This window comes from Polaromonas sp. AET17H-212, assembly GCF_002379085.1.
Taxonomy (GTDB): domain Bacteria; phylum Pseudomonadota; class Gammaproteobacteria; order Burkholderiales; family Burkholderiaceae_C; genus Polaromonas.
This window is the reverse complement of record NZ_NBZW01000027.1, coordinates 1-57267: the sequence shown is the minus strand read 5'-3', so window position 1 is coordinate 57267 and position 57267 is coordinate 1. Positions and strand designations below refer to the sequence as shown.

The 57267-nt window shown below is 62.5% G+C and carries 53 protein-coding genes and 1 pseudogene (1 of these 54 only partly in view); 24 read left to right on the top strand and 30 right to left on the bottom strand.

Annotated elements, in window-relative coordinates:
- From B7G53_RS18100 to B7G53_RS18075, 6 genes are all read right to left on the bottom strand, one after another.
- On the bottom strand, positions 1–437 hold the 5' portion of the coding sequence (locus B7G53_RS18100) for a hypothetical protein (protein WP_096670281.1). Its footprint begins 37 nt before the window's first position; only the first 437 of its 474 coding nucleotides appear in the window; its start codon is at positions 435–437; the stop codon falls past the left edge of the window.
- Between the two features lie 146 nt (positions 438–583).
- Complete coding sequence (locus B7G53_RS18095) at positions 584–2632, bottom strand: PQQ-dependent dehydrogenase, methanol/ethanol family (protein ID WP_255250073.1); 2049 nt, start codon at positions 2630–2632, stop codon at positions 584–586.
- A 140-nt stretch (positions 2633–2772) separates the two neighbouring features.
- Positions 2773–3378 (bottom strand): hypothetical protein, encoded by a 606-nt coding sequence (locus B7G53_RS18090; protein ID WP_141396382.1) that lies wholly within the window; start codon positions 3376–3378, stop codon positions 2773–2775.
- Between the two features lie 5 nt (positions 3379–3383).
- Positions 3384–4625: a bacterial ammonia monooxygenase, subunit AmoB gene (amoB, locus tag B7G53_RS18085; protein ID WP_096670277.1), complete on the bottom strand. Its 1242-nt coding sequence runs from the start codon at positions 4623–4625 to the stop codon at positions 3384–3386.
- A gap of 10 nt (positions 4626–4635) precedes the next feature.
- Entirely contained in the window at positions 4636–5388 is a 753-nt protein-coding gene (locus B7G53_RS18080; RefSeq protein WP_096670275.1) for a methane monooxygenase/ammonia monooxygenase subunit A, read from the bottom strand.
- An 86-nt stretch (positions 5389–5474) separates the two neighbouring features.
- Positions 5475–6284, bottom strand: coding sequence for a methane monooxygenase/ammonia monooxygenase subunit C (locus B7G53_RS18075; protein ID WP_176491404.1), 810 nt, complete (start codon positions 6282–6284; stop codon positions 5475–5477).
- A 234-nt stretch (positions 6285–6518) separates the two neighbouring features.
- On the opposite strand from B7G53_RS18075, the gene B7G53_RS18070 reads away from it, so the two are divergent.
- The 3 genes from B7G53_RS18070 (at position 6519) to B7G53_RS18060 (ending at position 11385) form a co-directional block, all read left to right on the top strand.
- Entirely contained in the window at positions 6519–7970 is a 1452-nt protein-coding gene (locus B7G53_RS18070; RefSeq protein WP_255250071.1) for an aldehyde dehydrogenase family protein, read from the top strand.
- 66 nt (positions 7971–8036) lie between these two features.
- Positions 8037–9635: a GMC family oxidoreductase gene (locus tag B7G53_RS18065; protein ID WP_176491403.1), complete on the top strand. Its 1599-nt coding sequence runs from the start codon at positions 8037–8039 to the stop codon at positions 9633–9635.
- Positions 9636–9744: 109 nt separating this feature from the next.
- Positions 9745–11385: a 3-(methylthio)propionyl-CoA ligase gene (locus tag B7G53_RS18060; protein ID WP_096670269.1), complete on the top strand. Its 1641-nt coding sequence runs from the start codon at positions 9745–9747 to the stop codon at positions 11383–11385.
- 48 nt (positions 11386–11433) lie between these two features.
- On the opposite strand, the gene B7G53_RS23280 is transcribed toward B7G53_RS18060, so the two are convergent.
- The 5 genes from B7G53_RS23280 to B7G53_RS18035 all read right to left on the bottom strand — a co-directional run bounded on the left by B7G53_RS23280 (position 11434) and on the right by B7G53_RS18035 (position 18301).
- Positions 11434–13980 (bottom strand): LuxR C-terminal-related transcriptional regulator, encoded by a 2547-nt coding sequence (locus tag B7G53_RS23280; protein ID WP_255250070.1) that lies wholly within the window; start codon positions 13978–13980, stop codon positions 11434–11436.
- Positions 13981–14146: 166 nt separating this feature from the next.
- A complete protein-coding gene (locus B7G53_RS18050; RefSeq protein ID WP_096670267.1) occupies positions 14147–14578 on the bottom strand; it encodes a Zn-ribbon domain-containing OB-fold protein in 432 nt (143 codons plus the stop codon).
- A complete protein-coding gene (locus B7G53_RS18045) occupies positions 14575–15777 on the bottom strand; it encodes a thiolase C-terminal domain-containing protein (RefSeq protein ID WP_096670265.1) in 1203 nt (400 codons plus the stop codon). The genes B7G53_RS18050 and B7G53_RS18045 overlap by 4 nt, the downstream gene beginning before the upstream one ends.
- Positions 15778–15803: 26 nt before the next feature.
- Positions 15804–17441, bottom strand: coding sequence for a class I adenylate-forming enzyme family protein (locus B7G53_RS18040; protein ID WP_096670263.1), 1638 nt, complete (start codon positions 17439–17441; stop codon positions 15804–15806).
- Positions 17442–17518: 77 nt separating this feature from the next.
- The gene (locus B7G53_RS18035; RefSeq protein WP_366945578.1) at positions 17519–18301 is read right to left on the bottom strand and encodes a nitroreductase; all 783 of its coding nucleotides are present in this window, start codon (positions 18299–18301) and stop codon (positions 17519–17521) included.
- On the opposite strand from B7G53_RS18035, the gene B7G53_RS18030 reads away from it, so the two are divergent.
- The gene (locus tag B7G53_RS18030) at positions 18300–20270 is read left to right on the top strand and encodes an AMP-binding protein (RefSeq protein ID WP_096670259.1); all 1971 of its coding nucleotides are present in this window, start codon (positions 18300–18302) and stop codon (positions 20268–20270) included. The two genes, B7G53_RS18035 and B7G53_RS18030, sit on opposite strands and share 2 nt — an antisense overlap.
- A gap of 54 nt (positions 20271–20324) precedes the next feature.
- On the opposite strand, the gene B7G53_RS18025 is transcribed toward B7G53_RS18030, so the two are convergent.
- The 3 genes from B7G53_RS18025 to B7G53_RS18015 all read right to left on the bottom strand — a co-directional run bounded on the left by B7G53_RS18025 (position 20325) and on the right by B7G53_RS18015 (position 22144).
- Entirely contained in the window at positions 20325–20792 is a 468-nt protein-coding gene (locus tag B7G53_RS18025) for a luciferase domain-containing protein (RefSeq protein ID WP_096670257.1), read from the bottom strand.
- Positions 20793–20902: 110 nt separating this feature from the next.
- Positions 20903–21724, bottom strand: a complete 822-nt coding sequence (locus tag B7G53_RS18020; protein WP_096670255.1) for a DODA-type extradiol aromatic ring-opening family dioxygenase — start codon at positions 21722–21724, stop codon at positions 20903–20905.
- Positions 21725–21904: 180 nt separating this feature from the next.
- A complete protein-coding gene (locus tag B7G53_RS18015; protein ID WP_096670253.1) occupies positions 21905–22144 on the bottom strand; it encodes a CDGSH iron-sulfur domain-containing protein in 240 nt (79 codons plus the stop codon).
- Positions 22145–22333: 189 nt separating this feature from the next.
- Here B7G53_RS18015 and B7G53_RS18010 point away from each other — a divergent pair, with 189 nt between their 5' ends.
- On the top strand, positions 22334–23233 hold the full coding sequence (locus B7G53_RS18010) for a LysR family transcriptional regulator (protein ID WP_096670251.1): 900 nt from the start codon (positions 22334–22336) through the stop codon (positions 23231–23233).
- 78 nt (positions 23234–23311) lie between these two features.
- Here B7G53_RS18010 and B7G53_RS18005 read toward each other — a convergent pair whose 3' ends face one another.
- The 14 genes from B7G53_RS18005 to B7G53_RS17950 all read right to left on the bottom strand — a co-directional run bounded on the left by B7G53_RS18005 (position 23312) and on the right by B7G53_RS17950 (position 36656).
- Entirely contained in the window at positions 23312–24292 is a 981-nt protein-coding gene (locus B7G53_RS18005) for an acyl-CoA dehydrogenase family protein (RefSeq protein ID WP_096670249.1), read from the bottom strand.
- Positions 24293–24318: 26 nt separating this feature from the next.
- A complete protein-coding gene (locus B7G53_RS18000) occupies positions 24319–25488 on the bottom strand; it encodes an acyl-CoA dehydrogenase family protein (RefSeq protein WP_096670247.1) in 1170 nt (389 codons plus the stop codon).
- Positions 25489–25519: 31 nt separating this feature from the next.
- Positions 25520–25648 (bottom strand): hypothetical protein, encoded by a 129-nt coding sequence (locus B7G53_RS23275; RefSeq protein WP_255250069.1) that lies wholly within the window; start codon positions 25646–25648, stop codon positions 25520–25522.
- A gap of 33 nt (positions 25649–25681) precedes the next feature.
- On the bottom strand, positions 25682–26332 hold the full coding sequence (gene can / locus B7G53_RS17995; protein WP_096670245.1) for a carbonate dehydratase: 651 nt from the start codon (positions 26330–26332) through the stop codon (positions 25682–25684).
- Between the two features lie 20 nt (positions 26333–26352).
- Positions 26353–27141 (bottom strand): enoyl-CoA hydratase/isomerase family protein, encoded by a 789-nt coding sequence (locus tag B7G53_RS17990; RefSeq protein ID WP_096670243.1) that lies wholly within the window; start codon positions 27139–27141, stop codon positions 26353–26355.
- A gap of 92 nt (positions 27142–27233) precedes the next feature.
- The gene (locus tag B7G53_RS17985; protein WP_096670241.1) at positions 27234–28166 is read right to left on the bottom strand and encodes an MBL fold metallo-hydrolase; all 933 of its coding nucleotides are present in this window, start codon (positions 28164–28166) and stop codon (positions 27234–27236) included.
- Positions 28147–28335 carry a hypothetical protein gene (locus B7G53_RS22915; protein ID WP_176491402.1) on the bottom strand — a complete coding sequence of 63 codons (189 nt, stop codon included), beginning with the start codon at positions 28333–28335 and terminating at the stop codon, positions 28147–28149. Before B7G53_RS22915 ends, B7G53_RS17985 begins: the two co-directional genes overlap by 20 nt.
- A 35-nt stretch (positions 28336–28370) precedes the next feature.
- Positions 28371–30374: an acetyl/propionyl/methylcrotonyl-CoA carboxylase subunit alpha gene (locus tag B7G53_RS17980; protein WP_096670239.1), complete on the bottom strand. Its 2004-nt coding sequence runs from the start codon at positions 30372–30374 to the stop codon at positions 28371–28373.
- Between the two features lie 44 nt (positions 30375–30418).
- The gene (locus B7G53_RS17975) at positions 30419–32026 is read right to left on the bottom strand and encodes an acyl-CoA carboxylase subunit beta (RefSeq protein WP_096670237.1); all 1608 of its coding nucleotides are present in this window, start codon (positions 32024–32026) and stop codon (positions 30419–30421) included.
- Positions 32027–32039: 13 nt separating this feature from the next.
- Complete coding sequence (locus tag B7G53_RS17970; RefSeq protein ID WP_170954822.1) at positions 32040–32867, bottom strand: SDR family NAD(P)-dependent oxidoreductase; 828 nt, start codon at positions 32865–32867, stop codon at positions 32040–32042.
- A gap of 64 nt (positions 32868–32931) precedes the next feature.
- The gene (locus B7G53_RS17965; RefSeq protein ID WP_096670233.1) at positions 32932–33348 is read right to left on the bottom strand and encodes a MaoC family dehydratase; all 417 of its coding nucleotides are present in this window, start codon (positions 33346–33348) and stop codon (positions 32932–32934) included.
- Positions 33349–33358: 10 nt separating this feature from the next.
- The gene (locus tag B7G53_RS17960; RefSeq protein ID WP_096670231.1) at positions 33359–33802 is read right to left on the bottom strand and encodes a MaoC family dehydratase N-terminal domain-containing protein; all 444 of its coding nucleotides are present in this window, start codon (positions 33800–33802) and stop codon (positions 33359–33361) included.
- A 33-nt stretch (positions 33803–33835) separates the two neighbouring features.
- The gene (locus B7G53_RS17955; RefSeq protein ID WP_096670229.1) at positions 33836–35020 is read right to left on the bottom strand and encodes a lipid-transfer protein; all 1185 of its coding nucleotides are present in this window, start codon (positions 35018–35020) and stop codon (positions 33836–33838) included.
- Between the two features lie 112 nt (positions 35021–35132).
- Positions 35133–36656, bottom strand: a complete 1524-nt coding sequence (locus B7G53_RS17950; protein ID WP_096670227.1) for a class I adenylate-forming enzyme family protein — start codon at positions 36654–36656, stop codon at positions 35133–35135.
- 185 nt (positions 36657–36841) lie between these two features.
- On the opposite strand from B7G53_RS17950, the gene B7G53_RS17945 reads away from it, so the two are divergent.
- From B7G53_RS17945 to B7G53_RS17890, 12 genes are all read left to right on the top strand, one after another.
- Entirely contained in the window at positions 36842–38020 is a 1179-nt protein-coding gene (locus tag B7G53_RS17945; RefSeq protein ID WP_096670225.1) for an acyl-CoA dehydrogenase family protein, read from the top strand.
- A gap of 12 nt (positions 38021–38032) precedes the next feature.
- The gene (locus B7G53_RS17940; protein WP_096670223.1) at positions 38033–38839 is read left to right on the top strand and encodes an enoyl-CoA hydratase/isomerase family protein; all 807 of its coding nucleotides are present in this window, start codon (positions 38033–38035) and stop codon (positions 38837–38839) included.
- A gap of 34 nt (positions 38840–38873) precedes the next feature.
- Positions 38874–40121 carry a thiolase family protein gene (locus tag B7G53_RS17935; RefSeq protein WP_096670221.1) on the top strand — a complete coding sequence of 416 codons (1248 nt, stop codon included), beginning with the start codon at positions 38874–38876 and terminating at the stop codon, positions 40119–40121.
- A 10-nt stretch (positions 40122–40131) separates the two neighbouring features.
- Positions 40132–40899 (top strand): SDR family NAD(P)-dependent oxidoreductase, encoded by a 768-nt coding sequence (locus B7G53_RS17930; RefSeq protein ID WP_096670219.1) that lies wholly within the window; start codon positions 40132–40134, stop codon positions 40897–40899.
- 31 nt (positions 40900–40930) lie between these two features.
- The gene (locus B7G53_RS17925; protein WP_096670217.1) at positions 40931–42091 is read left to right on the top strand and encodes an acyl-CoA dehydrogenase family protein; all 1161 of its coding nucleotides are present in this window, start codon (positions 40931–40933) and stop codon (positions 42089–42091) included.
- A 4-nt stretch (positions 42092–42095) separates the two neighbouring features.
- Entirely contained in the window at positions 42096–42896 is an 801-nt protein-coding gene (locus tag B7G53_RS17920; RefSeq protein ID WP_096670215.1) for an ABC transporter ATP-binding protein, read from the top strand.
- Entirely contained in the window at positions 42893–44845 is a 1953-nt protein-coding gene (locus B7G53_RS17915) for an AMP-dependent synthetase/ligase (RefSeq protein WP_096670213.1), read from the top strand. Before B7G53_RS17920 ends, B7G53_RS17915 begins: the two co-directional genes overlap by 4 nt.
- Complete coding sequence (locus tag B7G53_RS17910; protein WP_176491401.1) at positions 44842–45729, top strand: branched-chain amino acid ABC transporter permease; 888 nt, start codon at positions 44842–44844, stop codon at positions 45727–45729. The genes B7G53_RS17915 and B7G53_RS17910 overlap by 4 nt, the downstream gene beginning before the upstream one ends.
- A gap of 3 nt (positions 45730–45732) precedes the next feature.
- Entirely contained in the window at positions 45733–46785 is a 1053-nt protein-coding gene (locus tag B7G53_RS17905; RefSeq protein WP_096670211.1) for a branched-chain amino acid ABC transporter permease, read from the top strand.
- Between the two features lie 73 nt (positions 46786–46858).
- Positions 46859–48088, top strand: a complete 1230-nt coding sequence (locus B7G53_RS17900) for an ABC transporter substrate-binding protein (RefSeq protein WP_096670209.1) — start codon at positions 46859–46861, stop codon at positions 48086–48088.
- The gene (locus B7G53_RS17895; protein ID WP_096670207.1) at positions 48082–48942 is read left to right on the top strand and encodes an ABC transporter ATP-binding protein; all 861 of its coding nucleotides are present in this window, start codon (positions 48082–48084) and stop codon (positions 48940–48942) included. Before B7G53_RS17900 ends, B7G53_RS17895 begins: the two co-directional genes overlap by 7 nt.
- 47 nt (positions 48943–48989) lie before the next feature.
- A complete protein-coding gene (locus tag B7G53_RS17890) occupies positions 48990–50090 on the top strand; it encodes a CaiB/BaiF CoA transferase family protein (RefSeq protein ID WP_096670205.1) in 1101 nt (366 codons plus the stop codon).
- Positions 50091–50169: 79 nt separating this feature from the next.
- Here the strand turns inward: B7G53_RS17890 and B7G53_RS22580 are convergent.
- Positions 50170–50310 (bottom strand): annotated as a pseudogene (locus tag B7G53_RS22580) (hypothetical protein); the annotation flags it as partial.
- A 53-nt stretch (positions 50311–50363) separates the two neighbouring features.
- Positions 50364–51029, bottom strand: a complete 666-nt coding sequence (locus tag B7G53_RS17885; RefSeq protein WP_096670203.1) for an ArsR/SmtB family transcription factor — start codon at positions 51027–51029, stop codon at positions 50364–50366.
- A gap of 109 nt (positions 51030–51138) precedes the next feature.
- Between B7G53_RS17885 and B7G53_RS17880 the strand changes: the two genes are divergently transcribed.
- The 7 genes from B7G53_RS17880 to B7G53_RS23045 form a co-directional block, all read left to right on the top strand.
- Positions 51139–51492, top strand: coding sequence for a DsrE/DsrF/TusD sulfur relay family protein (locus B7G53_RS17880; protein WP_096670201.1), 354 nt, complete (start codon positions 51139–51141; stop codon positions 51490–51492).
- A gap of 10 nt (positions 51493–51502) precedes the next feature.
- Entirely contained in the window at positions 51503–52714 is a 1212-nt protein-coding gene (locus tag B7G53_RS17875; protein ID WP_096670199.1) for an MFS transporter, read from the top strand.
- Positions 52715–52783: 69 nt separating this feature from the next.
- Positions 52784–53452 (top strand): recombinase family protein, encoded by a 669-nt coding sequence (locus B7G53_RS17870; RefSeq protein ID WP_441338998.1) that lies wholly within the window; start codon positions 52784–52786, stop codon positions 53450–53452.
- A 37-nt stretch (positions 53453–53489) separates the two neighbouring features.
- The gene (locus tag B7G53_RS17865; RefSeq protein ID WP_096670289.1) at positions 53490–53870 is read left to right on the top strand and encodes a toxin-antitoxin system TumE family protein; all 381 of its coding nucleotides are present in this window, start codon (positions 53490–53492) and stop codon (positions 53868–53870) included.
- Positions 53867–54229 (top strand): HVO_A0114 family putative DNA-binding protein, encoded by a 363-nt coding sequence (locus B7G53_RS17860; protein ID WP_176491400.1) that lies wholly within the window; start codon positions 53867–53869, stop codon positions 54227–54229. Before B7G53_RS17865 ends, B7G53_RS17860 begins: the two co-directional genes overlap by 4 nt.
- Before the next feature lie 201 nt (positions 54230–54430).
- The gene (locus B7G53_RS17855; protein ID WP_096670197.1) at positions 54431–56818 is read left to right on the top strand and encodes a TOTE conflict system archaeo-eukaryotic primase domain-containing protein; all 2388 of its coding nucleotides are present in this window, start codon (positions 54431–54433) and stop codon (positions 56816–56818) included.
- Positions 56819–56890: 72 nt separating this feature from the next.
- Positions 56891–57267 (top strand): hypothetical protein (locus B7G53_RS23045; RefSeq protein WP_217992632.1); only part of this gene is annotated, 377 nt, incomplete at its 3' end.

Sequence of the window (57267 nt, the reverse complement as noted above, 5' to 3'; positions counted from 1 at the left end):
ACACTCACCTTCTGTACCGAAAATTCGATGGTCTTGTGGGATGCATCGGACCAGTACACGCTAATGACGCGCGGCCCAGGGGCTGCGGGCAGGTCAAAGGCGTAGCGGTAACGATTCTTGCCCACGCGGACCAAGTCCGCCATCATCGGCATCAGAGACGTACCGTCGATACCGACATGCAGATGAACGCCAATGGACTTGGCGCTCATCGTCATGTTCGCCAGCTCCGCATCGGTCTCGAACTCGACCTCAATGTTGGGCCCGACCTGCGCCCCGGCAAGCGGCGACACGATGCGCAGCGGCGGCAGTACCTTCATGTCCTTCGCCGCGCCGCTCTTGGATGCGGCGTGCGCGTGCTCGGTCGCCAAGGCGACGGGTCCCGCCAGCGCACCCATCAGGACCGCGATACAGACAGCGGAAACTTTTTTCGATTGCATGGTTTTTTCCTCATATCCGTAAGCCATAGAATCTGGCCGACCGGGCGCGAAGCCCTGCAAGAACCGTCGGCCCGTCGCCGGCTGCACGGCAGGCAGCCGCGCACAACTCCCCGGCGCACTCCTTCGCGCCATCGGTCATATATCGGTCATTTCTTGGGACGTATCGCGTCTGCCGTTCCCTGGATGAAGGCCTTGATCTTCTCCACATCGTCCACGCTCAGCTTGCCCGTGAAGTCAGGCATGCCCCGGCTCATGGCGGGACCTTTGAAGATGAACTTGTCGAGGTTTTCGATGAAGGCCGCGTTCATGTAACCGAGGTTGGGGATGTTGCCGCCACGGTCCACGCCGGGAACACCATGGCAGAGAACGCAATTGCTGACATACAGCAAGGTGCCGGCCTCGTAGTGAGCCGGGTCGTATTTCACCCCTGCCACCAGTTCGCCCATCCGGTAAGCGACGAAGTCCGGCATGGGCGCTTTGCCGCCAACGGCAAAGGTGTAGACCGTGCCCGGACCTTGCCGCTCGGTGGCCCGCTTATCCTGACCGTAACTGCCGCCCCATCCCACGGCAATCGACACGTACTGCTTGCCATCCACCAGATAGGTGATAGGCGCAGCCACCACGCCGGTCCCCGTGGGCGACTCCCAGAGTTTCTCGCCATTTTGGGCGTTGTAGGCGATGAAACGCCCGTCCGCCGTGCCCTGAAACACGAGGTTACCGGCCGTGGTCAGCGTGCCACCATTCCACGGTGAGACCTGTTCCTGGCGCCATGCTTCTTTTTGCTGTACCGGATCCCAGGCAATCAGTCGGCCAAACGGCTTGCTTTTTGGTGGGACTGCATTGATGTAATTGCCGGTATTCCAACCGGTACCGGAGCCTGGCTGACCTGGCTTGTTGGAGTTGAAGCTCCAGTTCTTGTCATCCATCATGTTGACGGGTATGTTTTGCGCAGGCAAGTAGACCAGCCCGGTCCGTGGATTGAACGACATGGAGTGCCAGTTGTGCGCGCCGTAGGGGCCTGGAATGGCATCGTACGGTCGATCCGTGGGACGCGCATCGGCAGTCTCGATGGGGCGACCCGTCGCGTCGTAGCCGCTGGCCCAGTTCACGTCGACGAAGTTCTTCGCCGAGATGAACTTGCCGTTGGTGCGGTCGATCACGAAGAAGAAACCGTTCTTCGGCGCATGCAGGATCACCTTGCGTGGCTTGCCCGCTATCTTCAGGTCGGCCAGGATCATCGGCTGGGTCGAGGTGTAGTCCCAGTTGTCGCCGGGTGTTTCCTGGTAGTGCCAGACGTACTTGCCGGTGTCGGGGTTGAGCGCGACGATGGACCCCAGGTACAGGTTATCGCCGCCCGCGGGGCTGCGCTTGGCTGCCGCCCAGGGTGAACCGTTGCCGACGCCCACGTACATCAGGTTCAGTTTGGGATCGAAGGTCAGCGTGTCCCAGGCGGTGCCACCACCGCCGGCTTCCCAGTACTTGCCCGCGGGGTCCCAGGTCTTGGCGGCCTTGGCCATGGACTCGTCCTCGAACGGTTTGCTCGGGTCGCCGGGTACCGTGAACCAGCGCCATTTCTGGTCGCCGGTGGCGGCATCATAGGCCGTGATGTAGCCGCGCACGCCGTACTCGGCGCCGCCGTTGCCGATGATCACCTTGCCCTTGAACACGCGTGGCGCCCCGGTGATCGTGTAGCTGAACTTGCGGTCGATGATGGTGTCTTTTTCCCAGACCTTGTTGCCGGTGGCCGCATCGAGCGCGATCAGCCGGCCGTCGTAGGAGGCGACGAAGACCTTGCCCTGATACAGCGCCACGCCGCGGTTGACCACGTCACAGCAGCCCTTGTAAGCGGCCTCGCGCGGCACCTTGGGATCGAAGGTCCAGATCTTCTTGCCGCTGCGCACGTCAATGGCATGGACGATGCTCCAGGAGGCGCTGACATACATGACGCCGTCCACCACCAGCGGCGTGGCCTCGACGCCGCGCGTCGACTCGAGGTTGTAGGACCAGACCAAGCCGAGATCCTTGACGTTGGCGGTATGGATCTGCTGGAGCTTGCTGAAGCGGGTCTCGGCATAGTCCAGGCCGTGGCTGGGCCAGTCGTTCGTTCGCGCCTCATTGGCACGGATGAAGGCGCCGTCGACTTTCCTGGTCACGGCCGCAATGTGCGCCTTCGAGCCCTTGGCCTCCTCGGCCATGACGGGCGGCGCGGCCATCACCAGCAGCGAAACCACCGCCAATGTCAGGGCCATTGCAGGTCGGTTGGCGGTTTTTTCTTGACGCGCGTTACCCGCCATGTTCATCCAAATTTTCATCTTGTCTCCTTTTTTCATGCTGTCTACTTTTGAGGTACGTCGGTGATCGGGGGTTTTCGCCGCTGTCTGGTAAGCCGGTACAAGAGCCAGGCCATGCCGATAAAGAACAAGGGCAATGGCAGGTATTTCCAATAGTTGCGCACGCCGACGCGGAACGGAAAGACCGAGGTCTCCGTCTTCCCGCTGGCCGGGTCGGTCGCGCTGAGCAGGCCGATGTACCAGCCGGGCTCGCTGAACTTGTGGTCCAGGGTGACCGTGCCGCGCGGATAAACCTTGGCCGGCAGCGCCACCATCGTCCGCTGCGCGATTTGGTCCGTGTCACCAAGATCCTCGTAGCGCGCCTTGGCACCCAGCCCGTCCGCGTCACGCAGGATGCGGAACTCGACCACGCGTTCGCGCAGCGCGGGCTGGATGAAGTCAATCACGATCACTGCCCGTCCGACTTCGGGGATGTCCTCGCAGAACTCCTGACTGGCACGGTGCTCGGGCTGGTAGCCGGCGAAATGGGCCCGGTCGCTGCCGATGCGCAGGATGCACTTGTCGTCTTCAATGCCGACCCCGCCATGGGCCCATGCCGATACCGCAGCCACGGCCAGCAGCGCGGAACTCAACGTTCGGATCAGTCGCATCTCCATTACCCCCCGAACAAAGGGATCATCGGTCCGCTGATCTCTACTGGATAGCGACGGCCCTGCGCATCGAAGAAGAACAGCATGCCGGCCACCACCGCATCCGGGGAGGAGATCATCGTCGTCATGCGCTGCGTCTCCCACATCGCATCGTCCGCATAGACCACGATCTTCTTCGTTTCTCCTGGATTGATCGAGCCGCCCTCCACGCGCAACGCGTCTGTCGCGACCAGATCGTCCTGGTCTTTTGGTGTGACCTTCAGCACCGCGGAATTGATAAAGCGCAGGCCGCCTGAGGCAAACTCACCAACGCTCACGGGACTCTTCCCGCTGTTGGTTACCGTGAGCTCGATACGGAAGCTCCGGCCCGGGATGCGGTAGCGTGCATCATCCATCGTGACCAACACCGGCGAAGGCGCCATCTTCAGGGGCGGCGTCTTGATCTTGCCGGTCTGTAGCGGCGTCGTGACCGGCCAGCGCTCGGTGGCATAGAAAAACCCGCCAGCGATAAGCATCAGCGTAGCCACCAGGATAACCAGTGCCGCCTGACGGTCGCGCGTGGTGATCATGTCGTCGGCGTTCTCACCCAGCGCGCTGGCACGCCGGAACCTCGGCAAGATCAAAGGCACCTTGGTCAGCCAATAGCCAAACCAGACCAAACCAAGCACAACCCACACCGCTGACCAGGAAGCCGCATTGGCAAAGCCGTGCGTTTCCAAATCAAGGGTTTGGCCGAACAAGGTTTTGATGCTGTTGTCAAATGCCGCCGGGTCGCCCCCGACCTCGACCCAGATGCCGGGCCCAATCATCGGCCCGGCATCCTGGACGTTGATGATGGGATGCAGGTGATAGCGGCCGGGTGTGCGGGCCTTCAGCGTGATCTCGAAGTTGTACTGCTCACCGCGCTTATACGAACTACTGCGTATGGTGGGCACACCGTTGACGCGGCTGTCCAGGCGCACAAAAGAAGGCCCGGGTACGCCCACATTGAGATAGGCGGTGTCCTCGATGGACGCGACATGCTCCGGCCAGGACAGGGAAGGAACAAAAGTTCCCTTGACGACCAGAATCTGGTTGACATCGAGCTTGCGCGTCGACAAATCCACGTCAAACCAATGCACGGTGCGCATGCGCAAAGCGGGTTGCTGAGCCTTTTCACCATGGGCATACGTCGGCGTTGCCGAAAACGTGACCAGGACGACGATCAGGCCTTGAATGACTGCGAACAATTTTGCAATGAAATTCATGACCTCTTCCTTAAACAACTTTTCGCAGCCACACGGCCTTGACACCGAGTGAGCCAACCCAGGCCCAGAACCAGAGGCTCAATATGGTCAGGAAGCCAGCAAAAACCGCCGTCAGCGGTGTGACTGCATCGCCGAATGTCCTCAAAGTACTCTGCTCGATGATGCGCACATATTCGGGCATGGCAGTGCGGATGTACTCAAAACCCATCACGTCCGCCACCGTCATCAGCGTGCCGTGCATTTCGACCGGCACCATGAACGGAGCCAGCAGTGGCCAGTTCATTGGGTACAGAAGCAGCCCCGAAAGAAAGCCAGCAAAAATCCCCGTGAAAAACCAGCTGCGCGTAAGCAGCAAGGTGCAATCGATCAGTAGACCCACGCCAATGAAAGTCGACGGCAGCACCATGTTCATCGGAAAACCCGCGAACTCATGAAAGTTCAAGTACCGGCTCAACCAGCCCGTCAGCGTCAACCCGATAATGCTCAGCGTCGCACCCAGAGGTATGCGCAGCAAATGCCAAAAGGCATATCCAAATACGCCGGGCAGAATAACCAGCACCAAGGGCGTGACCAGCGGCCAATAACGGCGGTCCCGCCAATCGATCCAGTAATCCCAGTCCCCCACCAGCAAGGCAAACTGGAAGGCGAATACGGACCCCAGAAGCACCACAAAGAGCGGAATGACCACCCAGTCAACCTGGGCATCAACGCGGGCCGCTTCCTGCGGGCTAAAGGCGGCCTCAGCCGGAGTCAAAACGGACATTCAAAGTCTCCAGAAATAAATTGGGAGGTCAAGCGCACAGCTTGTCATCGAGACCTAGCCCCGATGCATTTACCCGGAAAGGCGTATCAGTGAGCCGCTTGAAGCTCGGCTTGCGGCGACACCGACTGCTTCGTCAGCTCGGCCACGCGACCCAGTATCTGCAGGAGCAATCCACCAGCCGCAAACGTAGACCAGCCCAGCAACACAAAGCCATAGTGAATCGGCGCGGCGAACAACTCCTCTGCATAGAAGAAAGTGTGACCCCACTCGTTGAATCCCACATTGGGCATGATCATGAAAGCGCCGGCGACGATGATCGCGAACGGCAGCGAAATGCGATTGCCAAAGAGCGGGATGCGCGTGTGAGCGTAGGCGAACGAGATGAAGCCCCAAAACACCAGCAAGGGCACGCAGAAATAAAACAGACCAATGTGGGTGGGGGTGAAATCAGTATCCCGGATCGTCACCTGGTGCCAGGCTGCATCGGCCTCCGTGTAGATCGAACCGGTCACATAAAACATGATGGCGAACAGCAAAATGAGCGCCATCAGCACGAACAGGCGCCGCACCTCCTCTCGTGGCCCGATCCGGGAAAAATCCCGCTCACGGGTACGCCATAGATACACCAGAGCCCCGGTTCCCAGCGCGCCAATCAGCAGCAACTGTCCGTACAGCAGACGCATCCAGTAAACATCGAACTCGTGGCTGAAATAGTCGAGCCCGTATGTGAACGCCGACGCCTCGGAGTAGATGCGATAGCCGGTATAGAGCACCGCGAACGCAAGCAGCGCCAAAAAGAATTTGGCCCACGGAGCACCTATTTTCTCCCGGGAGGATTTTCCCTCGCCGCCGGCTACCCGCATGCCCCCGGCACCTTGAATTGAAACTGTTTTCATTGTCATGTCTCCTGTCGTGTGAATCGTGTGAATTAAGGGTAATCACTTAGCCTCCACCCACTTGCAAGAAAGAGGCTCGGCCAGCTTTGCGCCAACACTCGAAGAATGGTAGATCGAAGCACACGACGTTGCACCTAACTTTCGTTAGGGTGATTTCCATGGCGCATCTCAATAGACTTACTTCGACCTCGAATCGACGTGATACGAGACCAAAATAAAATGCAGGAGACAGAAATGAAGGTGACTTCCAATGCCATGCGGCTTGTCAACCCCGACGAACCGGCGGGACAACCGGAAATAGACCGCATCTTCGCCGCGCAGCGTGAGACGGCCTTACGGCTTCGTCAATCAACCGCCGCGCAGCGGCTCGACAAGATCGACCGCCTGAAGCGGGCCGTCCTGGCGCGCCAGGCCGACATTCAGCGCGCTGGCGCACTGGACTTCGGCAAACCGGCCGCCGAGGTCGACCTGACCGAAATTTTACCCATCGTGGCCGAAGCCAACGATGCGCGTCGCCATCTGCGCCGCTGGATGAAGCCGAACAAGGTTTTCCCGACCCTGCTGATGTTTGGCACGTCAAGCTACGTGCAGTGCGAGCCCAAGGGCCGCTGCCTGATCATCTCGCCGTGGAACTATCCCGTCAACCTGACCTTCGGCCCACTGATCTCGGCCATCGCCGCCGGCAACACGGCCATTCTCAAACCCTCGGAGATGACACCCCACCTGTCGGCGCTGATGGCGGAGATCGTGCGCGAGGTGTTTCCCGAAGACGAGGTGGCCCTGTTCCAGGGCGACGCGTCGGTCTCGCAGGCGCTGCTGGATCTGCCCTTCGATCACATCTTCTTTACCGGCTCGCCGGCGATTGGCCGCGTGGTGATGGCCGCGGCGGCCAAGCACCTGACCAGCGTGACCCTGGAGCTGGGCGGCAAGAGCCCCACCATCGTTGACGCCACGGCGGACCTGAAGGCCGCGGCGGCCAACCTGATGTGGTCCAAATGCACCAACAGCGGCCAGACCTGTATTGCGCCGGATCACGTCTACGTCCACGAATCGGTCAAGGATGTTTTTGTAGAGCACTGCCGCCAAGCCCTGGCCAAAGCCTACGGTGAAGGAGATGCCGTGCGCACCAGCCCTCACCTGGCGCACATCGTCAATGAGCGCCATGCCAAGCGCATCGTCGGACTGCTGGATGACGCACTTGAAAAAGGTGCCAGACTGCTGGCCGGTGGCCAGCACCAGACAGATCGCCAGTTCGTCGCGCCCTCCTTGATCGACAACGTCAGCCCGGATGCAAAGATCATGCAGGAGGAAATTTTCGGCCCGTTGCTGCCCGTCATTGCTTACCGCGATCTCGACGAAGTCATAACCAAGATCAACGACCAGCCCAAGCCGCTCGCGCTGTACATCTGGACGAAGAACCACAAGGTCGCCGACAAGGTGCTGCGCGAGACGAGTTCGGGCGGTGCCTGCGTCAACCACAGCGTCGTGCAGTTCCTGCATGGCCGCCTGCCCTTTGGCGGTGTCAACAACTCCGGCTTGGGCAGCGCACACGGGATCTACGGGTTCAAGGCCTTCAGCCATGAGCGCGCGGTCGTCAAGACCTGGCTGTTGCTGGCCTCCACCTTCTACCCGCCCTACACCCATCTGTCGCGACGGCTGATCAACTGGACGCTGCGTCTGGTCTGATGGCCTCGGTTGCACCGAGCTAGCCTGGTGCATTTCTTTTTTCTCTGAATCGCATAGGGACAAATCTTGAAATTCGATTACATCATCGTGGGCGCCGGTTCGGCCGGCTGTGTCTTGGCCAACCGATTGAGCGCGGATCCGTCGAACCGCGTGTGCCTGCTCGAAGCGGGACGGTCCGACGACTCACCGCTGATCCGCACGCCCATGGGCCTCGTGGGCTTGCTCGCCACCCGCAAGTACAACTGGTATTTCGACACCGAACCACAAGCCGAACTCGAAGGTCGTCGCCTGTACTGGCCACGGGGAAAAACAATCGGGGGTAGCAGCTCGATCAATGCCATGGTCTACATGCGCGGGCAACAGGCTGATTACGACGCATGGGCAGCAGCGGGAAACGCCGGATGGGCCTACAAGGATCTGCTGCCGATCTTTATGGAACATGAGAATAACGAGCGCGGTGTCTCGACCTACCACAGAACAAATGGACCACTGAACGTTGCCGATGTACGCTCGCCCAACCCGTTGTCGAGCCGCTTCATCGACGCCGCCGTGCAATGCGGCATTCCGCGCAACATGGACTTCAACGGCGCGCAACAGGAAGGTGCGGGGCCTCACCAGGTGACCCAGAAGAACGGGGAACGCTGGAGCAGCGCTCGGGCCTTCCTGCACCCTGTCATGGACCGGCCGAACCTGACCGTGCTCACCGGTGCCCATGTCACACGCATCCTCTTCTCGGGCAAACAGGCCGTGGGGGTCGAGATCGAACGCAAAGGCGAACGCCAGCGCATCGAGGCCGAACGTGAAATCGTGCTGAGCGGCGGCGCCATCAATTCACCGCAGCTGCTGCTGCTGTCGGGTGTCGGACCCAGGCAGCAATTGACGGGCCTGGGCATCGACCTGGTCGCCGACCTGCAGGGCGTGGGCCAGAACCTGCAGGACCATCTCGACGTGACGGTGATGATCCGCGACCGCAGCAAGCAGGCGATTGGTGTCGCGCCTGGTTTCCTGCCGAAAGCACTTGCCGGGCTCTGGCAATACTGGCGCAAGCGCGAAGGCTTCCTGTCCAGCAACGTGGCCGAGACAGGGGGTTTCGCCAGGCTCTCGCCACAATCGGCGCTGCCAGAGGTGCAATTTCACTTCCTGCCGACCTACCTGCGAAACCATGGCCGTGACCTGGCCCCCGGCTACGGCGCCACCTTGCACATGTGCCAGTTGCGCCCCCAAAGCCGTGGTTTCATCGGCCTCAAAAGCGCCGATCCGCTGGCCGCACCGATGATTCAGCCCAACTACCTGAGCCATGCCGACGACTGGGACGAGATGCTGCGTGGCCTGAAACTTGCACGACGCATCTTTGAGGCCAAGGCCTTCCACGACATCAATGGCGGCGAAGTGGCGCCGGGTGCCGGCGTGCGCAGCGACAAGGATCTGCGGGCCTACATCCGGCGCAGTGCGGAAACCATTTACCACCCGGTCGGCAGTTGCAAGATGGGCAATGACGACATGGCCGTGGTCGATGCGCAGTTGCGGGTGCACGGGCTTTCGGGCCTGCGTGTCGCCGACGCATCGATCATGCCTACGGTTATCGGCGGCAACACCAATGCCCCTTGCATGGTGATCGGCGAGAAGTGTGCGCGGGCCATCCTGTCAAGCCACAAACTTCAGTAGATTCATTCGCATAAAAGTCACCACCCCGCAGAGGCGCTATGGCACCTCTCATCACGATACCCGGCCAGTGGCCGGATTTAGCCTTAACCAAAAAATCCAAGGAGACTTCATGAACGGTCAAATGATGAGCGCCCCCCTGCTCATTTCCTCACTCATCACCCATGCGGCACGCCATAGCGGCGATGTGCCCATCGTCTCGCGCCGCGTCGAAGGCGACATCCACCGCATCACCTATGCGCAATTGCACGACCGCGCGCGCCAGATGGCCCATGCGCTCGGCAATCTCGGTGTGAAAGCTTCGCAGCGCGTCGCCACGCTGGCCTGGAACGGCTACCGGCACCTGGAACTGTATTTCGCCGCCTCCGGCAGCGGTTCGGTGCTGCACACCCTCAACCCGCGCCTGCACCCGGACCAGTTGCTCTACATCCTCGACCATGCCGAGGATCAGGTGCTGTTCTTTGACCTGACCTTCCTGCCCCTGGTCGAGGCCGTGGCGGGGCGCTGCAAGACGGTACGTCACTTTGTCGCGATGATCGACAAGGACAAGATGCCGGCGAGCAAGTTGTCCAATCTGCTGTGCTACGAAGACCTGATCTCGGCGCACAAGCCCGACTTCGCATGGCCCACTTTCGACGAGAACACCGCCTCGTCGCTGTGCTACACCTCGGGTACCACCGGCAACCCCAAGGGCGTTCTCTACAGCCATCGCTCGACGATGCTGCACACCTATGCCTCGCTCATGCCGGACGCGATCTCCATCTCATCGCGCGACTGCGTGATGCCGGTGGTGCCGATGTTTCACGCCAATGCCTGGGGCCTGCCCTACAGTTGCGCGATGGTCGGCGCCAAGCTGGTGCTGCCGGGGGCCGCGCTGGACGGCAAGTCGCTGCACGAGCTGATTACCACCGAGCAGGTGTCGTTTGCGGCCGGCGTGCCCACGATCTGGCTCGGCATGCTCCAGCACGCCGAGCAGAACGCGCTCAGCCTCGCCCCCTTGAAGCGCACCATCATCGGTGGCTCGGCCGTGCCGCCAAGCATGATGCGAGCCTTTGAAGATAACCATGGCATTGAAGTCATCCACGCCTGGGGCATGACGGAGATGTCGCCCCTGGGCACGGTCAGCCGGCTGAAGCAGAAACACCTGTCCCTGCCACTGGACGAACAGCATGCGCTGCTCGCCAAGCAAGGCAAGGTCGTGTTCGGCGTGGACATGCGCATCGTCGATCCGCAGGGGGCCGACGTCCCCTGGGACGGCAAGACGCCGGGCGATCTGCTGGTGCGTGGCCCTTGGGTAGTCCAGAGCTACTTCGGCCCTGATGGCGCCAAACCCCTGGTGAGCGACACGACCGGCGCGCAGTGGTTCCCCACCGGCGACGTGGCCACGATCGACGCCGACGGCTACATGCAGATCACGGATCGCAGCAAGGACGTGATCAAGTCCGGCGGCGAGTGGATCGGCTCGATCGACCTGGAAAACGTCGCCATGGCGCACCCGGCGGTGGCGATGGCAGCGGCCATCGCCGTGCCGCACCCGAAATGGGATGAACGGCCCTTGCTGGTGGTAGTGCGCAAGCCGGGCGCGGAGGTCACCCGCGAAGCGCTGATTGAACACTACAAAGGCAAGGTCGCCTCCTGGTGGGTGCCTGACGACGTGGTGTTCGTCGAGGCCATCCCCATCGGCGCCACTGGCAAGATGCTGAAGAACCAGTTGCGTGAGCAGTTCAAGGACCACCGGCTGCCGGGGGTCTAAAAGATTTGCGGTAAACATATTCAATGAATGCCGCAAAAGCAAGCCCCATCAAACTAGCCAGGCCCGAGTGCGAGCTTCGCGCAAAGCACCCGTGCGATTTTTCACGCCCAGCTTCGCGTAGATGTTGTGAAGATGCCATTTCACCGTGCCCTCGGTCAACACAAGCCGACCCGCCACTTCGCCATTGGACAGGCCATCTGCCAGCAGGCGAAGGATCTGCAGTTCGCGCTCGGTTGGTCGCTCCTGGTCCGCGGGCGCCGCATCCTGACGTGCAGATGCAGCGCCCGCGGCAAGCAGCAGCGTTCGCGCGTATAAAAACGCCGGCGTGGGACTCTGCGGCTTGTCAGCCACGCGGCGCAAAAGGCTCTCCAACTCGGGGCCTTCGTCAAGGTACAGGCGCACGTAGCCGTTCGATGCCGCGATGCGAAGGCTTTCCATCACCGCGTCGTGCCCACCCTCGGCATCTCCTGTTCGCACCAACGCCAGTGAGCGCAGCATCAACAACTCGGCCAGCTTGTGCTGCTGGTGGCTGCGTCGCGCCCTGGCGATGCCGGAATCGACCCATTGCAGAGCGAGATCGGGCCGCCCCTGCGCGAGATCGAGGCGGGCCCAGAGGCGCTCGGCCTTGTCTCTGTGCAGATTGGTCTGCGGTCCTTGCGGCAGCAACCCATTATCGTTGGCCATTTGTCGCGCCGCCTCGACGTCGCCGGCGCGCAACAGCAGCAGCGCACGTTCGGCCACCATCGTGAGCTGCAGGCGCACGAAGCCGCGCGCCAGTCCCACGCGCTCGCCCTCCGCCGCCGCATCGAGCGCACCGGATATGTCGCCCCGCGCCGCCTGCAGACGTGACGCCGCCACGTAGCCCGCGACCATCGCATCGACAATGCCCTGGTGCGGCAGCAGTGGCAGTGCCGCTTCCACTTCCACCATCGCGTCAGTGCACTGGTTGCGTTCATACAGCAGCAACGCGCGGATCGCGCGCAGCATGGCCGCCAGGCCCGCGGCGCCGGGAGCGAAAGCTGGCTCTTCGGCCAGCGCCGAGGCGCTGTCTGCCAGGGCATCACGATGCCGCCCCGCCTTGAGCAGCGAGGCGGCCGAGATCACCCGCACCCACATGTGGCCGTAAGGTGAAGGAGCCTCCTCGAACTTCACTTGCGCCTCGCGCAAGGACTGGGCAGCCTCGGCGAAGCGTCCATTGCATTTGTGCGCATAGGCCAGCACCGTTTGTGCGGCTCCATAGTGGAATGGGTCCGGATCGGGTGGCCCTGCCAGCCACCGGCGCACAAAGACCTCGGCATCGGCCTCGTTATCACGCAGGCCGGCGATCACGCCGCGCTGAAGGACGGTCGTATGCAGGATCAAGCGAACGCCGGCTGATTGTCCCTTGCCACAAGCCCGCTCAATGCGCGTCAGCCACGCTGCCGCCTCGGCATAGCGGCGCAAAAACACCAGCGCCCACACCGCTTGCAACATCAGCGCGCAGTCTGGCTCCACGCCGCGTGATTCCAATTGCGCGAGCAGGTCCAGGAAGGTCTCGTGCCGGCCCTCGCCCTGCACCAGTTGACGCGCGTAGCCGGTCAGATAAGCCGACGCCAGCCTTGCGTCATCACCTTCCAGGGCCACGCGGATCGCACGGTAGACCTCGCCCCGGGCATGCCACCATTGCGCACAACGCGTTCGCAGTATGCGCACAAACACAGGCCTCAGCCCCATGTCGGCCAATCGCGTCAGTGCGCGCTCCGCCACCAGCGCATGCAAGGCGTAGAACGGCTCGCCAGCCACGCGTCCCCGACGCTGCACGATGCCCAGTTGCTCGCCTTCGGCGATCGCCTCCGCCCCCTCGGGCGCATCGAGCGCGACCAGCAGCGGCAGCGTGAAGTCGCCAATGGCGGCCATCACGAACAGCGCCTGCCGTCGGGCCGGCGCGAGGCCCTTGAAGAAGCTCTCGTAAACGAAGCTGTCCATTAGCAAGTTACTGCTGCCCCCGGCGGCCTCCTGTACGCCCTCGCCGCTGGCGAGGGCAAGCTGTACCAATGCCGGCCAACCCTCGGTGATCCCGACGATATGCTCAACCTCTTCGTCACCGGCCGACAGGCGGCGCCGCCGCACCAGTTCCCGCACATCCTGCGCGTCGAGCTTCAGCTCGTGCTGTGTCACCCAGCGTACCAGCCCGCGCGCGGTCAGCACGGCCAGATCGAAATCCATCCCTTCGCGGCCGCAAACGACGAACCTCAAGTAGTCGGGTGCCGCCACCAACAGACGGCTCAGGGTGTGAGCGCTCTCGCTGCCACGCAACACATGCACATCGTCGAAGAACAGCACCATGGGACGACGACGTTGGCCAAGGGCCTGCAACAACGCCAGCAAGCCGCTCTCGACCGCCGCCGTCGCGTCGATGGCACCCATCGCGACAGGCTCCGACGGACCTCCGACTGCATTCAACAAAGAGCGCACAAAGAACACCTGGTCGCGCCAGGAAGCGTCGAGCCCCACCCACACGGGGTCGGCGTCTTTGCAAGCGCGAAACCATCCTCCCATCAATGTCGTCTTGCCATAGCCGGCCGGCGCAACGATGGCCACGATCCGATCACGCATGGACAAGGGCGCAATCGCCCGCCGCGCAACCGTGGCCGTCGTCAGGTCAGGGGGGCCCCCCTCGACTACCGCCTGGGAGGACGACGCAGCGAAATGGGGCCAACGAAATCTCGCTTTGGGTTGGGTCATGCCTTCAGACACTCAGAAGGCGCACGAAGACGCTGTTTCACGCTTGAAGTCCGGCCGCCCGGAATCGCGGCAGCGACACACCGCCACCGACAGGCTCGCAAACCAGCTCGACCGCCATGTCGAAGGTGACCACCGCAGGGTCCGCGCCGACGAAGGAGCTGATCATCCGCGGGCCTTCTTCGAGCTCAACCAGCAGCACGGCATAAGGCGTGTCCTGCTTGAAGGCCGGGCCGGGCGCCCGATGCACCACGCTGAACGAATGCACCTTGGCGCGACCGCTGGCGGCGCGGTGCTCCAGCTGTTCGCTGCCGCACGCGCGGCAGATCGCCTGCTGGTAGAGCTGCACATGGCCGCAATCGAGGCAGTGCTGCAGCAGCAACTTGCCTTCCTGAATGCCGCGCCAATAAACTTCCGAATCCGCATCCGGCATGGGCTGCGGCTTGAGGTGAGCGTCTTTCGGGTTGATCACAGCGCGGCCTCCGTTCCCAGGATGGTGGTGGCGTTGGTCGCGAAGCCCGCACCCAGGCTGTGCACCAGGCCGAGTTCAGCGCCCGCAACCTGGCGTTCACCGCAGCTTCCGCGCAACTGGTTGACGACCTCGTAGAAATGAAACAGCGCCCCCGGCATGCCCGAGTGCGCGAACGACAGCAGGCCGCCATGGGTGTTGCAGGGAATGGCGCCGCCGTAGGTGATCTGGCCGTCCTGGACGAAGCGCCCGCCTTCCCCCTTGGGGCAAAAGCCCAGGTCCTCCAGCATCATGATCACCGTGCCGGTGAAGCAGTCATAGACCCCGGCCACATCGATGTCCTTCGGCCCGCAACCGGCCATGGCGTAGGCCTTGGCACTCGACTGCACCGCGCCGGTGGTGGTCAGCGAAGGCATCAGGAAGATGTGCTCGTGCGTGTAGCATTCGCCGCCGCCCAGGATGTAGATCGGCTTGGCAATGCCCAGTGCCCTGGCGCGCTCGGACGAGGTGACGATGAAGGCCGCGCCGCCGTCGGAGATGAGCGAGCAGTCGAGCTTGTGGTAAGGGGTTGTCACCAGGCCGGAGTTCAGCACGTCGTCGACCGTGAGTGGCGCGGTCATCTGCGCGCCCGGCGTGCGCCGCGCATGGTCGCGGTGGATCACCGCCACCTGGGCGAACTGCTCAGCCGTGGTGCCGAACTCTTTCATGTGCCGATGCGCGGTCATGGCGAAGGTGTTGGCCACCGGAATGCCGAAGGGCATTTCGTATTGCTGATCCCGGCTTTCGGTCATCGAGCGCAGGGCCAGGTCGGGCGACAGGCCGGTCAGCAGGCTGTCGCCGCCCACCACCAGAATGGTCTCGGCCAGGCCGCCGGCGATGGCCGCGGCGGCGATGTTGAACAGGGTCGCCGCGGTGGCGCCCGAGACCTGCAGCGTGTTGGAGAACGTGGGCTCGATGCCCAGGTACTCGCTGAAGGCCACGCTGAAGCGGTGGAACGGAGAGGCAAAGGCGGAGCTTGAGAGCACGCCATCGATCTGGTGCTTGCCGATGCCGGCGTCGGCCAGCGCCTTGCCTGCCGCGTCGGCGGCCAGTGCGAGCGCGCTCTTGCCCGGCACGCGGCCGACGGCCGAAATGCCTGCGCCGATGATCGCTGTTTTACCCCGAAGCGTATGTGTCGAGGGGGCGGATTTGATGTTTGCCATAACAGGGTTCAGGGGTTGGGGTTGGTTCAGGCGGCCGCTGAACGCACACGTTGTCGCAGCTGCGCCTTCAAAATCTTTCCCACCGGGTTGCGCGGGATGGTGTCAAGGTACTCGATGTGTTCGGGCAACTTGTAGGCCGCCACGCCGATCTGCTTCAGGTGGCCGACAATATCCTCCAGCGTCGGCGGCTGCGCCTTGTCCTTGGGCACGACGTAGATACAGGTCTTTTCGCCCATGATCTCGTCGGGCACCGCCACCGCCGCCACCTCCTGCACGCCGGGATGGGTCAGCACCAGGTTCTCGACCTCGGCGGCGCTGACGTTGTAGCCACCGCGAATGATGATGTCCTTCTTGCGGTCGAAAAACCCGATGTGGTGCGCGTCGCGCACGATGAAGAAGTCCCCGGTGCGGCAAAAACCGTCAGGCGTGAACGTGCTTTTCGCCAGGTCCGGCCGCCGGTAGTAGCCGGCAAACACGTTGGGCCCGCGGTAGACCAGCTCGCCCACCTGGCCCGGCTGCGTGCATTCGGCGTCGGCCTCGTCGAGCAGCTTCATCTCGACACCGCGTATGCCCGAGGGCCACGCAACGTCCGGAAGACCCCACCACGGAAAGTGATCGGCCCGCTTGGCGAAGTCGGGCACGTCCCGCGCGCCAGCAAACACCGCGGTGCCTTCGGTCTGCCCCCAGGCATGCAGGATTTCGATGTTCCAGCGCCGCTTGAACTCCTCCATGCTCCAGCGCGAGGGTTGCGCCGAACCCGAGGCGATGCAACGCACGCCGGAAAAGTCGAGCTGGTCGACGTTGGGCAGCTTGAGAATCATGTTCAGCAGGGCCGGCACCAGCAGGGTGAAGTGGACCTGGTCGTGCATCAACTGCTTGAGCAGCAGCGGCATGTTCAGCGGGTGATGCAGGAGCGTCGTGCCCCCGATGGCCAGCGAGGCCAGCCAGGTCGCCACGCCGGTCATGTTGACCACCGGCGCGGTCGCCAGCACCCGGTCCCCTTCGTGCAGCCCGGCGGTCTGCGGGATCAGGCTCATCTGGAAGAGCCAGTTATTGTGCGACATCGGGCAAGCCTTGGAAAGGGCTTCGGTGCCGGACGACCAGCACAGGCTGAAAATGTCGTTGGCGTCGACGTCGATGGCGTCGAGCCGGGCGATGTCAGCCGCACCGCGCGCCATCTCGGCGATGCGCTCGATCGGCAGCGCGACAAAGCCGGTTTTCTCGGCGATGGCCAGTTGGTCGGCGCCCTTGAAATCGCGCATCCCGAAAAAGAAGCGCGCCTCGGTGAGTTTCTTGACGTTCTGGAACTCATTGTCGCGCCATTGAATCGGCATCGGCGAAAGCACGCCCCCGGCACGGCTGACCGCGAGAAACATGGCCACCAGTTCCCAGACGTTGGGCAATTGCACGACGACGATCTCGTCCTTGCGCAAGCCCATGTCCAGCAGCCCGGTCGCGATGGCCTCGACCGCTGCCGACAACTCCCGATAACTCAGGCTCTGTGCCGCTGTGCCGGTGAGATCCGGCCGATCCGCCGGGTCGACCACGGCTGGCCGCTCCGGCGCCTTGGCCGCCGTCTCGCGCAGCAAATCGAGCAGGGTACGTCGTCCCCAGTGACCGCTTTCGGTGTAGCGCTTCAAAGCCTCTGTGCTGTGCAGAATCATGATCAGTCTCCTCTTTTTAATGTATTGCCGAGCAGAGGGAAGACGCATCCGCTGGCGCGCAATCCCGGCAAGCGGAATCAGAAACCGTGAAAGCTGGCGAATGCCTCCACCTCGGCACGCTCGGTGATGAAAGCGTTCTCCGGGGCCGACAGATCCTCGTGCCCGAGGGCGATGCCGCAGGCAAGAATTTCATGGTCGCTGATAGGCAGTTGAGCACGCGCCACATTGTGGTACCAGGCAAACGCCGCCTGCGCACAGGTGTGCAGGCCCTGCGCGCGGGCGGCCACCAGAATGTTCTGGATGAACATGCCCAGATCCATGAAGCTGCCGGTGTTCAGGCGGCGGTCGAGCGTGACGAGCAGGCCCACTGGCGCGTCGAAGAACGTGTAGTTGCGCAGCATCTGGTGCTCACGCGCCGCCGCATCATTGCGGGCTATGCCCAGGGTTGCATACAGACCGAAGCCGCAGCGACGCCGGCGCTCCAGATAGGGCTCGACCCAGGTCGTGGGGTAATACGCGTACTCGGGCTGATGCCGGTCAGGTTCGTGCGTAGCCGCCTCGATGAAGGCATCACACAGGCGCTGCCGGGCCTCACCCGCCACCGCATACACTTTCCACGGCTGCACATTGTTGCCACTCGGAGCCCGCGCCGCCACGCGCAGGATGTGCTGCACGACCGAAGTGGGTACTGACGTGGATAGAAACCGCCTGACCGATTTCCGGCTGCGGATCGCTTCATCGACATGCACGGATGGACCGCCTTTCTGTGCTTTCTGGCTGCGTAGCGTTACGGAGAAGAAACGATGCGCGGAGACTGGGCCGCTGGACTCCAACACGACGTTCGGATAGGATTCAGGCATGAATTCTACCAAACAACCGTTTGATTGGGTGCCTACCCCTGAACTGATTGCGCAATCAAACCTCACGGCATTCCTGCACACAGTAGGCGAATCCAGCTTCGAGAGCCTGAGCCCTCGTGCCGATGCCGATCCGGCCTGGCTGATGCGGGAAGTCTTCGAGTTCTGCGACTTCCGCTTTTACCAGCCCTACACGCAGATGCTCGACACCTCGCGCGGCATCGAGTGGGCGCGCTGGTGTGTCGGCGGCACCACCAACATCGTGCTGAACTGCCTGGACCGGCACCGCGGCACGCCGGTGTGGGAGCAGACATTTTTGGTCTGGGAAGGCGAAGACCCGAAAAACCGCAGGAGCCTGAGCTACCGCGAGTTCGATGCCGAGGTGTGTCGCCTGGCCGGGGCCTTGCAGTCGCTGGGTATCGGCCAGGGCGACCGGGTCGGCCTGTACCTGCCCAACCTGCCGGAGACCTTTGTCGCGTTTTTTGCCGTGTTGAAGATCGGCGCCGTGTTGATGCCGCTGTTTTCCGGCTTCGGGCCGCAGCCCATCGTGGCCCGCCTGAACGATGGCGAAGCCAAGGCGGTGCTGACGGTGGACGGCACCTGGCGGCGCGGCAGCCCCGGCGTCATGAAGTCGGTGCTGGACGAAGCATTGCGCGAGGTTCCCAGCGTGCAGCACGTGGTGGTGCTGCGCCACCTGGGCGACGCGGCCCCCTGCCCGATGACGCCGGGACGCGACCACGACTGGGCCAGCCTGGTCGCCGGCCAAGCCGACGACCTGCCCACCGCCGAGATGGCCGCCGACGCGCCCGCCGTGCTGCTCTACACCTCGGGCACCACCGGCAAGCCAAAGGGCTGTGTCTGGACCCATGTCAGCTTCCTGGGCTCGATGGTCACGCGCGACATGCACATCTGCGCCGACTTCAAACCGAGCGACCGCTTCTTTTTCATGAGCGACATGGGCTGGATGGTGGGCGCCATGTGCGCCTGCATTCCCAGCTATTTCGGCGGCAGCCTGCTGGTGGCCGAGGGCACGCCCGACTACCCCGACACGGGCCGCTTCTGGCGCCTGGTGCAGGACCACAAAGTCACCTACCTGGGTGTCGCGCCCACGCTGATCCGCAGCCTGATGCGCTACGGCGACGCAGAGGTCGAGCGCTACGACCTGTCCTCACTGCGCATCACCTGCTCCGGCGGCGAGGCCTGGACCGAGGCGCCCTGGCGCTGGTTCTTCAAGCACGTCTGCAAGGAACGTCTGCCCTTCCTCAACATTGTCGGCGGCACCGAGGTGGGCGGCTGCAATTTCACCGGCACCCTGCACCACCCCTTGCGGCCGGGCTCGTTCGGCGCGCGCGGGCTCGGTGTCGGGGTCGACATTGTCGATGACAGCGGCCAGCCGGTCGGTGCGGGCCAGGTCGGCGAGCTGGTGCTGCGCAACCCCAACATCGGCTTCACCAAAAGCCTGTGGCGCGACGACGAACGCTACCTCGACAGCTACTGGCGCACCATTCCCGGCGTCTGGGTGCATGGCGACTTCGCGATGCGCGACGAGGACGGCCTTTTCTACATCCTCGGGCGCAGCGACGACACGATCAAGGTCTCGGGCAAGCGCACCGGCCCGTCGGAGATCGAAACCCTGCTCACCGGCACCGGCAAGGTGTCGGAGGCCGCGGTGATCGGCGTGCCCGACGAGATCAAGGGTTCGGCCATCGTCTGCGTCTGCGTGCCGATGCCCGGCGTGGCGGCGGACGCGGCGCTGCAGGCCGAACTGTCGCAGGCGGTCGTCCATGGCATGGGCGCCTCCTACCGCCCCAGGCAGGTGCTGCTGGTCAGCGACCTGCCCAAGACCCGCAACATGAAAATCATGCGCCGCGTCGTGCGGGCCGTGTACCGGGGCGACAATCCGGGCGACCTGTCTTCGCTGGTCAACCCGGAGGCGGTGGCCGAGTTGCAGGGCAAGCTTGCAAAAGTTTGAGGCTGGTTGTGCGCCACCCCCTGCCCTGACGGGCAGGATCGGTCACCGGATTTTTCACGCCGTTGACGCCGCCGCAGCATGCGACGCCGTCAGCAAATCGCAAACCACCTGCAGCTCCTCGTCGTCACGCGGCCCATAGACCATCACGATGTTTCCGGGCAGGCCGTATTGACCCGCCAGCGGATGCAACTCCGCCCAGCCGTTTTCGATGGCCTGGGGAACCATGTCGGGGGGCAAGGTCATGTGCAGGCTGCCGTCACTGGGCGGGTGGATGTGGGCAAACTCCTTGCCGAACATGAAGGCCCCGAAGGACTGGCATCCGCATCGCGGCAAATAAAAGGCGCGCGCTCCGGGAACAGACACTTGGCTCGGGCCAATTTCCACGCCGCCCAGGGACTGCCCTTTCGCGAAAACAAGCTCTTGCAGTTCCACCGGCGCATTCTGGTCAAGCTGCGTGTGCGGGTTGGTTGGCGTCGTTTGTGGGCGAGCGCCACGGCGCTGATGGCTGAGATAACTTGTCATGCGGTTCTCCGTCTTCGCGCTTCATCGTTTGTCGCTGCACACCTGCCGCGTGGGTTACAGGAAACACCCCCCGGCGACAGGCGCCTACCGGCCCAGCAAGCCACCGACACTTAGACCACGCCTTCTTGGCCGAACCTGAAGCTGGAGACGGTCACGCCGCCAAAGAAGCCTTCCTCGTGGTACGCGCACACGGCTTCATCATGCCCGGCGGCACCCACCGCCACCATCAAGGGCAGCAGATGGTCTTCTTGCGGATGGGCCACGCGGGCGACCGGCGCGTCTTGCCAGTCGATCAGCCGCTGCGCACGCTGGTGCGAATCGGTGGTGATCAAGGTCTGCTGCAGCCAGTCGTCGAATTGCTTTGACGGCACCGCAGCGGACGGCCCCATGCGGCGCAGGTTGTGGTAGCTCAGGCCGCTGCCGACGATCAGCACGCCCAGCTCGCGCAGCGGCGCCAGGGCACGGCCGACGGCCAGATGAGCCGCCGGGTCGTAGCCCGCGCGCAGTGACAGTTGCACGACCGGCACATCGGCCTGCGGGTACATCACCACCAGCGGCGCGAAGGTGCCATGGTCAAAACCCCGCCGGGCATCGAGCCGCGCCGCGAACCCCGCGTCCTGGATCAGCTGCTGCACCTGCCCGGCCAGTGTGGGCAGGCCCGGCGCCGGGTACTGGACATGGTAGGTGTGTTCGGGGAAGCCAAAGTAGTCGTAGACCATGGGCGGCCGCGCGGCGGCCATCACGGTGAACTCGCGCTCCTCCCAATGTGCGGAGATCACGAGCACGGCCTTCGGTCGATCGCCGAGCTGGCGCGGCATATCCCGCAGGGACTGCTCCAGACGGTCATACATGCCCTTGGACTGCGCCATCATGTACGGCCAGGGCCCGCCGCCGTGCGAGATAAAGTAGGTCGGCAATCGTTCCGTTTTCACGGGTACGCCCCGCTTTTACGGCGATGCTGAATAAGTCCTGGCGATGGGCTGCGCCCCGCATCGGGATGGGATGCAAGGCGCAAACCACAGCCATAGCCCAAGCTATGGCGCGGATTTGCAACGCCGCAGACCGCCCGTTGCGGGGATGCAGAACGCGCTGAGAACTTGTTCAGCATTGCCTTACAGTCCTTTATGCGTGCCGTCGCAAAGCGCGCCGTTCTTGCTCTGCTTGCAGCCGCAAAAATACACGGTCTTGCTTTCGTCGGCGCTGTACTTGGTCGGCACGAACTCGCCACCCTTGTGGCTGCCGTCGCAGAACGGCTGCGACTTGCTGAGGCCGCAGGCACACCAGTAGTAATCCTTGTCTTTTTCCACATCAATTGCGAACGGGGTGCTGGCGGCGGTATGCGGCTTGCTCATGTTGCTCTCCTGAGGATGATTAAGAAGTGGTACTGCATTGGTTGAAGGTATCAACGAAAGCGCGGTTTATGGGCTGCCTCTTTGAGACTGGATGTCTACTGGACTGACCATGAGGAATAGCTTAATGTTTCATTTCGGTTAATCAATAGCTGTAAAATTAACACATCATTTCCTCACAAGAAACCATAAATGGATCGTCTGACCAGCCTTCGCGTCTTCAGGGAGGTCGTGGAAGCCGGCAGCTTTGCGCGAGCCGCAGCGCGCCTCACCTTGTCTGCACCGATGGCGAGCAAGCATGTCGCCCAGCTCGAACGAGACCTCGGTGCGAGGCTGCTGCACCGGACCAGCCGCAAGCTCAGCCTGACGGAGGCCGGCGCGGTGTACTACGCACAATGCTGCGAGGCGCTCGACACGCTGCAGGCCGCCGAAGCGGCGCTTCGGCAAAGCGCGCAGGCACCACGCGGACAGCTCAAGATCAGCGCCCCCGTCTGGTGTGCAAACCGGCGTTTCGCCGACGTACTGGTGGCCTACCGCAACACATATCCCGAGGTGCTGGTCGACATGCGACTGGAGAACCGCAAGATCGACCTGGTGGCCGATGGCTACGACCTCGCACTGCGTGCCACGCGCGAACTGTCGCCGGCGCTGATTGCACGGCCGATTTGTCCCGTGCAGTTCCACCTGGTCGCAAGCCCGGCCTACCTGAAGCGTGAAGGCTCTCCGCGCAGACCCGCCGATCTGGCCAGGTACAGCGCCGTGGTACCCAACTACGTGAACGTCGATGGCCTCGAAATGCAAGGGCCTGCCGGCAAGGCGCGGATCAAGCTGCATGCTGTGATGCGCTCGGACGACAGCACGCTCACCTATCACGCGGTGCACGCCGGCATGGGCATGGCGTTCCTCCCCGAATGGACGGTCGACGACGATCTGGCCGCGGGCCGCCTCGCGCGCGTGCTGCCGACCTACACGGTGCCCCCTTTCACGCTGTATGCGGTTTACACGAATCGGCAGTACATGACACCCAAGCTAAGGACCTTCATCGACTTCTTCAGTGAAGCGCTTGGTGGTGGCAAGTCTGTGGCGCAATAGCCGGATCAATGAACGGGGACTGTTGTGAGCCCCGGACGTCGATCACTTCACCGCTGATCGTGCGCACAAAAACTGCGCCTATACAGACCGCACAAAATCAACGATGGACACGTCGGCAGCCAACACGCTGTTGCCGATCAATACGTTCCAGTGCGCTTCCGAGCCGTGGGCGATGCGCCACTCGTGCAGGCGCCGGGTCAGCAATTGCAGATCATATTCTTCGGCAACACCGATCGCGCCGTGCAGTGCATGGGCGATGGAGGCAACCAGCACCGCCGCCTCGCTGGTGCGGGACTTGGCCATCGCGGCGGCGAGCAGGGACGGCGCCGCAGCGTCGGTGTAAAAGGCCGCTTCGGCGGCCATTGAGGCCGCGGCGACGTGTTCAGCCATGACGCTCAACTGGTGCTGCACCGCCTGGAACTTGCCCAGCGTTTTGCCAAACTGGATACGGTCATTACAGTATTGCAGTGTCATTTCGAAGACACGGGTCATTGCCCCGCTGAGCAGGGCGGCGTGCAAGGCCGCCGCGAACACCGGCAGCAACGGGCCCGCGCCGGGCACGTGCGTCACGGCGCTTTCATCGTCGGGCCAGCGCAGGGTGGCCGCAAGGCTCCCATGCACGCCGCTTGCCTCGCGCTGCGCCGCAGCCGCGGGCAGCAGCAGCAAGGCATCGCCATCCTGGGCCAGCACCAAATCGGCCACCTGACCGCAAGGTGTGAATGGGCAAACGATGGCGCCACCGGCCTCGCGCCGCAACGCAGCGGCCAGCGTGATCATGCCAGCGGGCATCGCACACGAAGGCCCAAGCAGCGCACGCGCCACTATCGTCTGGGCCACGGGCACCGGCACCGTGTAGCGGCCGAAGCTGCTCAGGATCGGGAACAGCTCAGCCAGCGCAAGGCCGGCGCCGCCTGCGGCCTCGGGGGCGATCAGTTCGAGGAAGCCGGCGCCTTGCAGCGCCTGCCACAGCTTGAGCGGCGAGCCGCCCGCTTCAATCGCGCGCACTACGGCGGGCGTGCATTGGTCCTGGAGAATGTCTTCAATCGCCTGAGCAAACATGGAATGCTTTCGTTTTCAACCTGGATTCAGCGCAGGCCCAGACCGCGCGCGATCATGCCGCGCAGTATCTCGCGCGTGCCGCCGCGCAGGGAATAAGTGGGCGCCACCTGGCTCACATAAGCCACGGCGCGGTACAGCTCGGCATCGACCGGGGCGTCCGGATCCATAGCGATGGCGGCTTCGATCACAGCGGGAATGCTCTGCTCGAATTCGGTGCCAATGTCCTTGACCAGGGCGGCTTCGACCAACGGACTTTCCCCGTTGACAAGCTTGGCCGTGACGGCGATCGACATGTTGCGCAGCGTGGCCAGGTGCGTGGCGAATCGACCGATGGTGGCGGCGTGGGCAGACGCATCCGGACTGCGGCGCAGGCAGGTGATCCAGTGCTCAAGCAGCACGATGCTGGAGTACACCCGCTCCGGGCCGCTGCGCTCGAAGGCCAGCTCGGCATTGACCTGGGCCCAGCCATTGCCCTCATCGCCGACCAGGGCATCGTCAGCCAGCAGCACGTTGTCGAAGAACACTTCGGAAAAATGCGCATCACCCGCCAGGTCACGGATCGGGCGCACCGTCACGCCGGGCAATGCCAGATCGACAATGAACTGCGACAAGCCCTTTTGCCGGTCCTGCGGCTCGCCCGACGAGCGCACCAGGGCGATCATGTAATGGCAGTGGTGCGCATTGGTGGTCCATATCTTGCGGCCGTTCAAACGCCAGCCGCTTGAGCTGTCAATTTGGCAGCGCGTGGCTCGCGTACCGACGCTGGCCAGATCCGAGCCGGCATTGGGCTCACTCATGCCGATGCAGAAAAACGCCTCGGCGGCGCAGATTTTCGGCAGGTAGAACTGGCGTTGCGCCTCCGTGCCGAACTTGAGGATCAAGGGCCCGCTCTGGCGGTCGGCAATCCAGTGCGCGGAAACCGGGGCGCCGGCGGCCAGCAGTTCTTCCACCAGCACGAAGCGCGAGAAGGCGTCCAGGCTGGCACCGCCGTAGCGCGCGGGCAAGGTCACGCCGACCCAGCCCCGTGCGGCCAGCTTCTTGCTGAAGGCGGCATTGAAGCCCATCCATGAACGGGCCCGGATGTCGGCGGGCATTGGCTCAAGGCTGGATTTGAGAAAGGCCTTTACCTCGGCGCGAAATGAATTCGTCTCGGCGGGAAGGGTTGCGAGCCGAAAAGCGGACAGCAGGTTGTTCAAGAAATTTTCCTCCGTAGAATGGGTTCGCCGATCAGATCGGGCTGCGCTCTACCAGTTGGCTGGCGAACAGCTTGACCATGCCAGGTTCCAGGCCGTGCGCGAAGGCGGCCAGTTGGGCAGCGATGCTGGCAACCGGGCGGGCTGTCGTGTCGGCTGACATGTGGAATAGCCTTTCTTGTGTTCTTCGTATCACTCAGAGTGTGCCAAGGGCGGCAAGCGATTGAGCGTATTGCTCCTGCCGGTCCTGCACGCCTTTGACGCTGCCCCCGACCGGCCGCAGCAAGCCGTCGCGCAGGCCGTAGACCAACCCGTGCACCTCAACTTGCTGCCCGCGCTCCCAGGCACGGCGCAGGGTGGTGGTGCGGCACACGTTGCTGACCTGCTCGATCACATTCATCTCGCAAAGCCGCGCGGCGCGCTCGTCAATGCCGGAAAGGCCGTCGAGCCGATCAGCGTGTTTGCGCGCCACATCCTCCAGATGGCGCAACCAGTTGTCGGCCAGACCGGTGCGGCGCTGTTCTATCACCGCCTGCACCCCGCCGCAGCCGTAATGCCCCACCACGAGAACATGCTCGACCTTCAACACCTCGACCGCATACTGCAGCACCGTCAGGCAGTTCAGGTCGGAGTGCACCACCAGGTTACCGACGTTGCGGTGCACGAACACCTCGCCAGGCCGCAGGCCCAAGATTTCGTTGGCCGGCACCCGGCTGTCGGAGCAGCCGATCCACAGGTAGCGCGGCATCTGCTGGTGCGCCAGCCGCTCGAAGTACTTCGGGTCTTCCGCAGCGCAGCGCGCCGACCAGGCACGGTTGTTCTCAAGCAGAGGGGCCAGGCTGGACATGGTACCTCCCCGATGCGATTTCAGCACCCCTTCCACACCGGTTTGCGCTTCTCGGCGAAGGCACGCGGACCCTCCTGCGCGTCCTCGCTGGCGTAGGCGGCGCGGTAAATGTTGTGCGCCAGCGCCATGCCGGCCTCGCAGCCAGCGCTCATCGCCGTCATGATCGATTCCTTGCCCGCCATCACCGACAGCGGCGCGTTGTCGCGGATGCGTTCGGCCAGCGCGGTGGCGCGGACGCGCACGGCGTCGGGCGTGTCTTCGAGGTAGTTGATGAAACCCAGCCCATGGAAGGTCTCGATCGGATACAGGTCGCCGGTCAGCACCATCTCCATCAGCATCGGCTGCGGCAGCATCCACAGCAGGGGAATGGCCCAGGGGCTGCCACGCCCGGCGATGCGCGTCTCGGTAATGCCGACTTGCGTGCCCTTCAGGCCCACGCGCAAATCCGAGTTCAGACTCAGCATCATGCCGCCGGCGATCAGGTGGCCGGTCATGGCGGCGATGATGGGTTTGGCCACGCGGCGCTGGCGGCCGTGAAATGGGTCCTTCATCTTGGTCAGGATGTCCACGCCCTCTTCCTTCTTGACACGCGCGGCCTCGCGCAGGTCGAGCCCGGCGCAGAAGGTGCCGCAGTCGGCCGAGGTCAGGATGGCCACGCGCACGTTTTTATCGGCATCGACCTCGCCCCACAGGTCATGCAGCCGGTTGGCGGCGGCCGGTGACAACGCATTGCGCATCTCGGGACGGTTGATCTTCACGGTGGCAATGCCATCGCGCACTTCGTACAGAACCGTTTCTGCTTCACTCATATCCTGATCTCCTGTTAAAAAATTGCTTGCTCTGCTCATACGGCCGCTGATTCGTCAGCGCCTTCGTCGCATGGTTCACGCCGTGACCGATTTCACGCGTTGTAGACCATGTCACCTTCTCTTCGTGCGACTGCTGAACGCACAAGCTCTTGCGTCAACTGTTCCATCCAGTGGTCGATGGGAACCGAAGGAACAAACCTCTGGTGAATGAGCTGAAAGTAGCTGGTGTTGGCGGCCCATCTGACAAAATCTGCAAAAGGCATTTGCTGCTGATCAAGCAGTTTGAATTTCAGCAAAACCTTGACGGCATGATGCGCATGTCGGTCAGGACTTTTGACAAAGGCGTTCAGGCGCTCACGCGCGTTAGCCAGAACTTCGGCACGGTAGCCAAATACCGAGCCGTGGCCGGGAATGACCCAGCGCGGATCAAGCCGCTCAATCAAGTCGAACGTAGCGGCCACGTCGTCGAACGCGGTTTCACCATCGAGCTCCGGAAACACCACGCCGAAGCCTTTTTCCCACAAGGCATCTGCCGAAATCAAGGTTTGGGACCGAGGCTCAAACAGAATGACTGAATGGGGATCATGGCCTGGTGCCGCATGGATTTGCCACGCCGTATCTGCCAGCTGAATTTCCGTGCCCGGTAAAAGAAGGCCATCGAACTTGAACCGGAGGCAGTGTTGCCCGGATGGCACATAGTTCAGGGCGACGGGGTCCCACGACGAGACAAGTGATGCATGGCCGGGAGGAATGAGGGTTTGAAGTTCTGGATAACTGCGCTGGAGGGCGGCATTGCCTCCGCAGTGGTCGCTGTGCAAATGCGTATTGAGCAGTAAATCCAGCGGCCGCCGCTGCAAAGCGGCGCCGACCAACTCGGTGGTTTGTTCCGCATGCGTGCTGTAGCCACTGTCAACGAGTGCGCTGGCCTGCGATCCGAGGAACAGAATGTTATTTGAGGACAGCCAGCCGCGTTCAAAAACTTGAACGCCTGTCGGAAGTTTCCGGTCAAAACTGGTTTTTTGCATCAAAACGGCCTTTAACTCCAGATTTACGGGCGCAAGCTACTATCAAATTAATAGCAACCATAAGCGCCGCATCCATTGACAGCAGCGCGCTGGGCATCTCGGGCCGGTTGATCTTCACGGTGGCAATGCCATCCCGCACTTCGCACGGAACAGTTGCTGTCTCGCTCACGTCGTTATCTCCTGGCAGGAAATCTGGTGACCCGCTCATTCCACCGCGTCTTCGGATTCGATCACCGCCACCACCAGGCCGCGCTCGACCATCTGTCCGGCCTGCACCGACAGCGAGCGCACCACCCCATCGTGGTCGGCATTGATGCGCAGCTCCATCTTCATCGACTCCATCGTCGCCACCACATCGCCGGCGCGCACCCGCTCGCCAACTGCCACATGGGTTTTCAGGATCATCCCCATCATCGGCGTGCGCAACTGGCCGCTGGCCTGCCGGCCGGTGACGGCCTGGCTGAGGTAGGAGGTCACGCCAATGGCGTGGGCGGTGCCGCCGCCCTGCACAAACACGGTATCGTCGCTGCGCACGATGGTCAGCACCTCATGGCGATCCCCCATGCGCAAACGCCAATCGCCCCCGGCCATGGCGGTCAGCGCCAGGCGAACCCGCTCGGCGCCGATTTGCACCGTCACTTCGGGCTCGGGCGAGACGGCGCCAAACCGGACCTCGTGCGTTGCGCCGCCTGAGTGCAGTAGCAGGGCCGGAATCGGCGTGAGCCGGTCGTCGCCGGCGTGCATCTGCCAGCCCGTCACATCCAGGGCCGACCAGGCCCCGAATTGTTTGCCGCTGCGCCGCGCATCAAGCAACCACCAGGCCGCCGCTGCGGCCAGCCGCTCCAGCGGCGCGCTGCTCACGCCCTGACTCCCCTCGGCCAGCACCTCGTCAATCAGACGGGTGTGGAAGCTGGCGTCGCGCGTGGCGGGCAGGGCCAGCAGGCGCTGCAGAAAAGCGCAGTTGGTCTCGACGCCGTGGACCTGGGTTTCGCCCAGCGCCAGGCTCAGGCGGTCCAGCGCCGCCTCGCGCGTGGGCGCATGCGCAATCAGCTTGGCCAGCATCGAGTCGTAGTACGGCGTGACCGCCATGCCGGCCCGCACACCCGATTCGACCCGCACGCCAGAAGTCGGGAACCGCACCGCGATCAGCTCGCCGGTGGAGGGCAGGAAATTTTTCGCGGCATCCTCGGCGCAGACCCGCGCCTCGACCGCGTGGCCCTGCACCCGCACCTCGCCCTGGCGCAAGGGCAGCCCCTCGCCGGCAGCGATGCGCAGCATGACCTCCACAATGTCGATGCCAGTCACCTCTTCAGTCACCGGATGCTCGACTTGCAGCCGCGGGTTGACTTCGAGAAAGTGGTGCTGTTCGCCCTGCACGATGAATTCCACCGTGCCGACGCCGCGGTAGCGCAGCCGCTGCCCCAGGCGCACCGCGTCACTGAGCATCGCCTCGCGCAGCGCCGGGGCGAGGTTCACCGCTGGCGCCTCTTCAATGACTTTTTGATGGCGCCGCTGCAGCGTACATTCGCGCTCGAACAGGTGAATCACTTCGCCATGGCCGTCGCCGACGATCTGCACCTCGATGTGACGCCCGCGCTCGACAAAGGCTTCGACGATCAACGCCGCGTCGCCAAAGGAACTTTTGGCTTCGCGCATGGCCGACTCGATGGCCTCCATCAGTCCGTCCAACTGCTGCACCACCCGCATGCCCTTGCCGCCGCCACCGGCGGCCGCTTTCAGAATCACCGGCAGTGGCAGGCCGCGTACGGTGGCCGCCACTTCGGCCGCGTCGCGGCTGGGCAGCTCGCTGCCGCCGAGCACGGCCACGCCAGCGGCGCGCGCCTCGCGCTTGGCCGAGGCCTTGTCGCCCAGGCGCTCAATGACCTCGGGCGTCGGGCCGATAAAGACCAGGCCGGCCGCCTCGACCGCGCGCGCGAACGCCGCGTTCTCGGCCAGAAAGCCAAAACCCGGATGAATGGCCTGCGACCCGGTGCGCCGGGCCGCATCGATCACCGCATTGATGCGCAGGTAGCTCTCGGCCGCCGCTGCCCCACCGATTTCGATAGACTCGCCGATCAGGTCGACATGCAGCGCATCGCGATCAGCGCTGGAATGCACGCCGGCCACCGCAATACCGAGGCGCTGGCAGGTGCGTGCGATGCGGCAGGCGATTTCGCCGCGGTTGGCGATCAGGATTTTTTTAAACACGGCGGCCTCCCGCAGCGATCAGGATTTTTTTGGACATGTCAGCCTCACATCCTAAACACGCCGAAGTGCGTGTCGCGCTGCGGCACACGGCCCGCCAGCTCCAGCAGCAAGGCCATGGTGTCGCGTGTTTCCAGAGGGTCGATGACCATGTCGCACCACAGGTTGGAGGCGTAGTTGTAGGGACTGGAAAAGCTCTCGAACTGCTCGCGTATCGGTTGCTTGAATTGCTCGCGTTCTTCGTCGCTCCAGCTTGTGCCCTCGCGCCGGTGGATGTTCTCGCGCACCATGGTCAGCGTGGTGGCCGCCTGCTCGGGGCCCATCAGCGCGGCACGGCCGGTGGGCCACATCATCATCACATTCGGCTTGAACGGGCGTCCGCACATGGCCAGGTAGGCCGCCGCGTACGAGCCGCCGGTGATCAGCGTGTAGCGCGGCACGTTGGCCGAGGCCATGGCCGTCATGAACTTGGCACCGTGCTTGGCAATGCCCTGCTGCTCGACCGCTTTACCGACCATGAAGCCCGACACATCGGCGATGAACAGCAGCGGAATGTCGCGCTGGCAGCACAACTCGATGAAGTGCGCGCCCTTGAGCGCGCTCTCGGAGAAGATCACGCCGTTGTTTGCCAGAATACCAATCTGGAAGCCCTTGATGCGGGCAAAGCCGCAGATCATGGTGTCGCCATACAGCGGCTTGAACTCCTGCAGGTCACTGTCGTCGATCAGCCGCAGCAGCACTTCACGGTTGTCGGTCGGATGCCGGTTGTCGGCGCTGACAATGCCGTAGATCTCGCGCGGGTCATGGCGCGGCGGCAGCGGCGCAGCCACATCCCAGCGCTGCCGGGCCACGGTGCCGAGGTTGGCCACGATGCCGCGCACGATGGCGATGGCATGGCCGTCGTTCTCGGCCAGATGGTCAGTGACGCCGCTGATGCGGCTGTGCATATCGCCGCCGCCCAGGGTTTCAATGTCAACCTCTTCCTTGGTGGCGGCATACACCAGTTCGGGCCCGGCAAGGAACATCGCGCCTTGATTGCGCACGATCACCGCCTCGTCGCACAACGCCGGCAGATAGGCGCCGCCGGCGGTGGACGGCCCGTGCACGGTCGCGATCTGGGTGATGCCCTCGGCCGACATGCGGATCTGGTTGTAAAAGATTGAGCCGAATTGCCCGTCGTCGGGGAAAATATGCGCCTGCTCCGGCAGGTTGGCGCCGCCCGACTGGACCATCGTGATGCACGGCAGCCGGTGCTGCCAGGCGAACATCTGGGCCCGCACATGCTTTTTGGCAGTGATGCCGTAGTAGGTGCCGCCCTTGACCGTGGCATCGTGGATCATCAGCATGCAGGCGCGCCCGCACACCAGCCCCACGCCGGTGATGATGCTGCCACCCGGTGGCACGCCCTCGTACAGGCCGTCGCCGGCAAGCTGCCCGAACTCGAGGAAGGGCGATCCGGGGTCGAGCACGGCGGCCAGACGCTCGCGCGGCAGCAACTGCTTGCGCTTCTTGTGCAGCAAGCGCGCCTTTTCGGGGCCGCCGATCAGGGCACGTGCGCGGCGTTCATGCAGATCGACAATGCGCGCCTCGTAGGCTTCACGGTTGCGCTGGAACTCGGGCGAGTTCGGCGCGGCGGTAGATGTCATCAAGCTCATCGAAGCTTGCGCTTTAGATCGAGATGCCGCCGCCGCAGATCAGCGTCTGGCCGCTGACGTAGTTCGATTCGGGAATGCACAGCAGGTAGACCGATCCGGCCGCCTCCTCGGGCGTGCCACCGCGACCCAGCGGAATGGTGCGCTCCATCATTTCCAGCAGATCGGGGTTGACGCCGACCTTGATCTTGCGGCCTTCGACATCAATCGATGCGTTGCCGCCGGCCGAAGCTTCGGTCAGCCGCGTCTTGATCATGCCAAAAGCGACGGCGTTGACGTTGACCTTGTAGCGCCCCCACTCCTTGGACAGCGCCTTGGTCAGGCCGATGATGCCGGCCTTGCCCGCCGAGTAATTGGCCTGGCCCGCGTTACCGCCGGTGCCGGCGATGGATGAGATGTTGACCACCTTGCGGAACACCTCCTGCCCGGCTTCGGCTTCCTTGCGCGAGGTGACGCGGATGAACTCCGCGGCGGCGCGCAAAATCTTGAACGGCGCGGTCAGATGCACATCAATAATGGCGTTCCACTGCTCGTCGGTCATCTTCTGAACCACGTTGTCCCAGGTGTAGCCGGCGTTGTTGATGATGATGTCCAGGCCGCCGAAGCTGTCAATCGCGGTCTTGACGAAGCGATCAGCGAAACCGTCGGCGGTGACGCTGCCCACGCAGGCCACGGCAATGCCGCCGGCCTTCTTGATGTCGGCCACGGTCTGCTCTGCCGGGGCTGCGTCGAGGTCGTTGACGACCACTTTGGCGCCTTCGCTGGCCAGCTTCATGGCGATCGCGCGGCCAATGCCGCGGCCCGAACCTGAAACGATGGCCACTTTGCCTTCGAGTTTTTTCATGATGTGTGTCCTTGCTTGTGATTAAAAGGAAAGAAATAAAAAGTCGGGCCGCCAGACGGCAGTCTCAGTTCAAGGCAACCAAAGCCTCGCCGGCCAGCGTGATTTCGCCTGTCGCCTTCGTCGCGCTGATTTGAACGCGCACGCAAGGTCGGCCTGCATGCTCGAGCTTTTCAACCACCTTGCCACTGCAGCGCACGCGGTCGCCGAGATGGGTCAGGGCCGCGAAGCGCACGCCATAGCTGAGGATCTGGCGCTGCGGCACCCATTCGGTGAGCGCGCGCCCGAGGTAGGCCATCGACAACATGCCGTGCGCGAACACATCCTTCATCCCCGCGCCGTGGGCGAAGTCGATGTCGATGTGGATCGGGTTGTGGTCGCCCGACGCACCGGCGAACAGGGCCAGGGTGGTGCGGCTGATCGGCGGCAGTTCCAGCACGGGCATGTCGTCACCGACATCAATGATTTTTACTTGAACGTTCATGAATATTCCTTCAGGCGTGGCGCACGACGATCACCGAGTGCAGGTCGGAGACATGCTCGCCGAGCTGATTGGTGACCTTCGTGTCGTTGACGACAAACTCGAGCGCGCCGCCCTTCTTGTCGTAAATGTCGGAGATCCGGGTCTGAAAGCGCAGCGTGTCGCCAGCGCACACCGGAGCGTGGTAGTCGAAACGCTGCTCGCCGTGCAAGACCTTGCGCAGGTCGATCTTGAGCGTGTCGAGCAACTTCATCAACACCCCCGAATCGCTCTCGGCGCCAAAGATGAAGGTCGGCGGCGCCACGACGTTGCGGTAGCCAGCGGCCTTGGCGGCGGTCGCGTCGAGGTGGATCGGATCGGTGGCACCGATCACCTCGGCGAAAAAGCGGATGCGCCCCTTCTCCACATCCCACAGCGTAGGCGGCACCTCGTAACCGATGAATTTCTTGTCAATCATGGGACTCCAGCTCCTGGTTTTCTGCGCCTGTGCTCATGCGGCCTGGTAAAGCGTGACGACGCAAGCGCCGCCCAGCCCGAGGTTGTGCTGCAAGGCCACACGGGCGCCCTTGACCTGGCGTTTGTCCGCCGTGCCGCGCAGTTGATGGGTCAGCTCGTAACATTGCGCCAGGCCGGTGGCACCCAGCGGATGGCCCTTAGACAGGAGGCCGCCAGACGGATTGGTCACGACCTTGCCGCCGTAGGTGTTGTCACCGTCCAGCACGAACTTCTCGGCACCGCCCTCCGGACACAGGCCCAGCGCCTCGTAGGTGATCAGTTCGTTCTGCGCGAAGCAATCGTGCAGCTCGACCACGTTCACGTCCTGCGGACCGATACCGGCCTGCTTGTACACCTGCTGCGCCGCCTCGCGCGCCATGTCGAAGCCGACCACGCGCATCATGTCTTTGGATTCGAAAGTGCTGGGGAAATCGGTCGTCATCGCCTGGGCAGCAATCGAAACGCGCGTATCGAGCCCGTGCTTTTTGGCGAAGGCTTCGGAGCAGATCACCGCAGCAGCGGCGCCGCAGGTCGGCGGACAAGCCATCAGGCGGGTCATCACACCCTCCCACAGCACGGGTGCGTTCATCACGTCATCAACCGAGACCTCCTTGCGGAACAGCGCCAGCGGGTTGTTCACCGCATGGCGGCTGGCCTTGGCGCGAATGCTAGCAAAGGTCTCCAGTTTGGTGCCGTACTTGTCCATGTGCGCCTTGCCGGCACCGCCGAAGTAGCGGATGGCCAGCGGGATTTCCGGGTGACCGACGATGTCGGCGGCGGCCCGGTCGAATTCCTCGAAGGGCGTCGGCCTGTCCTCGAACTGGGCCTTGATGGCACCGGCGGCCATCTGCTCGAAGCCCAGGGCCAGCACGCACTCGGCGGCACCGCTTTCGACCGCCTGGCGCGCCAGAAACAGCGCCGTCGAACCGGTGGAGCAGTTGTTGTTGACGTTGACGATTGGTATGCCGCTCATGCCCACCGGGTAGAGCGCCCGCTGGCCGCAGGTGGAATCGCCATACACATAGCCAACATAGGCTTGCTGGATCATGGGGTACTCGAGGCGCGCATCGGCCAGGGCTTGGCGCACGGCCTTCTCTCCCATCACGTGATAGGGCTCACTGGCGCCCGGTTTGGTGAACGGAACCATGCCCACACCGGCAACGATGACTTTACGACTCATAACTCTAACTCCTCAGGTTGAAGCGTCGTCTGACGCTGATGAATGGTCGCGCCGCGAGCGGCATGACCTGATAGGTGTCACGGGTGAATGCGGCACAACTGTCCTGTTCCGATCATGTGGCTACCCATTGGCGCTCGATCTCATGACGCTGTATCTTGCCCGTGCTGCTGCGCGGGAACGCGGCGGCATCGACAAACCGAATGTCCTTGGGAACCTTGTAGCCGGCCAGCTGCGCGCGGCACCACTGCATCAGAGCCTGCGCGTCTGCGGCGGCTCCGGGCTTGAGCGCGACGAAGGCCAAGGGCACTTCTCCCCAGTGCGCGTCACTTCGTCGTACCACGGCGGCGTCGAGCACCGTCTCATGCGCGAGCAGTACGCGCTCGATCTCCGCAGGATAGATGTTCTCGCCCCCCGACTTGATCAGGTACTTCGCACGGTCGACGAAATTTAGCGAGCCGTCAGCCTGCCGAACGAACAGGTCGCCCATGTGGAACCAGCCGCCGCGAAAGTCGATCGCATTGACCTCGGGAGCATCCCAGTAGCCCGAGAACAGCGTCGGTCCACGGATCGCCAGTTCACCAGGCACGCCGACAGGCACGTCGCGGTCATCGGCATCGACGAGGCGGATGCGGCAAAAACCCGACTCGCGCTTAGCCAGACTTTCGGGCACGACGCCTTGCGCCAGCAGAACTCCGGAAGCCGGCGCCAAGCCCGTCTCCGTCGCGCCGAAGCTGTTAAGGTAGGGAGCGCCAATCAGGCGCGTGAGTTCGGCGATCTGCTGCAGCGGTACCAGATCGGCCATCGCACCGACCATGCGAACACTGCGGATGCGCGGCCGGTTGCGCTTCAGACCATCGATTAGCGGCTCTATCATGCCTGGCATCGCCACCAGCCAGCTGATCGGTTCGCGCTCAAGTACCGCGCACAGACCGTCAGCATCGAACCCGTCGTGAATCACCACCTTGCCACCCAACATCAGGGTAGCGAGGCTAAAGTCGGTGGCTGCCATGTGGAACAGCGGCGACCAAGCCAGAAAGTTGCGGTCGGCACCAATGCCGAATTCAGCGGAAAAACACATCGCGCGCGCAACCATCGCGCGGTGGCTGATCACCGCCCCCTTGGGAACGCCGGTGGTGCCGCTCGTGTAGAGAATAACCAGACCCTGTGCGGGATCGACATCGATCTGCGGGTCGCTCTCAGGCGCCGTAGCCAACAATTCCTCGTAGCGCGCGTCGATGTCGATCACTTGGGGCACGCCATGATCGATGCGCGCGAGCATCGGCGCATGGCGCGCCGACACAAGCACAACGCGCGGCGAAACCAGGCGCACGCAATGCGTCATTTCAGCATCGGCCAGGCGCCAGTTCAGGCAGGCCACGATGGCGCCCAGCTTGGCAGCTGCCAACTGGGTTTCGAGGTATTCGCGGCGATTCTCCGACAGCAGTGCCACACGGTCACCCATCGCAACGCCATGCTGAACCAGTACATGGGCCAATCGATTCACGCGCTGATCAAGCGCTTGGTAGCTCAGCGCACCCCGTTCATCCTCGACAGCCATCGATTCGGCACGGACGGCCACCTGCTTGCGTAACAGGTCGGCCACCGTCAATGAATATGCACCGATTCCGTCTCCCATGTACACCGCCTCCCGTTCTGGCACTCCGAGTGAGTGTCAGCGACGTATCCTACCAAACGCTTGACAGTTTTACAATACCCCATTAAATTCGCATCAACCCAAAGGAGGTCTCGTCCGCGCAGGCTCGCTCTGGTGCGCGCCGTGGCTCATTGACCCACAACCCAAACACTGATTGGCATCCCAACATGGCCGCCCCTCGCAGTTTTGCTCTCTCCGCCGACGACCGCGCCGTGCTCGAAGCCGCCGACAAGTTCGCGCGCAAGGAATTCGTGCCACTCGCGCGCCGCATGGACGACGAGGAATGGTGGCCGCCGGATATTTTCCAAAAAATCGGCACGGCCGGCTTCATGGGGGCCACCGTGCCTGCCGAGCATGGTGGCGCGGGCATGGACCTGTTCAGCTCGGGCCTGATCTGCCAGGCCTTTGCGCGCTGGAACCCCGCCATCGCCTTGTCCTGGGCGGCGCACGATAACCTGTGCGTCAACAACATCTTCCGCAACGCCAACGAGGCGCAGCGCCGCCAGTACCTGCCCGGCCTGTGCAACGGCACAAAAATCGGCGCGCTCGGCCTGACCGAACCCGGCGCCGGCTCCGACGCCCTGGGCGCCATGCGCACCAGCGCGCGCCGCGAGGGCGACCACTACATCCTCAACGGCACCAAGATCTACATCACCAACGGCCCGGTCGCCGACGTGCTGCTGGTTTACGCCAAGACCGCGCCGGAGTTGGGTGCCAAGGGCATCTCGGCCTTCATCGTCGAGAAGGATTTTCCCGGCTTCAAAGTGGCCCAAAAACTGATCAAGATGGGCTTTCGCGGCAGCCAGACCGGCGAGCTGGTGTTCGACGACTGCCGCGTGCCGGTGGCCAACCTGGTGGGCAAGGAAAACGAAGGCGTCAAGATCGTCATGAGCGGGCTTGATCTGGAACGCGCCCTGGTGGCCGGCTTGTGCGTGGGCATCTGCGAACGTGCGCTCGAATTGAGCGTCGAGTACGCCAGGACGCGCGTGCAGTTCGGCAAGCCGATTGGCAGCTTCCAGATGGTGCAGGCCATGCTGGCCGAGATGTACACCGAGATCGAGGCCATGAAGACCCTGGTCTGGCGCACGCTGGCCGAGGTCAATGACCTGGAAATAGGCGGCGGTGGCCGCGGCGATGCCCACAAGCTGACCGCCGCCTCCATCCTGTATGCGGGCGAGGCCTGCAACCGCGTGCTCAACAAGGCGGTGCAAGTGCACGGTGGCAGCGGCTACATCTGGGAGTCCGAGATCAACCGCCTGTTCCGCTGCATCAAGATCCTGGAGATCGGCGCGGGTACGTCGGAGGTGCGCAAGATGATCATCGCCGAAGAGTTGCTGCGCGGCTGATGCCCGGGATACATGACGATGCAGCCCTTCTCAGCCATTCACTTCGATCAGCGCGGCGCCGTGGCGTGGATCACGCTGAACCGGCCCGATGCGATGAATGCCCTGTCGGAGACGATGTGCGCCGAATTGCGCGATGCGACCGAGCGTTGCGAGCGTGACCCGGCCATCCGGGTCATCGTGCTGACCGGCGCTGGCCGCGCCTTCTGTGCCGGCGCCGACCTCAAGGGCGTGTTCGAGAGCAGCACTGGCGAACCCGGCCCAAGCGACCCGATGGGCGAGTTTCTCGATCTCGTCGGCGGCATGATGGATAGTCTGCGCGCGTGTCCCAAGCCCACCATTGCGGCGCTGAACGGACTGACGATGGCCGGCGGGCTGGAGCTGGCCATGGCCTGCGACCTGATCATCGCCGCCGACAGCGCCCGCATCGGCGACGCGCATGCCAATTTCGGCGTGTTTCCGGGCGCTGGCGGCGCGGCGATCCTGCCACGGCGCATCGGTGCCACCGCCGCCAAATACCTGCTGTTCACCGGCGACACCCTGCCCGCACGCGAACTGGTTCCGCTGGGCCTGGTGAACCGCGTGGTGCCCGATGCCGAGCTGGTGTCCGAGGTCGAAAAACTCGCCTTGCGCATCGCCAGCAAGAGCCCGCTGGTGCTGCGCCGCATGAAACAGGCCGTGGCGGACGGTCTTGAGCAGCCACAGGCTTCGGCACTGCGGCTGGAGCGGCTGGTGCTCGACGCGCACCGCCATTCGCACGACATACAAGAGGGCCTCGCGGCTTTCGTCGGCAAGCGTACGCCCGATTTCAAGGGCTACTGATTTCACCCCACTCCTTCTGAATGGACGCATTACCATGACCAGCCCGCAAGCCGCCGTTTACATTGCCGGCGTCGGCATGACGCCGACCGGCAAGTTTCTTGACCGCGATATCAAGCAACTGACCGCCGCTGCCGTGAACGCCGCCCTGGCCGATGCCGGACTGTCCGTCAGCGACATCCAGTCGGCGTATTTCTCCAACGCCACCCAGGGCGCGCTCGAAGGCCAGACCATGATCCGCGGCCAGATTGCGTTGCGCACGATGGGCTTCGAATTCATCCCGATCTTCAACATCGAAAACGCCTGCGCCAGTGCCAGCTCGGCCTTCAACTTGGCGGTGCAGTACGTGCGCTCGGGGGCAGGCGAGATCGCGCTGGCCATTGGTGCCGAGAAAATGTTTTGCGCCGACAAAGCCAAAATGTTCAGCGTCTTCGATGGTGCCTGGGACGTGGCCATGGTCGAGGAGAACAAGCGTAGACTGCTGCAAATGGGGCACGGTATCGAGCCGCCCGATGGCTCCACGTCGAAAGCGCCCTACAGCCTGTTCATGGACATCTACGCCGCCTTTGGTCGCTTTCACATGCGCGAGTTCGGCACCACGCAGCGACAAATTGCCGCCGTTTCGGCCAAGAACCACGGCCATTCGGTGCACAACCCGCTGGCGCAATACCGCAATGCCTACACCATCGAAGAGGTACTGGCCGCGCCACCGATCACCTATCCTCTGACGCTACCCATGTGCGCGCCCATCAGCGATGGCGCAGCCGCAGCCATTGTCTGCTCGGAGGCGGCGCTGGCCCGTCTGACCGACCGTCGGCGCGCCATCAAAGTGCTCGCCTCGGTGGTGACCACCGGCACCAACCGCCGACCGGAAGACGTGGCCCAGCACATCACCGTCAAGGCGTCCAGACGCGCCTACGAACTCGCCGGCATCGGCCCGCAGGACATCTCGCTGGCCGAGGTGCACGATGCCACCGCCATCGGCGAAATCGTGCAGAGCGAGAACCTTGGTTTCTGCAATTTCGGCGAAGGTGGGCGACTTGCAGAAAGTGGCGGTACGAGCATTGGCGGCCGTATTCCCATCAATACCTCGGGCGGACTGGAATCCAAAGGGCACCCGATCGGCGCCACCGGACTGGGCCAGTTGCACGAACTGGTCACGCAACTGCGTGGAGAAGCGGGAGCCCGCCAGGTTCAGCGCGCACGACTCGCCATCGCCGAGAACGGTGGCGGGCTGTTCGGCCTGGAGGAAGCAGTGGCCGCGATCACCATCCTCGGTCGTTGAAGGGAAAAAGATGAATTTGCATGACAAGGTGGCCATCGTCACAGGTGGTGCTTCAGGCTTGGGGCGCGCGGTGGCTGATGCGCTCGCCGCAGGCGGCGCACGGGTGTCATTGTTCGACCGCGACAGCGAGCGTGGTGTGCAGGCAATCACCGAGCTGGGTTCTGCCGCCATGTTCGAGCAGGTAGATGTCACCAGCGAGTCACAGGTGCAGGCGGGCATCGACGCAACCTTGGCCCGCTTTGGTGCCATTCACATTTGCATCAACTGCGCTGGCGTACCCGACGCAGCCAAGACCGTTTCCGACGGAAAACCCTTTCCCCTGGCACTGTGGGACAAGGTGATTGCCGTCAACCTGACCGGCACGTTCAACGTGCTGCGCCTGGCCGCCGTGGCGATGGCGCGCAATGAGCCTGAGGGCGATGAGCGCGGCGTCATCATCAACCTGTCGTCCGGTGCCGCACAGGACGGCCAGATGGGACAGGCGGCCTACGCCGCCAGCAAGGCCGGGGTGATCGGCCTCACGCTGCCGGTGGCACGCGACCTGGCCGATCTGGGCATCCGCTGCGTGGCGGTTGCACCGGGCTTGTTCGAAACGCCGATGGTCGCGGGCCTGCCAAAGAAAGTCGCGCAGGCCATCGTTGACAGGATGATTCTGTTCCCGCGCCGCATGGGTCAAGCCAGCGAGCTGGCCCACCTGGTGCGATCCATCGTCGAGAACCCCTATATCAACGCTACCTGTTTGCACATTGATGCCGGCGCACGCATGAGCGCGCGCTGAACGAGACCGACAACACACCGAGACCAACACCATGAATTTCCTCCCCACCGAAGAACAGCGCATGGCCGTGGAAGGCTTCACTCGCTTCCTAGAAACCGAACTGCGCCCGATTGTCGAACGCTACCAGCCCGACAAGCTGATTGAAAAAGAGTTGATGCTCGAGATCTTCCAGAAGATGCTGCCCTACGGCATGGGCGGCAACGGCATCATTGCCGAGGAACATGGCGGCCTGGGCATGCCCTGGCTCACCTATGCACTGATGTATGAGCAGCTCGCGCGCATCTCCGGCGACGTGGCAATCTCGCTGCTGATTCAGCAGCTCGGCGCCTATTCGCTGGAGGTCTGCCCGAACGTAGCCATGCGCGAGAAGTATTTGCCACGCATGGTACGCGCCGAAATTATTGCCTGCAGCGGCATCAGTGAGCCCGGCGTCGGCTCCAACGTGGCCGAGGTGACCTGCCGCGCCAAACGCGACGGCGACCACTACATCGTAACCGGTGAAAAAACCTGGATCTCCAACGGCCACTATTCCGACTTCTGCATGGTCATCGTTCGCACCTCGAGCGAAGGCTCGGGCGCCATCTCGATGATCCTGGTGGATCGCGCCGAACACGGCTACGAAAGCCGCAACATCGACAAGCTGGGGCTCAACAGCACTTCGACCGCACAACTGTTCTTCGACGGCGCGCGTGTACCGGCCGAAAACATGATGATTGAACCCGGCACCGGCCTGAAGAACACCATGGTGCTGTTCGAGAAGGCGCGTCCCATGGTCGGCATGACTTCGATCGGCATCGCCCAGGCCGCACTCGACAAGGCGGTGGCCTACTCGAAGGAACGCCGCCAGCATGGCAAGCCGATTGGCGGTCATCAATTGATCCAGGGCATGCTGGCCGAGGCGGCCACCGAACTCGACGCCGCGCGATTGCTGGTCTACCGCGCCTTCAACCTAATCGACCACGGCGTGCGCAGCGAGGTGCAAAGTGCCATGGCCAAGTGGTACGCGACCGAGATGGCGGTCAACGTGACGTCGAAAGCAGTGCAGATTCACGGCGGCAACGGTATCACCAAGGACTTCGGGGTTGAATTGTTATTCAGAAACGCCCGCATGATGCCGATCCCCGATGGCACCACCGAAATCCAGAAACTCATCATTGGCCGCGCCCTGACAGGCATAAACGCCTTCTCCTGAACCTATGAGCTCCAACTCCTCCATTAGCCAGGACAGCCAGGCTTCGGTACTGCAAGCGCGGGACATCACCTTGCGCTTTGGTGGTGTCACTGCTTTGGCCGATGTTGCCATCGAAGTGCATGACAACGAACTGCTGGCCATCATCGGCCCCAACGGTGCGGGCAAAAGCTCGTTGATGAACGTGCTGAGCGGCTTTTACCAGCCACAACAGGGCTGCGTGCACTACCGCGGTCAAGACATCAAAGGCCGCGCGGTGCACGAGATCGCGCGCGACGGCGTGGTGCGCACTTTTCAGGGCACCCATTTATTCTCCAACATGAGCGTGATCGACAACATCCTGGTGGGCCGCTACAGCCTGATGCGATCGAGCCTGGCGCAGGCATTTCTCTACTTTCCCTGGACCCAGCGTGAAGAGTCTGTGCACCGGGAAGCAGTCGAGGACATCATCGACTTCCTTGAAATTGAAAACATCCGCCACCAGCCGGTGGGCGCGCTCGGCTACGGCCTGCGCAAGCGCGTGGACCTGGGCCGGGCCTTGGCGATGGAACCCAAGGTGCTGCTAATGGATGAACCGATGGCCGGTATGAACACCGAAGAAAAAGAAGACCTGGCCCGCTTCATCATCGACGTGCGCGAGGCCAAGCGCATCCCGGTGGTGCTGGTGGAGCACGACATGGGGGTAGTAATGGATCTGGCTGACCGCGTGGCGGTGCTCGACTTCGGCCGCAAAATCGCCGACGGCACGCCGGCGCAGGTGCAAGCCGATCCGGCCGTGATCCAGGCCTACCTGGGAGCTGCGGCATGAACGCGACCCACCCCACCCCGGTATCCGTACCGACCCTGCCACAGAAGTTGCTCGCCCATGCCCAGGAACATCCGAAGCGGCTGGCGCAACGCGTCAAGCGCAAAGGCGTGTGGCGCTGCTATACATGGGCCGACGTGTTTGATCGCACGCGCAACATTGCGCTTGGCGCGGCGGCGCAGGGCCTGCAGCGCGGCGAAACCGCGATCGTGATCGGCGAGAACGAACCCGAGCATTACTGGGCGCTGTTCGCGGCCCAGTCACTGGGCGCCAAAACCGTGTCGGTCTACCCTGACGCCACCGTCGACGAACTGCATTACCTGTGCGAGGATTCAAAGGCCCGTTTCATCTTCGCGCAGGATCAGGAGCAGGTCGACAAGGCGCTCGCGCTGCTGGAGCGGCTGCCCGACATCCGGGGCATCGCCTACTGGGACAACTCGGGCATGTGGTCGTACCGGCATCCGCTGCTGCAATCTTTCGATGCCTTGACCGCTGAAGGGCGGCGCCAGCACGAGCGGCACCCGCAGCGCTTCGAACGCGAAGTCACCGCCGGCCAGGCGGACGATCTGGCGCTGCTGACCTACACCTCCGGCACCACCAGCAAGCCCAAGGGCGTGATGATCAGTCACCGCTGGTTGATGGACAACGCGTTGCGCATGAGGAGCTCGCTGCCGTTGCAAGCCGGCATGGAATACATGTCCTACACCCCGCTGGCCTGGATCACCGAGCAACTGCTGGGCGTGACCCTCGGACTGACCTTGCCGCTGGTCATCAACTTCCCCGAAGGTCCCGACCAGGTCTTGCCCAACCTGCGCGAACTCGCGCCACACATCGTGCTGTTCGGCCCGCGCCAGTGGGAGAACATCGCCGCCACCATCGAGGCGCGCATGCTCGCCGCGAGCTGGATGGCGCGCGGCATCTACCGCTGGGGCATACGCATCGGCCACGACGTACATGTGGCGCGGCTCGAAGGGCGGACGGCACCTTGGCTGTCGCGCCTGCTGCTGCCGCTGGCCGAAGCGCTGGCCCTGCACCCGGTGCGCGATCAGTTTGGCTTTATTCGCAGCGATGTCGTGGTTTCAGGCGGCACCGCCATGGCACCCGACGTGTTCCGCCTGTTCCACGCCATGGGCGTGCCCTTGCGCAACATCTATGGCTGCTCGGAATTCGGCCTGATTGCCGGCCACCGCGGCGAGCGCTACGACCTCGAAACCGTAGGCCCGCTGCTGGATGTGGACCCGGCCTTCGGCGCGCCGCTGGAATCGCGCATCGAGGACAACGGCGAGCTGCTGCTGCGCGGCGGCACCGGCTTTCTCGGCTACTGGGGCAAGCCCGACAAGACCGCCACCATCCAGCGCGACGGCTGGTACGTCAGCGGTGACGCCGTGCGCAAGACCGGGCGCGGCGAACTCGTGTACCTCGACCGCGTGGAACACCTGGTCAAACTCGCCAGCGGTCACCCGTATCCCCCGCAGTTCATCGAGACGCGGTTGCGCTTCTCGCCCTTCATCAAGGACGTGATGGTGCTGGGCGACGCCACCCGGCCCTGGGTTGGCGCGCTGATCAACATCGACATGGCGGTGACCAGCCGCTGGGCCGAGGAGCGGCGCATCGCGTTCTCCACCTTCACCGACCTGTCGCAGCGGCCCGAGGTGCGGCAACTGGTGCAGGGCGAAATCCGGCGCATCAACCAGTTGCTGCCCGAAAGCTCGCGGGTGGTGCGCTTCGCCAATTTCCCGAAGGAACTCGACCCCGACGAAGGCGAACTCACCCGCACACGCAAGCTGCGCCGGGAATTTCTTGAAGTGCGCTACCGGGCACTGATAGACGGCCTGTATGCGGGCGCCGCCGACATTGCCTGCGACATCGCCGTGACCTACCAGGATGGCCGCCAGGGCGTGTTGCACGCAAACGTGGTGGCCACCGACATTGAAGGAACACACACCCCATGATCATCGAATTCATCAACTACACCATCAACGGCGCGCTGCTCGGCCTGCTGTATTCGCTGGTGGCCATGGGCTTTGTCGTCATCTACCGCGCCAGCAAGGTCTTCAACATGGCGATCGGCGAGATGATCGTGCTGGGCGCCTTCCTGCTGTGGTGGGCGATCCAGTCGCGCGGCATGCATCCGGCGCTGGGCATCGCCGTTGCACTGGGCATTTCGGTGCTGATCGGGCTGGCGATTGAACGCCTGCTATTCAGGCGCCTGATCGGCGAATCGGTATTCTCGATGATCATGGTCACGATCGGGCTGCTGATCCTGATGCGCGGCCTGGTGCTGGTGATCTGGGGTCCGCAGGAGCGCCAGTTCCCCGCCATCTTTCCCCTCACGCCCATCATCCTGGGCGAGATGATCATCCCGCGCTCGCTCGCCTTCGGCGGTGTCATCGCGGTGCTGGCAGCGGTGGCGCTGCACTGGTTCTTCAACCGCAGCCGCACCGGGCTGGCGATGTCGGCGGTGGCCGAGGACCACCAGATCGCGCTGGCCATGGGCATCAGCGTGCGTCGCTCCATCGCCTTCGCCTGGGCGCTGGGCGGCGTGCTGTCGGTTATCACCTCGATGGTCTACCTGAGCGGCAAGTCGCTGACCTTCCTGTCCTCCGAAATCGGCTTCGCCGCCCTGCCGGTGGCGCTGCTGGCCGGGCTCGAATCCATCGGCGGCCTGCTGCTGGCGGGCATCATCGTCGGGGTCGTGCAGGGACTGACCGCCGCCTACATCGACCCGCTGATCGGCGGCAACGCCGCCGCCGTCGTCCCCTATATCTTCATGCTGGTGGTGCTGGTGGTCCGTCCGACCGGCATGTTCGGCTGGAAACGCATTGAAAGAGTCTGACCCATGGATCCCTCCGGCATTTTTTCCACCAGTTATGCGCGTGACCGCGCGCTGATCCGCACGCGCGCCCAGTGGGTCACACTGGCCTTGTTCATCGGCATTTTGTTGCTCTACCCCTGGTTCGCCTCGGCGCGTCTGGTCGCGGTAGCCAACCTGATGCTGGTCACGTCCATCGTGGTGGTCGGCCTGCAGATCACCACCGGCTACGCCGGGCAGATTAACCTGGGCCAAGCCGCCTTCATGGGGGTCGGCGCCTACGCCGCCAGTGTGGTCGAGGTCAAGGCCGGGCTGCCGTTCTGGGTGGCGGTGCCGGTGGCCGGCCTGGTGGCGGCGCTGGCCGGCTGGCTGTTCGGCCTGACAGCGAAACGCATCAAGGGTTTCTACCTCGCACTGACCACCATCGCGGCTCAGTTCATCTTCCACTTCGTTGTGCTGAATCTGCCCTCAGCCTGGCTCGGCGGCGTCAATGGCTTCAGCCTGGAGCCGGCCCGGCTGGGCACATTTTTGTTCAACACCGACCGCTCGCTGTACTACCTGTTTCTTGTCGTCACCATGGTGATGGTATTCGGCGCTTTCGGCATCCTGCGCAGTCGCCACGGGCGCGCCTTCGTCGCCGTGCGCGACGACGATGTGGCCGCCGGCATGATGGGCATCGACGTGGCCGGCGCCAAGTCGCGTGCCTTTGTGCTCGGCGCTTTTTACGCTGGCATCGGCGGTGCCCTGTGGGCCTACCAGGTCCGCTTCGTCTCGGTCGATCAGTTCACGCTGTTCAACTCGATCTGGTTCATTGCCATGATGATCGTCGGCGGGCTCGGCTCGATCGTCGGGGCACTGATAGGCACCGTGCTCATCCGTGGCGTGCAGGAGGTCATCACCAGTCTGGGCCCCGACCTGGTCGAGCGCATCCCCAGCCTGAGCAGCGACCTGATCTTCGCCAGCATGAATGTGTTTCTCGGCCTGATCATCACGCTGTTCCTGCTGCTTGAACCGAAAGGCCTGATGCACCGCTGGAACATCCTGAAAACCAACTACCGGCTCTGGCCGTTTCACCACTGAGCTCGCCCAGCACAGCGAGTCGCAATCCCCCTGTCCCTTTTCCCTTCATCACCACCACTACCCGGAGACAAGCATGCAACGCAATACCTTTCTCAAACTCACAGCCGCTCTGGCAACCGGCCTGCTGCTAAACGCGACAGCCTATGCACAGACGACGACGATCAACATCGCCGCCTTTGCCGACTACGCCGGTCCCTACGCCAACGTCATGCCCCAGATGCAGGGCGGGCGACTCGCCGTGATCGAGTGGTGGAACAAGGAAGTCGGCAGCAAGCTCAACGTGCAGATCGTCGTCAAAACCTTCGACACGCGCTACGACGTGGCGCAAACCGCCAGCCTGTGGCCCGGCATCAAGGCCGAAGTCAAACCCGCGCTCCTGCTCGGCCTCGGCGGCCCGGATGCCGCCGCGCTGCAGCAGCGCCTGCCGGAAGACAAAATCCCCATGCTCATGGCCACCGCCACCTACGGCTTCGGCTGGAAACCCAACCAATGGGCCCTGAACCTGCGCCCCACCTACGCCCATGAGGCGGCCGGATTCCTGGAATGGTTCCGCACCACCAAACTCCAGGGCAAGCGCCCGGTCAAGGTGGCGATCATCACCTCCGAAGCCACGCCCGCCTACGCCGACATGGCCAAGGGCCTGCAAAGCTACACCAAGGCCAACCCTGACAAGGCCACCTTCGTCGAGGCGATCTGGACCGAAGTGCAACCTGCCGACCTGACCCTGGCGGTGCGCCGCCTGGTCAACGCCGGCACCGACGTGATCGTGATCCAGACCAACACCGCCCAGGCTGTGGCCACTAAACGGGCCTTGCAGGCGCTGGGCAAAAACGTCCCGATCATGCTCTCGCTGCACAACGGGGTGGTGGGATCATCCAAGGCACTTGGCGACCCGAACGGCTTTGCCGGTGATTTCGAGGTGGGTGCCATCGCCGATGCCAGCGAAGACGACTCGACCGCACGCAAGTTCTACAGCATGTTGCAGGAAAAGCATGGCCTGAAATCGGGCTGGAATGCAATGACCATCATGGGCCTGGGCCAAAGCATCGTGGCCGTGCGCGCGATTGAGGCCACCATCAAGGCCAAGGGCCCCGGCAAAGTCACCGGCGAAGCCGTGCGCGAGACCTTGATGAACAGCCAGTTCACCAGCAACGACCTGATGGGCATACTGCCAGGCGTGGACTTCAGCAACGACGCCCCCTTCCCCACCGGCACCGCCAAGGTCAACATCGCGACCATGAAGGACGGCAAGGTGGTTCGGGCGGCGGGCGATGTGACCGTGCCAACGGTGCCTAAATGGTGAGTTCAGCCCTTGCTGCGGCACCGGATCAACGTACCGCGCCCCATGCGACCGCCAATCCGGCGGTGCTGACGCTGTCCAACGTCGAGGTGTTGTATGCCGAGGTGATCCTGGCGCTCAAGGGCGTGTCGATGCAGGTCCCCGAAGGCGGATGCGTGGCGCTGCTGGGCGCCAACGGCGCAGGCAAGAGCACCACCCTCAAGGCCATCTCCGGCGTCATTGACTCGGAAGACGGCCGCGTCTCGGGAGGGGCGATCACCTTCGACGGCCGGCCGATTCAGGGGCACGACCCGGCGACCGTGGTGCGCAGCGGTCTGGTCCATGTGATGGAAGGCCGGCGCGTGCTGCAGCACATGACGGTCGAGCAAAACCTCATCATCGGCGGCCACATGTTTCCATCGGCGCAGGCGATGCGCCGGGCGATGAACAGCGTGTACGAAGCGATTCCGCGCCTGGCCGAACTGCGAAAACGCACTGCCGGCTATCTGTCGGGCGGCGAGCAGCAGATGTTGGTGATCGGACGCGCGATCATGGCCGAGCCGAAACTCATGCTGATCGACGAGCCGTCACTCGGACTGGCGCCGCGCATGATTGAGGAAGTCTTCGCCGTGCTGCACCACTTGCGTGAGCAGGGACTGTCGCTGCTCATCGTCGAGCAGAACACGCGCGTAGCCCTGGAGATCGCCGACTATGGCTATGTTATGGAGAGCGGCCGCATCGTGCTGGAGGGGCAGGCCCAGGAACTGCGCGACAACGAGGATGTGCGCGAGTTCTATCTCGGCCTGGACCGCGAGGGGGTGCGCAAGAGCTTTCGCGAGGTCAAGCACTACAAGCGGCGCAAGCGCTGGCTGGGATAACAGACGGCTGGCTTGTGGTTTTAATTCGGTTTCAGGAGTAACGACAAATGAGTGGTCCCTTGCAAGGGTTGAAAGTGATCGAGTTCGGCGGCATCGGCCCCGGACCGTTCTGCGCGATGATGCTGTCCGACATGGGCGCCGACGTGATCCGCCTGGATCGCAAGGCCGACAAGGGCAAAGACCGCGGGGATGGTGCCTTCCTGGCCAGTGGCCGGCGCAGCGTGCTGCACCGCGGTCGGCGTTCGATGGCGGTCGACCTGAAGTCGCCCGAGGACGTGCAGCGAGTCCTGGCACTGGTCGACGGGGCCGACGCGATCATCGAGGGTTTCCGCCCGGGCGTGATGGAGCGGCTGGGTTTGGGCCCGGACGTGCTGCTGGCACGCCACCCACGACTCGTCTACGGGCGCATGACCGGCTGGGGCCAGGACGGCCCGCTCGCGCAGGCCGCCGGGCATGACATCAACTACATCGCGCTGTCGGGCGCGCTTAGCCTGATCGGCCGCTCGAAAGGCGGACCGGTAGCGCCGCCGGCGATGGTCGGCGACCTGGGTGGCGGCGGCATGATGCTCGCCTTCGGCATCGTTTGCGCTTTGCTCGAAGCGCGCACCTCCGGCCATGGCCAAGTGGTCGATGCCGCGATCACCGACGGCGCGGCGCTGCTGACCTCCATCGTCTGCGACCTCAAAGCGCTGGGAATGTGGAAGAACGAGCGGCAGGCCAACCTGTTGGACGGTGGATCGCATTTCTACGACACCTACGAGTGCGCTGACGGGAAATGGATCTCGATCGCATCACTGGAGCCCCAGTTCTATGTGCTGCTGCTGGAGAAGCTCGGCATCAGCGATCCCGAGTTTCAACGGCAACGCGATCCGGCAGTCTGGCCGACGCTCAAACGCCAGATCACCGACATCTTCCGCGCCCAGCCGAGCGCGCACTGGTGTGCGTTGCTGGAGGGGACCGACGTGTGCTTTGCACCGGTGCTGACACTGGAAGAGGCAGCACGCCACCCACACAACAGCGCGCGCGGCACTTTCTTTGAGCGGGACGGTGTGCTTCAACCTTCACCGGCACCGAGGTTCAGCCGGACGGTGACCGATCGCCCAAGCCCCGCACCGTTCATTGGCGAACACGACGACGAACTCTTGTAGCCGAAGAATGACGGGGGCTGAGAAAAATGGGCCACAGGGCTAACCAGGGGTCATCTCAGAAAACGGAAAATAAAGCACGTTAAGCCGGTGGTAGCGGTCGCAACGGCCTGAACTTGCCCGCGCCGATCTTGGCGCTGCTGCGCCAGAGGTAATCGCCGGTCAGATTGATGTGCTCCCACCCCAGCGGTGACAGGTATTGCAACAGCGTGTCGTTTACCGGTTTGCCATGCCGGGGTCGTCTCAGAAAACGGAATTTAAAGTACGCTAAGTACGCTAAGTGTTAGAAGCTGCGCCTTGCATCTGCGCCCACTCAGCAACCCCCTCCCGTAATTGCAAAGCGGTATAGCCCTGTTCTTGCAGCAGACGCACGGCATCTGCTGACATGAGGCAGTACGGCCCACGGCAATAGGCCACGATGGGCTTGTCCTTAGGCAGCTCGGCGACGCGGGCGCGTAGCTCTGCCAGTGGCATCGAGCGGGCGAAAGGCAGATGAGCTTGCTCGAACTCGTTAGGGGGTCGCACGTCAATCACGACGACCTCACCTTCTCGCGCTTTGCGCAGCAGCTCGGCCCGATCCTCACCGCGCCATTCCCCATTCGAAGAAGTGAGCTGACGCAAGGCGTCTTGCAGCTCGAATAAGCGATCTTCAGCCAAGGTACGCAGCAGCACCCAAAAACGCGGCACCTCAGGGCTGGCGATGCGGTAGATGATGTGCTTACCCTGCCGCTCGGTATCCACCAGTCGTGCCGAGCGCAGCTCCTTGAGGTGGGCGCTGGTTAGTTTTACGCTGATACCCACCTCGCGGGCGAGTAAGTCCACCGGCTTCGGAGCCTGACAAAGCAACTCAATCAGCTCCAAGCGCTTCGGGCTGGCTGCGGCCTTGGCGATGCGTGCGACCTGTTCGTACAGGGCATCCTTTAGTTCTCGATTTGTGCTCATGGCGACAGGGTGTCCGTAGGTGTGATTGGCGTCAATGAATTGACAAGGATTGGGTGTTATGTGCTACATTCTAACAATCTTTAGAATGTTAGATAAAAAGAATTTAACCATGAAAAACTTGTTCATCCTCAATGGTGCTCCCTATGGCGACGAGCGCACCTACAACGGCTTGCGCCTAGCCGGTGCCTTGGCCAAGCGCGAAGGCAATCAGGTGCGCGTTTTCCTGATGGGCGATGCTGCCATCGCGGCCAAGGGAGGGCAGAAGGTGCCGGAAGGCTTCTACAACGTGCAGGTGATGCTGGGCCGCGTAACCCGCGCTGCGGTCGATGCTGTGGGAGTGTGCGGCACTTGCATGGATGCGCGAGGTATGAAGGGTGATGAACTGATGGAGGGCGCGCACCGGGGCACCCTCGAAGAGCTGGCCGACTGGTCGGAGTGGGCAGACAAAGTGTTTGTGTTTTGAGGGGCCGGCGATGAATCCGACCTCCGCAGAAAAGCGCAATGTCCTGTTGCTCGCCAGCACGCAGGCCCTTTTTCAAACCGCATCGGTGATGGTGATGATGCTCTCGGGCTTGGCCGGGCTACAACTTGCCAGTGACAAGAGCCTTGCCACCTTACCGATTGCCATGATGATGGTGGCCGCAGCGGCCATTATGATTCCCGCCTCAATGCTGATGCAACGGTTCGGCCGCAAGGCTGGCTTTTTGCTGGGCACCACGCTTGGATGCTTGGCGGGCCTGACCGCAGCCTATGCAATTTGGCTGCACAGCTTTTGGCTGTTCGTGTTCGCCAACATGCTTGTTGGCGGCTACCAAGGCTTTGCACAGTATTACCGATTTGCCGCCGCTGACGTGGCCAGTGCCGACTTCAAGAGCCGGGCAATTGCATGGGTAATTGCAGGGGGCGTAGTTGCAGCGTTGGCCGGGCCGAACATCGCCCGCCTGACGCAGGACATCGGCCCATTGCCATTTATGGTGTCGTATTTCGCTCTATCCGCCTTGAGCGTAATTGCCTTGCTGGTGGTGACGCGCATTTGCATCCCATCGCCTGTGGTGGTTGCCGAGGTGCACAGCTCAGCTCGCCCGCTTTCGGAAATCATGCGGCAACCCGTGTTCATCACGGCGTTAATTGGCTCCTCGGTTGGCTATGCCGTGATGGTTATGGTGATGACTGCAACGCCTTTAGCGATGCAGATTTGTGGCCAGTCGCTGGGAGCCTCGGCCACCGTGATTCAGTGGCACGTCTTGGGGATGTTCTTGCCATCCTTCTTCACCGGCAACTTAATCCGCCGCTATGGGGTGCTGGCGATCATGGGTGCCGGGATCGCGCTGCTGGCTGGGCACGTCACCATAGCGCTGACTGGCATTGAATTCCTGCACTTCCTGTCTGGACTGATTCTGTTGGGCGTGGGTTGGAATTTCTTGTTCATCGGTGGCACGACCTTGCTGACCGAAGCCTACCGCCCGAGCGAGCGAGCCAAGACGCAGGCTGCCCATGACTTCCTGATGTTTGGCTCGGTCAGCCTTGCGTCGTTCTCGGCGGGTGGCTTGCTCAATGCGTGGGGGTGGCAGTCTGTCAACCTGACGGCGTTGCCGTTCCTCGGAGCTGCATTGATCGCTGTTGTCGGCCTTGGGGCGTTACGTTGGAGAACTCGGCTGACCTCGCCAGGAAATGTGTCGGCTTGAGCTATGCCCTAACCTGATGTCAGGATAGGCCACCTCGCAACGTCCGAATAAAGTTCATTTCGGCGTTTCTTGACACCTGCTGCGAACGGTCATAGATTTCTTCCTGACATTTTCACGTCGGGATGTATCGGTTACGCCCGAGTCAGCAGCTTTGACCAGAACCCGGAACGGCAACTGGAGCAGCTCGAAGTCGGCAGGGTGTTCACCGACAAGGCGTCAGGCAAAGACACCCTGCGGCCTGAACTCGATTCTCTGCTGGCCTTCGCGCGCGAGGGCGACACCGTGGTGGTTCACAGCATGGATCGCCTGGCGCGCAACCTCGACGACCTGCGCCGCCTGGTGCAGAAGCTCACCCAGCGCGGTGTGCGCATCGAGTTTGTCAAGGAGAACCTGATCTTCACCGGCGAGGACTCGCCGATGGCGAACCTGATGCTGTCGGTGATAGGTGCGTTTGCCGAGTTTGAGCGGGCCTTGATCCGCGAGCGGGAGTGCGAAGGTATCGCGCTCGCCAAGCAGCGTGGAGCCTACCGGGGCCGAAAGAAGTCTCTGGGCGGTGAACAGATCGCTGAGCTGAAACAGCGCGTCGCGGCGGGCGAGCAGAAAGCGAAGCTGGTCCGTGAATTCGATTTACCTTCATACGGATCAGGCCAAGCGGGCCCGGCAAATGAGGGATGCTTTTGGGTCACCAAACGCCTAAGGCATCAACGAGCCCAGAAATGGCATATTCCAACCCAATGAGCATTGAAAAGCTTATCAGTTCATGATAAGCTTTGGCATGGAATCACAACGTTCACCGGCCATTGGTTTGGAATATTTACTTGGCTTGGATGGCAATATTGAAGTTCAAAATGATGCAGGCTACTGGGTCAAGATGGAAGTTTCGAGTGTAGACGTGACGGCGGAACGACCGCACGGCATCAGGTACAGCTTGACACTGCATGCGCCGGACAACACTCGGCTAATTGGTTTCGATAATGCCCATAGCGTGAGACCAGCAGGCTCACGCTTCAAGCATGCAGGTAAAAGGTTCCCGTACGACCACCGCCATCGACACGCTCTGGATGAGGGTGTGTTGTACGAGTTTGACACCGCTTACCAGTTGGTCAGTGATTTTTATGCTGAAGTAGATCGCGTTTTAAAAGAGGTCAGTCCATGAACAAGGTATTGAAGTTCGGTATTGCGGCAGTGCCTATGCAGCGTGCCCGTTCGCTGGCTATTGCGGCTGGAACACGCCAACGCGCCAAAGATGAACCCAACGTTTGGTTCCCCTCGGTGACCGCCATGGCACGAGTCCTGTCAGATGAGAACATGGCCTTGCTCAAGGTCATTCGAGAGCGTCACCCAGACTCCATGGATGCCTTAGCCAAAGCTGTGGGAAAACATGTGCCCAACGTTTCGCGTTCGCTGCACACCATGGCGCAATATGGTTTGGTCACGCTAACCAAACATGGTCGAACGGTGACGCCCCAAGTTACCTCCGAACGAGTTACGGTGGATTTTTCCTGGGGTGGCTGACATTGCATTCAAATGAAATCAGCTACTCGTTCAAACCGATTGACAAACGTCACCGCGACTAAATTGGGTAGCTTTACTTTTTTTTTGGGTGGGCAAAAATAGTCAATTTTGGACATGCCACTCCAGCCTCGGAAGACGATCCCTCGCCAGCCTCAATTAGCCTGCGGTTCGTTTTTTCCATCAACGTAAAACGAGCCGCGCATGTCAAAGACAGAAGCTGAACTCATCCAGTTACGTGCTGAGAATGACGCGCTTAAGGCTCTGCTGGCACAGCACGGCATCGCGGTACCGCAACCATCAGATTCCGACGCTGGCGATGCTGCGCTGCAACCCAATGCCAACGAGTTTTCGCCCACGGCGAAGGTTAAGCTCTTCCGACGACTCTTTCGTGGGAGGGACGATATCTATCCAGTTCGCTGGATAAGCAACACGACGGGGAAGTCTGGGTATTCGCCCCACTGCGCCAACAAATGGAAACCCGGCATTTGCAAATTGCCGACCATAAAATGTAACGAGTGCAGTAATAGCCTATATGAGCCCGTCACCGACTACATCATTCGCCAGCATCTCAGAGGCGAGATCACCGCCGGAGTGTACCCACTACTGGTCGACAACCGATGCTATTTTCTTGCCATCGACTTTGATGAGGCGGACTGGCGCGAAGATGCCCGCGCGGTACTGCAAACCTGCCTCAATAATGATCTCCCTGCAGCGTTGGAAATCTCGCGCTCTGGCGAGGGAGCTCACCTTTGGCTATTCTTTGCGAACGCGACGCCGGCAAGGGATGTGCGACGTCTTGGCGCGGCGCTGATCAGTGCGACTTGCGCCCGCACTCGTCAATTGGCCCTTAAATCATACGACCGTCTGTTCCCAAATCAGGACACCATGCCGAAAGGCGGATTTGGCAACCTGATCGCATTACCGTTACAAAAGGAACCCCGTGACCTTGGACGCAGCGTCTTTGTTGACGCGAACTTGCAGCAGCTCCCAGATCAGTGGGCGTTCCTGGAAAACATCAAGCCCCTTCCGCAAAGCCGTATCGAAACGGCGTTGACCAAACTGGTCGGGGACCGCCATCCGCTCGACATCGCTTATGCCGAAGTGCCGGAAGAGAACGCTGACGCCCCATGGGTACGACCGGCCAAGCCTGATGTCAAACTCAACGGCATCATGCCGAAGGCGGTAAAGGCAACAATCGCCGCCCAATTGTTCATCGAGAAGGCCGGCCTGCCGCAACCCTTGATGAACCGGCTAGTCCGCGTTGCGGCGTTCCAAAATCCGGATTTCTACAAACTTCAGGCCACGCTCAGGTCCACATGGAATACCCCCCGGATCATCAGCCGCGCAGAAAACCACGAAAAATTTCTGTCGTTGCCGCGAGGTTGCCTGAGCGACGTCGAGGCATTGCTTGCCGCAAATAAAATTGAGCTCCGTCTGGGCGACGCGCGTTCGATGGGGCAACGAATGAACGCGACGTTCAAAGGCGTGCTGCGCCCGGATCAGCAGGAAGCGCTCGAAGCTGTCACAAAACATGATTTCGGCATGCTGATTGCGCCCACCGCATTTGGAAAGACGGTCACCGCAGCGGCCGTTATCGCCAAGAGAAAGGTCAGTACCTTGGTGATTGTCCACCGCGCCGACCTTATGCGGCAATGGCAGGAGCGGCTTGGCAGTTTCGTCGGACTGGACGAGCAAAAAATTGGCCTGATCGGCGCCGGGAAAAAGAAGCCCACAGGCATGCTCGATATTGCAGTCATCCAAAGCCTGGCGCGCCGCGACGATCTACCCGAACTGTTCAGCCAGTACGGGCAGGTGATCATTGACGAGGCACATCATTTAACCGCAGAAACATTCGAAGCGGTCTTGAAGCAAGCCAGCGCACGCTACGTCCTGGGGCTCAGCGCTACCCCCGTTCGCAGTAACGGGCACCATCCGATCATCTTCATGCAGTCGGGCCCCGTCAGGTATATCGCCAAGCGCCCGGCACATATCCCGGATAAGCTAATGGTTCGGATCCGGCATCTTCCGACTCCGTCCATTCCGCCGCACGCCAGTATTCAAGAGGTCATTCGGCGGCTGGCCGAGGACGACGATCGAAACGCACGCATCGTCGCCGACGCGACCAATGCCTTGAAAAACGGGCGCAAGGTGCTGTTGCTGACCAAAAGGACGGAACACCTTGACCTGTTGCACAAGCAATTGGCGAATGTCGAGTACCCATGCTTCATGCTGCACGGTCGCATGAAGGCAAAGGAACGCCAGGCGATCATCAAGGCCCTGGCGGAGTTGCCGGAGGACGCCCCGCACATACTGTTGGCCAGCGCCCAACTGGTCGGCGAGGGTTTCGATCATGCTCCGTTGGACACTCTGATCCTGACGCTGCCGATCTCATGGACAGGAACGCTGCAGCAATACGCCGGCCGTCTACATCGTGACCATGCAAACAAGAGCGACATCTTGATTTACGACTACGTCGAACAGGATCATCCGCAACTCTACAGGATGTGGGAAAAGCGACAGCGGGGTTACCGGGCGATGGGTTATCAAGTGGATTCCGATCAACAACAATTACGCCTTGGCTCCCTATGACGAAAGAATTGGCCAAAAATTTGTTGTCACCTAGATTCGGCGCTGTGAACAGCCCGACGGGAGTACGTCGGAATGTCAACTATCGCTGCGTGCCCAAGAGAGCCGGACAACCAAGGAAACCAAAATCTACATTTGAGAGACAGCCTCCTGGTTTTTGGCTCTGGCAGTGAGCGTCTTACCGCGAAATCGTATGGCAGCACTCCACTTTTCGCTGCGGCTCGGTCATTTTCAGCCAATGTCGGCAGCAACCTGTACTGGGTGTACCGAGGCCTTGACTCCCTCCCCTTTGGCGAAGAAATCCGCTCGTTTTACCTTTTCGAATATGAAGGGACTTCCGCGATTGCGCTACCGCAACAAGTTTGCCAAGATCGGAATGTCGAGTCCATTCATCAACTGAAAGGGGTATCCCATGAACGACATTTCACAGGCAACTATTGTTCGGGTCGGTG

Excerpts from the sequence above, each read along its gene's own strand:
- B7G53_RS18075 (WP_176491404.1), bottom strand. The coding sequence starts at position 6,284 with ATGAAAACAGTTTCAATTCAAGGTGCCGGGGGCATGCGGGTAGCCGGC.
- B7G53_RS17885 (WP_096670203.1), bottom strand. The coding sequence starts at position 51,029 with ATGAGCACAAATCGAGAACTAAAGGATGCCCTGTACGAACAGGTCGCA.
- B7G53_RS23280 (WP_255250070.1), bottom strand. The coding sequence starts at position 13,980 with ATGCGTGATCGGATCGTGGCCATCGTTGCGCCGGCCGGCTATGGCAAG.
- B7G53_RS17945 (WP_096670225.1), top strand. The coding sequence starts at position 36,842 with ATGGCCGCCCCTCGCAGTTTTGCTCTCTCCGCCGACGACCGCGCCGTG.
- B7G53_RS17915 (WP_096670213.1), top strand. The coding sequence starts at position 42,893 with ATGAACGCGACCCACCCCACCCCGGTATCCGTACCGACCCTGCCACAG.
- B7G53_RS17930 (WP_096670219.1), top strand. The coding sequence starts at position 40,132 with ATGAATTTGCATGACAAGGTGGCCATCGTCACAGGTGGTGCTTCAGGC.
- B7G53_RS17965 (WP_096670233.1), bottom strand. The coding sequence starts at position 33,348 with ATGAACGTTCAAGTAAAAATCATTGATGTCGGTGACGACATGCCCGTG.
- B7G53_RS17905 (WP_096670211.1), top strand. The coding sequence starts at position 45,733 with ATGGATCCCTCCGGCATTTTTTCCACCAGTTATGCGCGTGACCGCGCG.
- B7G53_RS17880 (WP_096670201.1), top strand. The coding sequence starts at position 51,139 with ATGAAAAACTTGTTCATCCTCAATGGTGCTCCCTATGGCGACGAGCGC.
- B7G53_RS18095 (WP_255250073.1), bottom strand. The coding sequence starts at position 2,632 with ATGGCCGAGGAGGCCAAGGGCTCGAAGGCGCACATTGCGGCCGTGACC.
- B7G53_RS18060 (WP_096670269.1), top strand. The coding sequence starts at position 9,745 with ATGAACGGTCAAATGATGAGCGCCCCCCTGCTCATTTCCTCACTCATC.
- amoB (WP_096670277.1), bottom strand. The coding sequence starts at position 4,625 with ATGAATTTCATTGCAAAATTGTTCGCAGTCATTCAAGGCCTGATCGTC.
- B7G53_RS17950 (WP_096670227.1), bottom strand. The coding sequence starts at position 36,656 with ATGGGAGACGGAATCGGTGCATATTCATTGACGGTGGCCGACCTGTTA.
- can (WP_096670245.1), bottom strand. The coding sequence starts at position 26,332 with ATGTCCAGCCTGGCCCCTCTGCTTGAGAACAACCGTGCCTGGTCGGCG.
- B7G53_RS18030 (WP_096670259.1), top strand. The coding sequence starts at position 18,300 with ATGAATTCTACCAAACAACCGTTTGATTGGGTGCCTACCCCTGAACTG.
- B7G53_RS17890 (WP_096670205.1), top strand. The coding sequence starts at position 48,990 with ATGAGTGGTCCCTTGCAAGGGTTGAAAGTGATCGAGTTCGGCGGCATC.
- B7G53_RS17910 (WP_176491401.1), top strand. The coding sequence starts at position 44,842 with ATGATCATCGAATTCATCAACTACACCATCAACGGCGCGCTGCTCGGC.
- B7G53_RS18015 (WP_096670253.1), bottom strand. The coding sequence starts at position 22,144 with ATGAGCAAGCCGCATACCGCCGCCAGCACCCCGTTCGCAATTGATGTG.
- B7G53_RS17865 (WP_096670289.1), top strand. The coding sequence starts at position 53,490 with ATGGAATCACAACGTTCACCGGCCATTGGTTTGGAATATTTACTTGGC.
- B7G53_RS17955 (WP_096670229.1), bottom strand. The coding sequence starts at position 35,020 with ATGAGTCGTAAAGTCATCGTTGCCGGTGTGGGCATGGTTCCGTTCACC.
- B7G53_RS17975 (WP_096670237.1), bottom strand. The coding sequence starts at position 32,026 with ATGAGCTTGATGACATCTACCGCCGCGCCGAACTCGCCCGAGTTCCAG.
- B7G53_RS17935 (WP_096670221.1), top strand. The coding sequence starts at position 38,874 with ATGACCAGCCCGCAAGCCGCCGTTTACATTGCCGGCGTCGGCATGACG.
- B7G53_RS18005 (WP_096670249.1), bottom strand. The coding sequence starts at position 24,292 with ATGTTTGCTCAGGCGATTGAAGACATTCTCCAGGACCAATGCACGCCC.
- B7G53_RS18025 (WP_096670257.1), bottom strand. The coding sequence starts at position 20,792 with ATGACAAGTTATCTCAGCCATCAGCGCCGTGGCGCTCGCCCACAAACG.
- B7G53_RS18090 (WP_141396382.1), bottom strand. The coding sequence starts at position 3,378 with ATGCGACTGATCCGAACGTTGAGTTCCGCGCTGCTGGCCGTGGCTGCG.
- B7G53_RS17900 (WP_096670209.1), top strand. The coding sequence starts at position 46,859 with ATGCAACGCAATACCTTTCTCAAACTCACAGCCGCTCTGGCAACCGGC.
- B7G53_RS18040 (WP_096670263.1), bottom strand. The coding sequence starts at position 17,441 with ATGATTCTGCACAGCACAGAGGCTTTGAAGCGCTACACCGAAAGCGGT.
- B7G53_RS18035 (WP_366945578.1), bottom strand. The coding sequence starts at position 18,301 with ATGCCTGAATCCTATCCGAACGTCGTGTTGGAGTCCAGCGGCCCAGTC.
- B7G53_RS17970 (WP_170954822.1), bottom strand. The coding sequence starts at position 32,867 with ATGAAAAAACTCGAAGGCAAAGTGGCCATCGTTTCAGGTTCGGGCCGC.
- B7G53_RS17990 (WP_096670243.1), bottom strand. The coding sequence starts at position 27,141 with ATGAGTGAAGCAGAAACGGTTCTGTACGAAGTGCGCGATGGCATTGCC.
- B7G53_RS17925 (WP_096670217.1), top strand. The coding sequence starts at position 40,931 with ATGAATTTCCTCCCCACCGAAGAACAGCGCATGGCCGTGGAAGGCTTC.
- B7G53_RS17940 (WP_096670223.1), top strand. The coding sequence starts at position 38,033 with ATGACGATGCAGCCCTTCTCAGCCATTCACTTCGATCAGCGCGGCGCC.
- B7G53_RS17960 (WP_096670231.1), bottom strand. The coding sequence starts at position 33,802 with ATGATTGACAAGAAATTCATCGGTTACGAGGTGCCGCCTACGCTGTGG.
- B7G53_RS17895 (WP_096670207.1), top strand. The coding sequence starts at position 48,082 with ATGGTGAGTTCAGCCCTTGCTGCGGCACCGGATCAACGTACCGCGCCC.
- B7G53_RS17985 (WP_096670241.1), bottom strand. The coding sequence starts at position 28,166 with ATGCAAAAAACCAGTTTTGACCGGAAACTTCCGACAGGCGTTCAAGTT.
- B7G53_RS17860 (WP_176491400.1), top strand. The coding sequence starts at position 53,867 with ATGAACAAGGTATTGAAGTTCGGTATTGCGGCAGTGCCTATGCAGCGT.
- B7G53_RS18080 (WP_096670275.1), bottom strand. The coding sequence starts at position 5,388 with ATGTCCGTTTTGACTCCGGCTGAGGCCGCCTTTAGCCCGCAGGAAGCG.
- B7G53_RS18010 (WP_096670251.1), top strand. The coding sequence starts at position 22,334 with ATGGATCGTCTGACCAGCCTTCGCGTCTTCAGGGAGGTCGTGGAAGCC.
- B7G53_RS18070 (WP_255250071.1), top strand. The coding sequence starts at position 6,519 with ATGAAGGTGACTTCCAATGCCATGCGGCTTGTCAACCCCGACGAACCG.
- B7G53_RS17855 (WP_096670197.1), top strand. The coding sequence starts at position 54,431 with ATGTCAAAGACAGAAGCTGAACTCATCCAGTTACGTGCTGAGAATGAC.
- B7G53_RS18045 (WP_096670265.1), bottom strand. The coding sequence starts at position 15,777 with ATGGCAAACATCAAATCCGCCCCCTCGACACATACGCTTCGGGGTAAA.
- B7G53_RS23275 (WP_255250069.1), bottom strand. The coding sequence starts at position 25,648 with ATGTCAGCCGACACGACAGCCCGCCCGGTTGCCAGCATCGCTGCCCAA.
- B7G53_RS17875 (WP_096670199.1), top strand. The coding sequence starts at position 51,503 with ATGAATCCGACCTCCGCAGAAAAGCGCAATGTCCTGTTGCTCGCCAGC.
- B7G53_RS17920 (WP_096670215.1), top strand. The coding sequence starts at position 42,096 with ATGAGCTCCAACTCCTCCATTAGCCAGGACAGCCAGGCTTCGGTACTG.